45 protein-coding genes, 1 pseudogene and 1 riboswitch (2 of these 47 running past the window's edge) are annotated in these 57671 nt (G+C 60.5%); of the genes and pseudogenes, 15 read left to right on the plus strand and 31 right to left on the minus strand.

Annotated features, from left to right (window positions below; genetic code table 11):
- The 4 genes and pseudogenes from mutL to NK667_RS24550 form a co-directional block, all read right to left on the minus strand.
- A pseudogene (gene mutL / locus NK667_RS24535) lies at window positions 1-1242 on the minus strand (DNA mismatch repair endonuclease MutL); it reaches 670 nt to the left of the window's first position.
- On the minus strand, window positions 1239-2666 hold the full coding sequence (locus tag NK667_RS24540) for an N-acetylmuramoyl-L-alanine amidase (RefSeq protein WP_054616399.1): 1428 nt from the start codon (window positions 2664-2666) through the stop codon (window positions 1239-1241). The pseudogene mutL and the gene NK667_RS24540 overlap by 4 nt, the downstream one beginning before the upstream one ends.
- Window positions 2667-3137 (minus strand): tRNA (adenosine(37)-N6)-threonylcarbamoyltransferase complex ATPase subunit type 1 TsaE, encoded by a 471-nt coding sequence (tsaE, locus tag NK667_RS24545; protein WP_054616400.1) that lies wholly within the window; start codon window positions 3135-3137, stop codon window positions 2667-2669.
- Window positions 3125-4624, minus strand: coding sequence for a bifunctional ADP-dependent NAD(P)H-hydrate dehydratase/NAD(P)H-hydrate epimerase (locus tag NK667_RS24550; RefSeq protein ID WP_054616401.1), 1500 nt, complete (start codon window positions 4622-4624; stop codon window positions 3125-3127). The genes tsaE and NK667_RS24550 overlap by 13 nt, the downstream gene beginning before the upstream one ends.
- A 63-nt stretch (window positions 4625-4687) precedes the next feature.
- Here NK667_RS24550 and queG point away from each other — a divergent pair, with 63 nt between their 5' ends.
- Window positions 4688-5752: a tRNA epoxyqueuosine(34) reductase QueG gene (queG, locus tag NK667_RS24555; RefSeq protein ID WP_054616402.1), complete on the plus strand. Its 1065-nt coding sequence runs from the start codon at window positions 4688-4690 to the stop codon at window positions 5750-5752.
- A 122-nt stretch (window positions 5753-5874) separates the two neighbouring features.
- Here the strand turns inward: queG and NK667_RS24560 are convergent, their stop codons facing one another.
- Both NK667_RS24560 and orn read right to left on the minus strand, forming a co-directional pair.
- Window positions 5875-6486 (minus strand): trimeric intracellular cation channel family protein, encoded by a 612-nt coding sequence (locus tag NK667_RS24560; protein ID WP_054053347.1) that lies wholly within the window; start codon window positions 6484-6486, stop codon window positions 5875-5877.
- 190 nt (window positions 6487-6676) lie between these two features.
- Complete coding sequence (gene orn, locus NK667_RS24565) at window positions 6677-7219, minus strand: oligoribonuclease (RefSeq protein WP_054053345.1); 543 nt, start codon at window positions 7217-7219, stop codon at window positions 6677-6679.
- Window positions 7220-7326: 107 nt separating this feature from the next.
- Between orn and rsgA the strand changes: the two genes are divergently transcribed.
- A complete protein-coding gene (gene rsgA / locus NK667_RS24570) occupies window positions 7327-8358 on the plus strand; it encodes a small ribosomal subunit biogenesis GTPase RsgA (RefSeq protein WP_054053342.1) in 1032 nt (343 codons plus the stop codon).
- Between the two features lie 1389 nt (window positions 8359-9747).
- Here rsgA and motB read toward each other — a convergent pair.
- Both motB and motA read right to left on the minus strand, forming a co-directional pair.
- Window positions 9748-10779 (minus strand): flagellar motor protein MotB, encoded by a 1032-nt coding sequence (gene motB / locus NK667_RS24575; protein ID WP_054053341.1) that lies wholly within the window; start codon window positions 10777-10779, stop codon window positions 9748-9750.
- A 3-nt stretch (window positions 10780-10782) separates the two neighbouring features.
- Window positions 10783-11634 (minus strand): flagellar motor stator protein MotA, encoded by an 852-nt coding sequence (gene motA / locus NK667_RS24580; RefSeq protein ID WP_054053339.1) that lies wholly within the window; start codon window positions 11632-11634, stop codon window positions 10783-10785.
- 166 nt (window positions 11635-11800) lie between these two features.
- On the opposite strand from motA, the gene NK667_RS24585 reads away from it, so the two are divergent.
- The 4 genes from NK667_RS24585 (at window position 11801) to NK667_RS24600 (ending at window position 17172) form a co-directional block, all read left to right on the plus strand.
- Window positions 11801-13339: an HDOD domain-containing protein gene (locus tag NK667_RS24585; RefSeq protein ID WP_054053337.1), complete on the plus strand. Its 1539-nt coding sequence runs from the start codon at window positions 11801-11803 to the stop codon at window positions 13337-13339.
- Window positions 13340-13381: 42 nt separating this feature from the next.
- Window positions 13382-14197 carry a rhodanese-like domain-containing protein gene (locus tag NK667_RS24590; protein ID WP_054053335.1) on the plus strand — a complete coding sequence of 272 codons (816 nt, stop codon included), beginning with the start codon at window positions 13382-13384 and terminating at the stop codon, window positions 14195-14197.
- A gap of 18 nt (window positions 14198-14215) precedes the next feature.
- Complete coding sequence (gene asd / locus NK667_RS24595; RefSeq protein ID WP_054053334.1) at window positions 14216-15076, plus strand: archaetidylserine decarboxylase; 861 nt, start codon at window positions 14216-14218, stop codon at window positions 15074-15076.
- Between the two features lie 311 nt (window positions 15077-15387).
- A complete protein-coding gene (locus NK667_RS24600; protein WP_054053332.1) occupies window positions 15388-17172 on the plus strand; it encodes a hypothetical protein in 1785 nt (594 codons plus the stop codon).
- A gap of 163 nt (window positions 17173-17335) precedes the next feature.
- Here the strand turns inward: NK667_RS24600 and serB are convergent, their stop codons facing one another.
- Window positions 17336-18550: a phosphoserine phosphatase SerB gene (gene serB / locus NK667_RS24605; RefSeq protein WP_054616403.1), complete on the minus strand. Its 1215-nt coding sequence runs from the start codon at window positions 18548-18550 to the stop codon at window positions 17336-17338.
- Window positions 18551-18684: 134 nt separating this feature from the next.
- On the opposite strand from serB, the gene NK667_RS24610 reads away from it, so the two are divergent.
- A complete protein-coding gene (locus tag NK667_RS24610) occupies window positions 18685-20211 on the plus strand; it encodes an AhpA/YtjB family protein (protein WP_054616404.1) in 1527 nt (508 codons plus the stop codon).
- Between the two features lie 2105 nt (window positions 20212-22316).
- Here the strand turns inward: NK667_RS24610 and NK667_RS24615 are convergent.
- The 10 genes from NK667_RS24615 to NK667_RS24660 all read right to left on the minus strand — a co-directional run bounded on the left by NK667_RS24615 (window position 22317) and on the right by NK667_RS24660 (window position 33220).
- Entirely contained in the window at window positions 22317-23030 is a 714-nt protein-coding gene (locus tag NK667_RS24615; protein ID WP_054053326.1) for a PqiC family protein, read from the minus strand.
- A 176-nt stretch (window positions 23031-23206) separates the two neighbouring features.
- Entirely contained in the window at window positions 23207-25474 is a 2268-nt protein-coding gene (gene parC / locus NK667_RS24620; protein ID WP_054053324.1) for a DNA topoisomerase IV subunit A, read from the minus strand.
- A 10-nt stretch (window positions 25475-25484) separates the two neighbouring features.
- Window positions 25485-26006, minus strand: coding sequence for a retropepsin-like aspartic protease family protein (locus tag NK667_RS24625; protein WP_054053322.1), 522 nt, complete (start codon window positions 26004-26006; stop codon window positions 25485-25487).
- Window positions 26003-26992 (minus strand): esterase-like activity of phytase family protein, encoded by a 990-nt coding sequence (locus NK667_RS24630; protein ID WP_054616405.1) that lies wholly within the window; start codon window positions 26990-26992, stop codon window positions 26003-26005. Before NK667_RS24630 ends, NK667_RS24625 begins: the two co-directional genes overlap by 4 nt.
- Window positions 26992-28896: a DNA topoisomerase IV subunit B gene (gene parE / locus NK667_RS24635; protein ID WP_054053318.1), complete on the minus strand. Its 1905-nt coding sequence runs from the start codon at window positions 28894-28896 to the stop codon at window positions 26992-26994. The genes NK667_RS24630 and parE overlap by 1 nt, the downstream gene beginning before the upstream one ends.
- A gap of 41 nt (window positions 28897-28937) precedes the next feature.
- Window positions 28938-29546 carry a YqiA/YcfP family alpha/beta fold hydrolase gene (locus NK667_RS24640; protein WP_054053316.1) on the minus strand — a complete coding sequence of 203 codons (609 nt, stop codon included), beginning with the start codon at window positions 29544-29546 and terminating at the stop codon, window positions 28938-28940.
- A gap of 204 nt (window positions 29547-29750) precedes the next feature.
- Entirely contained in the window at window positions 29751-29999 is a 249-nt protein-coding gene (locus tag NK667_RS24645; protein WP_054616406.1) for a DUF6124 family protein, read from the minus strand.
- Window positions 30000-31244: 1245 nt separating this feature from the next.
- Window positions 31245-32060, minus strand: coding sequence for a 3',5'-cyclic-AMP phosphodiesterase (gene cpdA, locus NK667_RS24650; RefSeq protein WP_054616408.1), 816 nt, complete (start codon window positions 32058-32060; stop codon window positions 31245-31247).
- 99 nt (window positions 32061-32159) lie between these two features.
- Window positions 32160-32612: a DUF1249 domain-containing protein gene (locus tag NK667_RS24655; protein WP_054053309.1), complete on the minus strand. Its 453-nt coding sequence runs from the start codon at window positions 32610-32612 to the stop codon at window positions 32160-32162.
- Window positions 32603-33220 carry an NUDIX domain-containing protein gene (locus NK667_RS24660; RefSeq protein ID WP_054053308.1) on the minus strand — a complete coding sequence of 206 codons (618 nt, stop codon included), beginning with the start codon at window positions 33218-33220 and terminating at the stop codon, window positions 32603-32605. Before NK667_RS24660 ends, NK667_RS24655 begins: the two co-directional genes overlap by 10 nt.
- 226 nt (window positions 33221-33446) lie before the next feature.
- Between NK667_RS24660 and NK667_RS24665 the strand changes: the two genes are divergently transcribed.
- Window positions 33447-34190 (plus strand): RsiV family protein, encoded by a 744-nt coding sequence (locus NK667_RS24665; protein WP_054616409.1) that lies wholly within the window; start codon window positions 33447-33449, stop codon window positions 34188-34190.
- Here the strand turns inward: NK667_RS24665 and cytX are convergent.
- Complete coding sequence (gene cytX, locus NK667_RS24670; protein ID WP_054616410.1) at window positions 34159-35451, minus strand: putative hydroxymethylpyrimidine transporter CytX; 1293 nt, start codon at window positions 35449-35451, stop codon at window positions 34159-34161. The two genes, NK667_RS24665 and cytX, sit on opposite strands and share 32 nt — an antisense overlap.
- 159 nt (window positions 35452-35610) lie before the next feature.
- Complete coding sequence (gene thiC / locus NK667_RS24675; protein ID WP_054053301.1) at window positions 35611-37500, minus strand: phosphomethylpyrimidine synthase ThiC; 1890 nt, start codon at window positions 37498-37500, stop codon at window positions 35611-35613.
- 173 nt (window positions 37501-37673) lie between these two features.
- Window positions 37674-37779, minus strand: a riboswitch (TPP riboswitch).
- A 191-nt stretch (window positions 37780-37970) separates the two neighbouring features.
- Here thiC and NK667_RS24680 point away from each other — a divergent pair.
- A complete protein-coding gene (locus tag NK667_RS24680) occupies window positions 37971-39410 on the plus strand; it encodes a TolC family outer membrane protein (protein WP_054053299.1) in 1440 nt (479 codons plus the stop codon).
- Between the two features lie 159 nt (window positions 39411-39569).
- Here NK667_RS24680 and waaA read toward each other — a convergent pair whose 3' ends face one another.
- Both waaA and NK667_RS24690 read right to left on the minus strand, forming a co-directional pair.
- Entirely contained in the window at window positions 39570-40850 is a 1281-nt protein-coding gene (gene waaA / locus NK667_RS24685; RefSeq protein WP_054616411.1) for a lipid IV(A) 3-deoxy-D-manno-octulosonic acid transferase, read from the minus strand.
- Between the two features lie 22 nt (window positions 40851-40872).
- A complete protein-coding gene (locus NK667_RS24690) occupies window positions 40873-41763 on the minus strand; it encodes a LysR family transcriptional regulator (protein WP_054053295.1) in 891 nt (296 codons plus the stop codon).
- A gap of 103 nt (window positions 41764-41866) precedes the next feature.
- Between NK667_RS24690 and NK667_RS24695 the strand changes: the two genes are divergently transcribed.
- The 4 genes from NK667_RS24695 to NK667_RS24710 all read left to right on the plus strand — a co-directional run bounded on the left by NK667_RS24695 (window position 41867) and on the right by NK667_RS24710 (window position 45386).
- A complete protein-coding gene (locus NK667_RS24695; RefSeq protein ID WP_008027887.1) occupies window positions 41867-42199 on the plus strand; it encodes a DMT family transporter in 333 nt (110 codons plus the stop codon).
- Window positions 42200-42400: 201 nt separating this feature from the next.
- Entirely contained in the window at window positions 42401-43576 is a 1176-nt protein-coding gene (locus NK667_RS24700; protein WP_054616412.1) for an NAD(P)/FAD-dependent oxidoreductase, read from the plus strand.
- A complete protein-coding gene (locus tag NK667_RS24705; protein WP_054616413.1) occupies window positions 43573-44385 on the plus strand; it encodes an aldo/keto reductase in 813 nt (270 codons plus the stop codon). Before NK667_RS24700 ends, NK667_RS24705 begins: the two co-directional genes overlap by 4 nt.
- A 32-nt stretch (window positions 44386-44417) precedes the next feature.
- On the plus strand, window positions 44418-45386 hold the full coding sequence (locus NK667_RS24710; protein WP_054053289.1) for a hypothetical protein: 969 nt from the start codon (window positions 44418-44420) through the stop codon (window positions 45384-45386).
- A 232-nt stretch (window positions 45387-45618) separates the two neighbouring features.
- On the opposite strand, the gene hldE is transcribed toward NK667_RS24710, so the two are convergent.
- From hldE to msbA, 4 genes are all read right to left on the minus strand, one after another.
- Window positions 45619-47040 carry a bifunctional D-glycero-beta-D-manno-heptose-7-phosphate kinase/D-glycero-beta-D-manno-heptose 1-phosphate adenylyltransferase HldE gene (gene hldE / locus NK667_RS24715; protein ID WP_054616414.1) on the minus strand — a complete coding sequence of 474 codons (1422 nt, stop codon included), beginning with the start codon at window positions 47038-47040 and terminating at the stop codon, window positions 45619-45621.
- Between the two features lie 106 nt (window positions 47041-47146).
- On the minus strand, window positions 47147-47755 hold the full coding sequence (gene cysC, locus NK667_RS24720; protein ID WP_054053286.1) for an adenylyl-sulfate kinase: 609 nt from the start codon (window positions 47753-47755) through the stop codon (window positions 47147-47149).
- Window positions 47748-48452 carry a sulfotransferase family 2 domain-containing protein gene (locus NK667_RS24725; protein ID WP_054053284.1) on the minus strand — a complete coding sequence of 235 codons (705 nt, stop codon included), beginning with the start codon at window positions 48450-48452 and terminating at the stop codon, window positions 47748-47750. The genes cysC and NK667_RS24725 overlap by 8 nt, the downstream gene beginning before the upstream one ends.
- A gap of 291 nt (window positions 48453-48743) precedes the next feature.
- Window positions 48744-50546 (minus strand): lipid A export permease/ATP-binding protein MsbA, encoded by a 1803-nt coding sequence (gene msbA / locus NK667_RS24730; protein ID WP_054053280.1) that lies wholly within the window; start codon window positions 50544-50546, stop codon window positions 48744-48746.
- A gap of 156 nt (window positions 50547-50702) precedes the next feature.
- Here msbA and NK667_RS24735 point away from each other — a divergent pair, with 156 nt between their 5' ends.
- Window positions 50703-52568 carry a bifunctional O-antigen ligase/aminoglycoside phosphotransferase family protein gene (locus NK667_RS24735; RefSeq protein ID WP_054053278.1) on the plus strand — a complete coding sequence of 622 codons (1866 nt, stop codon included), beginning with the start codon at window positions 50703-50705 and terminating at the stop codon, window positions 52566-52568.
- Window positions 52568-53785 carry an acyltransferase family protein gene (locus tag NK667_RS24740; RefSeq protein WP_054053276.1) on the plus strand — a complete coding sequence of 406 codons (1218 nt, stop codon included), beginning with the start codon at window positions 52568-52570 and terminating at the stop codon, window positions 53783-53785. The genes NK667_RS24735 and NK667_RS24740 overlap by 1 nt, the downstream gene beginning before the upstream one ends.
- A gap of 25 nt (window positions 53786-53810) precedes the next feature.
- Here NK667_RS24740 and NK667_RS24745 read toward each other — a convergent pair whose 3' ends face one another.
- The 4 genes in view from NK667_RS24745 to NK667_RS24760 are tightly spaced (at most 59 nt apart) and all read right to left on the minus strand, a layout consistent with a single transcriptional unit that may run on beyond the window.
- The gene (locus NK667_RS24745) at window positions 53811-54695 is read right to left on the minus strand and encodes a glycosyltransferase (protein WP_054053274.1); all 885 of its coding nucleotides are present in this window, start codon (window positions 54693-54695) and stop codon (window positions 53811-53813) included.
- A complete protein-coding gene (locus NK667_RS24750; RefSeq protein WP_054053272.1) occupies window positions 54692-55846 on the minus strand; it encodes a glycosyltransferase family 4 protein in 1155 nt (384 codons plus the stop codon). Before NK667_RS24750 ends, NK667_RS24745 begins: the two co-directional genes overlap by 4 nt.
- Window positions 55809-56726, minus strand: coding sequence for a DUF6625 family protein (locus NK667_RS24755; protein WP_054053270.1), 918 nt, complete (start codon window positions 56724-56726; stop codon window positions 55809-55811). Before NK667_RS24755 ends, NK667_RS24750 begins: the two co-directional genes overlap by 38 nt.
- 59 nt (window positions 56727-56785) lie before the next feature.
- On the minus strand, window positions 56786-57671 hold the 3' portion of the coding sequence (locus NK667_RS24760) for a PIG-L deacetylase family protein (protein ID WP_054616416.1). It continues 539 nt past the right edge of the window; 886 of the gene's 1425 nt are visible here — the last part of the coding sequence; its start codon lies off the right edge, out of view; it ends in the stop codon at window positions 56786-56788.

A 57671-nucleotide genomic window follows, 5' to 3' on the forward strand; every position in this document is an offset into this window, starting at 1 on the left:
CACCGGCACGCCGGATTGAGGCTTCGGCGTGTATTGATACTGATAACCGGCACCCGCGCCCGAGCCCGCCGCCGTATTGAAGGTTGGTTGCCCTTGAGGCTGTTCCAGCAACGCATTGGCTGCCAGACGCATTTCGCCCTGCGGCCCGAATTCGCCAGCATCAATGCCGGTAGGTCGAACAATCGCCGTCGCAACTGGCGCGGCCAGATGATCTTCGGGCCGCACATCGCCCAAGGCGCGGTGCAAAGTGCCATAGAGGAAATCGTGAACCATGCGCCCGTCACGGAAGCGCACTTCGTGCTTGGTCGGGTGCACGTTGACGTCGACGCCCGCAGGATCGACTTCGAAAAACAGCACGAACGTCGGGTGCCGGCCGTTGAACAGCACGTCGCGATAGGCCTGGCGCACCGCGTGGGCCACCAGTTTGTCACGCACCGCACGGCCATTCACAAAGAAATACTGCAAGTCCGCCTGGCTGCGGTTGAACGTCGGCAACCCGACCCAACCCCACAAATGCAGGCCATTGCGCTCGATCTCAATCGGCAGCGCCTGCTCCAGGAAACCCGAGCCGCAGATCGCCGCTACACGCCGGGCGCGGGCCGCATCATCGTGGGCCTCGTGCAGGCTGAGGATGGTCTTGCCGTTGTGGCGCAAATGGAACGCCACGTCGAAACGCGCCAGGGCCAGGCGCTTGATCACTTCTTGCAGGTGATCGAATTCGGTTTTTTCGGTCTTGAGAAATTTGCGTCGGGCCGGGGTGTTGAAGAACAGGTCGCGAACTTCCACCGAGGTACCCACCGGGTGAGCAGCGGGTTGGACGCGAGGCGCCATGTCCCGGCCTTCGGTTTCGACTTGCCAGGCCTGATCGGCATCCTTGGTACGGGACGTCAACGTCAGGCGCGCCACGGAACTGATCGACGCCAGGGCTTCACCGCGAAACCCGAGGCTCATCACCTGTTCGAGGTCTTCGAGGTTACGAATCTTGCTGGTGGCATGTCGCGCCAGGGCCAGCGGCAGGTCATCGGCAGAAATACCGCTGCCATCGTCACGCACCCGCAGCAGCTTGACGCCACCCTGTTCGACATCGACATCAATACGCCGGGCGCCGGAGTCGAGGCTGTTTTCCAACAGCTCCTTGATCACCGAGGCCGGACGCTCAACCACCTCACCGGCGGCAATCTGGTTCGCCAGTCGCGGGCTGAGCAGCTCGATGCGAGCGGTATTGGTCAGCGCCTGATTCATTCTTTGGCCGCCAGTTCAGTGCCGGGAATGGCCAGGGTCTGACCGATTTTCAGCTCGTCACTTTTCAGGTTATTGGCGCTGCGCAGGGTCGCCGGGGACACCTGGTAACGCACGGCAATCATCGCCAACGTCTCGCCCGGGCTCACGCGATGGTCACGCGGGCCCTGGACAATCTTGCCGGAGTCGCGCAGCCACGCGATGTAAGTGCCCGGCGGCGGATTTTGCTGGAAGAACTGACGAACACCGGCGCTGATGGAACGCGCGAGCGCCTGCTGGTGGCTGGCGGCCGACAGTTTCGAGGCTTCGTTGGCGTTGGAGATGAAGCCGGTTTCCACCAGGATCGATGGAATGTCCGGAGACTTCAGCACCATGAACCCGGCCTGTTCCACCCGTTGTTTGTGCAACGGCGTGACGCGGCTGATGTTGCTCAAGACTTTTTGGCCAACGTTCAGGCTGGAGGTCAGGGAAGCGGTCATCGACAAGTCGAGCAGCACGCCGGCCAGCATGCGGTCTTTGTCGTCGAGGCTGACGCTGCCGGCACCACCGATCAAGTCGGAACGGTTTTCGCTGTCAGCCAACCAACGGGCAGTCTCGGAAGTAGCACCGCGATCAGACAAGGCAAACACCGAGGCACCGAACGCAGCCGCTGACGGCGCGGCGTCGGCGTGGATCGAGACGAACAAGTCGGCGCCTTTCTTGCGCGCGATCTCGGTACGGCCACGCAGCGGAATGAAGTAGTCGCCGGTGCGGGTGAGTTCGGCGCGGAAACCTTTCATGCCGTTGACCTGGCGCTGCAACTCACGGGCGATGGCCAATACCACGTCTTTCTCATGCTGACCGCGAGAGCCCGAGGCCCCCGGGTCTTCGCCACCGTGACCGGCATCAATCACCACAATAATGTCGCGCTTGCCGGCCGGAGCGGGCGGCAGTTTCACTGGAGGATCGATTGGAGTGACCGGCACCGGGGCCACAGTGGCTACGTTGGTCGGCGGCGGGATCGGCGCGGCGGCGTCGGCGCTGTCGAACAGATCGACCACCAGGCGATTGCCGTACTGGGCGTTCGGCGCCAGGCTGAAGCTTTTTGGCGTGACGGCTTTTTTCAGGTCGATGACCACCCGCAGGTCGGTCGGCGTGCGTTGGGCCGAACGCATGGCGGTAATCGGCGTGTTGGACGTGTTGACGTTCAGCGGCGCACCGAGGGTCGCGCCATTGATGTCGATAACCAGCCGATCCGGTGAGGTCAGGGTGAAGACACTGTGCTGCACCGGCCCTGTGAGGTCGAACACCAGTCGTGTGTTATCCGGAGCTCGCCACAGGCGAACGCTGTTGACCTTCGATTCGGCCACAGCGTCGACGGTCACCGCCAAAAACAACAATCCTACGGCAGCTACCATCGCGCGAAAGCGCATACCTGACCCCATCATTTAATTGGATTCCAATGCCAAAGCGGCACACCACGACTCGCCACGCGAGCCCTGGGACAAAATATTCAGCGAACGTCCGCTGTCTTGCGGGCTAATGGTAATGGTCAGGTCGGGCTTTGGCAAAAAGCCTGCACCCTTCTGGGGCCATTCGATCAGACACATCGCATCGTCATCGAAGTAATCGCGGATGCCGAGGTACTCCAGCTCCTCCGGATCGACCAGTCGATACAGGTCGAAATGGAAGGCGCGGATATCACCGATCTCGTAGGGTTCGACCAAAGTGAAGGTCGGACTTTTTACCGCGCCCACATGCCCCAAGCCACGGATGATGCCCCGGGACAGCGTGGTTTTACCCGCACCCAGATCGCCTTCGAGAAAAATCAGACCGTGCCCTTGGGTGGTTTGCGCTATGCGAGCACCGAATGCGGTCATCGCCTCTTCATCAGCCAGGTACAGGGTTACTTCAGACACGGTGCTTGCTCCTCCAACAACTGACGAATGGCTGGAATCAGATCACTGGCCGCCAGCCCACGGCCCGATTTACCTTGTTGCGTGCCGGCATTGGCATGCAGCCAGACCGCCAGGCACGCCGCGTCGAACGCTTGCATGCCTTGAGCGAGCAAGGCACCGACCAAACCGGCCAGCACATCACCCAAACCCGCAGTAGCCATCGCCGGATGGCCCTGATGACACACCGCCAGACGCCCATCAGGGCTGGCGATCAGGCTACCGGCGCCTTTCAGAATCACTACAGCTGTATATTTTTCGCTCAATGCGTGAGCGGCGGCGGGACGATCGGCCTGCACTTCGGCGGTGCTGATCCCCAGCAAGCGCGCTGCCTCGCCGGGATGCGGGGTGATGATGCAATCGGCGGGCAGCTTCACCTGCTCTGCGGCCAACAGATTCAACGCATCGGCGTCCCAGACCTGCGACAGCGGCGCGTTGGCAGCGGCAGACAACAAACTGCGCCCCCATGCGGCTTGACCGAGTCCTGGACCGACCACCAACACCGAAACCTTTTCCAGCAAACCCATCAGTTGATTGGCCGACGACGTGCCGAGCACCATGGCTTCGGGGATTCTGGCCAGCGCGGCCGGCACGTGTTCGCTACGCGTGGCTACGGACACCATGCCGGCGCCACTGCGCAGCGCACTTTGCGTGCTCAGCAGGATTGCACCACCGAAACCGCGATCACCGCCGATCAGCAGGACATGACCGAATTGGCCTTTATGTGAAGTGGGAGGCCGAGCCGCCAGTCGCGGCAGGTTACCGGTAGTCAGGCGACGAGCGCTGATGACGGCACTGTTGAACGCTTCGGGATCGGCTTGCAGGTCATTGAAGACCAGCTCGCCCACCACGTCCGCCGCTTCGCCCATGAACAGACCCAGCTTCAAACCAATAAAGGTTACGGTCAGATCAGCCCGAACCGCCGCGCCGAGCAGACGACCGGTATCGGCGCACAGCCCCGAGGGAATATCCACCGCCGCCACCGGCAGACCACTGGCATTGATGGCCGTAATGACACTGGCGTAGGGCTCTCGCACCTCGCCCGTCAAACCGGTGCCCAGCAAGGCATCAAGTACGATGCCGCGTAACTCGGAATGGGCGTTCCAGGCTTGAATCGCGACGCCTTCGGACACGGCTTCGGCGTGGGCCGATGCCGCGTCACCCTGCAAACGCTGGGGATCGCCGGCGGCCAGTACGCGCACATGCCAACCGGCACGCCGCGCCAGCACCGCCACCAGATAGCCGTCGCCAGCGTTGTTGCCGTGACCGGCCAGCACCGTCAATTCGTTGGCCGTCGGCCATTGCCGGACCAGCGCACGCCAGGTCGCCCGCGCCGCACGATGCATCAATTCGAAGCCCGGCGTACCGGCAGCGATCAGGCTCGCATCGAGCCCTCGCACTTGCGCGGCGCTGTACAGCGCGTCGGGTAAATCATCTTTAGTGTGCGGCATGCGTCTTCGGGCTCCGATGTCTGGCAGAATTATACGCACCTCAGCTCCGGTTTCTCTCGTCTCATGCCCGCTATTACTACAGACCTGCCCGCCCTCGCCCAATCCATCAAGGACTGGGGCCGCGAGCTGGGCTTCCAGCAAGTCGGCATCAGCGGCCTGGGCCTCGCCGAGCATGAGCAGCATCTGGAGCGCTGGCTCGCCGCCGGCTATCACGGCGAAATGGAATACATGGGCGCCCACGGCAGCAAACGCTCGCACCCGGAAGAACTGGTGCCCGGCACTTTGCGTGTAGTGTCCCTGCGCATGGACTACCTGCCCGGCGACACGCAAATGGCGCAATTACTCGCCCAACCGGAAAAAGCCTACGTGTCCCGTTATGCCTTGGGCCGCGATTACCACAAATTGATCCGTAAACGTGTGCAACAGCTGGCAGATAAAATTCAGGCCGAGATCGGCCCCTTCGGTTTCCGCGCGTTTGTCGACAGCGCCCCGGTGCTGGAAAAAGCCATCGCTGAGAAGGCTGGCCTTGGCTGGATCGGCAAAAACACCCTGGTCTTGAATCGCAAGGCCGGCAGTTACTTCTTCCTCAGCGAACTGTTTGTCGACCTGCCGCTACCGGAAGACCCGCCCCACTCCAACGAACACTGCGGTCGCTGCACCGCGTGCCTGGACATCTGTCCGACTAACGCCTTCGTTGGTCCTTACGTACTGGACGCCCGACGCTGTATTTCCTACCTGACCATCGAACTGAAAAGCGCTATCCCCGAAGACTTGCGGCCACTGATCGGCAATCGGGTGTTTGGTTGCGATGACTGCCAAATCGTCTGCCCGTGGAACCGATTTGCCCGTCCGTCGGGCGAAAGCGACTTCAAGCCACGGCACAATCTGGACAACGCTGAGTTGGCCGAGCTGTTCATGTGGGATGAGGACAAGTTTCTCAGCAGCACCGAAGGTTCGCCGCTACGCCGGGCGGGTTATGAGCGTTGGTTGCGCAATCTGGCGGTGGGGTTGGGCAATGCGCCGTCGAGCATTCCGGTGCTGGAAGCGTTGAAGGCGCGGCGCGAGTATCCGTCGGAGTTGGTGCGCGAGCATGTTGAGTGGGCGCTGAAACAACACGGCCTCGCGTAGGAGCTGTGTAGGAGCTGTCGAGTGAAACGAGGCTGCGATCTTTTGACTTTGATTTTTAAAAACAAGATCAAAAGATCGCAGCCTCGTTTCACTCGACAGCTCCTACAAAGGACCGCGTGATTTCAGGCCTCGTCGTTGTAGACGAACTTCGGCATTTCCCAGTGAAACCGGATCGCCAGCAACCGCAGCAAGAAACCACCGAACAGCGTGATCAAGATCGCCTGCTCCCCCGGCAATTGCAGATAAATGCAGAGCATGTAGCACCACGCCGCCGCGAAGGAGACGCTGGCGTACAGCTCGCGGCGGAAGATCAGCGGGATGTCGTTGCAGAAAATGTCGCGCAGAATGCCGCCGAACACCCCGGTGATCACGCCGCTGACCGACGCGACCAACATGCCGTGACCCATTTCCAGGGCGGTCATGCAGCCGATCAGGGTGAACGCCACCAGGCCGACGGCGTCGAGCACCAGGAACAGCGAGCGCAAGTGACGCATCCAGCGAGCAGTGAACACCGTAAACATCGCCGCGACTGAGGTCAGCACCAAGTATTCCGGGTGTTTGACCCACGTCAGCGGGTAGTGGCCGAGCAGCACGTCGCGCACCGAACCGCCGCCCAGGGCCGTGACGCAGGCAATCAGCACCACGCCAAACCAGTCCATGCCCCGCCGGCCAGCAGACAAGGCGCCGGTCATGGCTTCGGCGGTGATAGCGATCAGGTAGAGCATCAGCAACATGGCGGCGGTCCTGGCAGGAAGGCGCGCAGTCTAGCCATTTAGGGACGGCACCAAAAGAGGGCGTTTACGCGAGCCCTTGTAGGAGCTGTCGAGTGAAACGAGGCTGCGATCTTTTGACGTTAATTTTTCAAGATCAAAAGATCGCAGCCTCGTTTCACTCGACAGCTCCTACATGGGCCGGGGCGCCAGATCAGAACTTGATGAAATGCTTACGGTAGTGTTGCAACTCGGCAATCGATTCGCGGATATCGTCCAACGCCAGGTGCGTGCTGCCCTTCTGGAAGCTGTCACGCACGTCCGGCGCCCAGCGTGCGGCCAGCTCTTTGAGCGTCGACACGTCGAGGTTGCGGTAGTGGAAGTAGCTTTCCAGGGATTTCATGTGCGTATAAAGGAAGCGACGGTCCTGGCAGATGCTGTTGCCACAGATCGGCGACTTGCCCTTCGGCACCCACTTTTCCAGGAAGGCGATGGTTTCGGCTTCGGCTTCGGCCATGCTGATGCGGCTGTCGCGCACCCGTTGGGTCAGGCCCGAACCGCCGTGTTGACGGGTGTTCCACTCGTCCATGCCAGCGAGAATTGCGTCGCTGTGGTGGATCGCGATCACCGGGCCTTCGGCCAAAGTGTTCAGATCACTGTCGGTGACAATGGTCGCCATCTCGATGATGACGTCGGTATCAGGGTTCAGACCGGTCATTTCCAGGTCGATCCAGATCAGATTCTGCGGGTTTTGCATGTGTCGGCTCCTAGGCAATGCTGCGCAGTTTAGCCTAGGCAAGTAGCCGGGCGTGCTAAACTCGCGGCCGTTTTACCTAATCGCTGCATTCTTGATACGGAACACCCATGGCCAAACGCCAACTCAATCGTCGTCAAAACTGGCGCATCGAAAAGATTCAGGGCGAACGCGCTGCCCGCGCCGCCAAACGCGAGTCCTCGGCTGTCGAGGCACTTGAGGGCGGCGACCTGGGTCCGGAACAGACCGGCCTGGTGATCGCCCACTTCGGTGTGCAGGTCGAAGTCGAAGCCCTCGAAGGCGAACTGGCCGGCCAGGTGTTCCGCTGTCACTTGCGCGCCAACCTGCCAGCGCTAGTGACCGGCGATCAGGTCGTCTGGCGTGCCGGCAACCAGGGCATCGGTGTGATCGTGGCGCAACTGCCGCGCAAAACCGAACTCTGCCGCCCGGACAGCCGTGGCCAGCTCAAGCCTGTAGCCGCCAACGTCGACATGATTGTCATCGTCTTCGCACCGCTGCCCGAGCCCCACGCCAACCTGATCGACCGCTACCTGGTCGCCGCTGAGCATGCCGGGATTCGTCCGCTGCTGCTGCTCAACAAATTCGACCTGATCGACGAACAGAACGCCCCGGCGCTGAATGCTTTGCTGGCGGTCTACCGCACGCTGGGTTACCCGGTGCTCGAAGTGTCGGCCCACCACGGCAACGGCATGGAACAATTGCAGGAACAACTGGACGGACGCATCAGCGTCTTCGTCGGCCAGTCTGGCGTCGGTAAATCCTCACTGGTCAACAGCCTGCTGCCGGAAGTCGAAACCCGCGTCGGCCCGCTGTCCGAACTGTCCGGCCAAGGCACCCACACCACCACCACCGCGCGGCTGTTCCACTTCCCCGGTGGCGGCGAACTGATCGACTCCCCGGGTATCCGCGAATTCGGCTTGGGCCACGTCAGCCGTGCCGACGTTGAAGCTGGCTTCATCGAGTTCAACGACTTGATCGGCACCTGCCGCTTCCGCGACTGCAAACACGACCGTGAACCGGGTTGTGCCCTGCTCAAGGCGCTGGAAGATGGGCGTGTGCAACAGCAACGGATGAACAGCTATCGCTCGATCATCGCGAGCTTGCCTGAGACCAGCTACTAGACCGCCACAAAACCTGTGGGAGCGAGCCTGCTCGCGAAGGGGTCATCAGCTTCAACAATACTGTTGACTGACATACCGCTTTCGCGAGCAGACTCGCTCCCACAGGGGTTAAGCGCCACACAAAAAAGCCGCGATCATCTCGCGGCTTTCTGGTTTTCAGAGCACTGCTATTTCCAAACTGAAAAACACATCCCCCAAATAATCAGGTCGTCTATCAGGCCGCCTTCGCGGGCAAACCTCGCTCCTACAGGGACCGTGTCCGCGCTAAAAATGAATCAGGAGAACGCGCGCGCCCTAGCCAGGTCGGCTATCAGGCCGCCTCGCGGTGCTGTTGCGGTGCACGCCCCCTCGAGGGCATGCCGAGCCTGGGCGAGGCACCGAACGAAAGGGGCAAAAGCGCTTTGGTTACTTTGGCGCTCTTCCAAAGTGACCCGCTGTAAGAGCGGAACCCAAAGCAGCCGTTACCGCAGAAACGGATATGCATACCCTCCAAAAATAGACCGACTCGAAGGCCGCCATCGCGAGCAAGCTCGCTCCCACAATTTGATCGGTGTACATCTGCAAGAGACAGGTCGGCTATCAGGCCGCCTTCGCGGGCAAGCCTCGCTCCTACAGGGACCGTGTCCGCGCTAAAAATGAATCAGGAGAACGCGCGCGCCCTAGCCAGGTCGGCTATCAGGCCGCCTCGCGATGCTGTGGCGGTGTACGCCCCCTCGAGAGGCCGAGTGGAGGTTCTGCGCAGTGGGCAACCCGGCATGGATGCGGGGTTAGCCGCCCCCGGCCATGGATGGCCGATGGCGGCGGGCCCACGGAGCAGGACCGGAACGAGGGCATGCCGAGCCTGGGCGAGGCACCGAACGAAAGGGGCAAAAGCGCTTTGGTTACTTTGGCGCTCTTCCAAAGTGACCCGCTGTAAGAGCGGAACCCTAAGCAGCCGTTACCGCAGAAATGGATATGCACACCCTCCAAAAATAGATCGACTCGAAGGCCGCCATCGCGAGCAAGCTCGCTCCCACAATTTAATCGGAGTACATCTGCAAGAGACAGGTCGGCTATCAGGCCGCCTTCGCGAGCAAGCTCGCTCCCACAATTTGATCGGTGTACATCTGCAAGAGACAGGTCGGTTATCAGGCCGCCTTCGCGAGCAGGCTCGCTCCCACAGTTGATCGGTGTACATCTGCAAAATACAGGTCGGTTATCAGGCCGCCTTCGCGAGCAAGCCCGCTCCCACAGTTGATCGATGTACATCAGCAAAAGGCGGGTCGGCTATCAGGCCGTCTTCGCGGGCAAGCCTCGCTCCTACAGGGACCGCGCCCACGCTGAGCATAAAGTGACCAAATCAAAGTGGCACAAAAAAGCCGACTTCGCTGTCGGCTTGATTGTTATGGATTACTGCTTGGGAGGCTCCGTCGGCTTCGGCGCCGCATCCTCAAACAGATTCAACCGCTCACGCAGCTCATGCGCTGGCACCGGTTGCTTGTCCGCAGGCAAAGCATTCGGATCAACCGGCGTAGCTGGCGCATTCGGCGCTTCACCCGGCGCACCCTGCCCCGGCGTCGTGGTTGGATCAGCCCCTTGCGCCCCTTCGATGGCCGCTTGAGCCTTCTTGGTCAACACAACGATGTCGATACGGCGGTTGACCGGATTGAACGGATGTTCCCGATCAAACAACGCCGACGAGGCATAACCCACGACCCGCGCCACTTGCGATTCCGGGTAGCTGCCGGCGACCAGCGCACGGCGAGCCGCGTTGGCACGGTTGGCCGACAATTCCCAGTTACCGAAATCACCAGTGCCGGTGTAAGGCTTGGCATCGGTGTGACCGCTGATGCTGATCTTGTTCGGCACCGCTTTAATCGTGTCAGCCATGGCCAACAAGATGTCTTCGAAGTAAGGCTTCAAACGCGCCGAACCCGAATCGAACATCGGCCGGTTATCCGCGTCCATGATCTGGATGCGCAAGCCGTTAGGAGTGATCTCGAACAGGATCTGGTCCTTGAACTTCTGCAGCTGCGGGTTCTCTTCAACCTTGTTTTGCAGTTCTTGCAGCAGCAGTTCCAGGCGTTCTTTCTCGACCTGTTCGGCCATGCCTTCGACCTGTTCGGTATCGACAGTCACCTTGTCCGGCTGCGGCTGGGATTTCACCTCAGGGTTGAGGGTGTTCTCCGGCGCCAGGGTCGGCGTGCCGCCCAGATCGATGATGTACGGTGTGCCGCTTTCGGAGAAGCCGACCGGGTCTTTGAAGTAACCGGCGATGGCGATCTTCTGTTCCGGCGTGGCGGTGGACAGCAGCCACAACACTAGGAAGAACGCCATCATCGCCGTCGCGAAGTCAGCGAAGGCGATTTTCCAGGCGCCCCCGTGATGCCCGCCAGCAATGCGCTTGACGCGCTTGATGATTATCGGCTGATTATTTTCCATAACTTAACGACCGCGAACCGCTTGTTCCAGCTCAGCGAAGCTAGGACGGTGCGCCGGGTACAGAACCTTGCGACCGAACTCCACCGCCAACGATGGCGGCATGCCGGAAGCCGAGGCCACCAGCGAAGCCTTGATGGCTTCGTAGACGTTCAGTTCTTCCTTGGCATCGTGGGCCAGGGAATGCGCCAGCGGGCCGAAGAAACCGTAGGCCGCGAGAATACCGAAGAAGGTACCTACCAGTGCCGCACCGACGTGCAGGCCGATGGATTTCTGGTCGCCTTCGCCCAGGGAAGCCATGGTCACCACGATACCGAGTACCGCCGCGACGATACCGAAACCCGGCATGGCGTCGGCGATGCCGTTCACCGCGTGGGACGGGTGCTCCAAGTCTTCCTTGAGGCTATAGAGTTCCATGTCGAACAGGCCTTCCAGCTCATGCGGAGCCATGTTGCCGGAGGACATGATGCGCAGGTAATCGCAGATGAACGCGGTCATGCGCTCGTCTTTCAACACCGCTGGGTACTTGGCGAAAATCGGGCTCGCGGAGGCATCTTCGATGTCGCCTTCGATGGCCATCATGCCTTCGCGGCGGCTCTTGTTGAGGATCTCGTAGATCAGGCCCAGCACTTCAAGATAGAAGGTGTGGGTGAAGCGCGAACTGAACATGCCCAAGGATTTCTTGAGCACGTGCATGGTCATATAACCGGGGTTGGCCTGCAGGAATGCACCGAGGGCCGCACCACCGATAATCATCACCTCGAAAGGCTGAATCAGGGCGGCAATTTTGCCATGGGAGAGCACGTATCCGCCGAGCACGCTCGCGAATACGACGATGATGCCGATTAATTTAGCCATAGGTAGGAGAGCACTTACTGAGTCGGGTTCAAGGTCATATTCGGAAGTTAAAAAATCTCTTCTTCTACTTATCGGCAAAACTGCGCCAGACTATAGCCAGTTCAGGCGAAAAGCCAATTTAGCCCGCGCCGGGCGTGTTTACAGCCAATGATGATCCCGTCCAGCCATGGCTAATGAAACGAACGTTCCACCTCTAAAACCGACCACTCTCGACGGCTGGGTCAAGCTTCTCGATGGCGTGCGCCTGCCGGTTCCGCAAGAGAGTCATGACCGTGTCTGCAAAGCCATTCGCAATAACCGCAGCTCACTGCGCGACATTGCCGAATTGATGCAGGAAAGCCCGGCCCTGGCCTTGAGCGTGATTCGCGAGGCTAACCGCCACAACCATGGCAGCATGACCGAGCCTGCGGAAAACCTTGATGTGGCGCTCAATCGCCTCGGGTTGAAACGCACCGAAGAACTGCTCGCGCGCCTGCCCGCCGAACCACAGTCCGAGATCCCGAAAGCGCTGCGCCAGCTGCAATTGATCAGCCAGCACGCGACGCAACAGGCCAACGGTTTCTTCGCCAATCGCCTGGCACGACTGTGGCAGGACATTCATTGGGGCAGCCTGCTGTTTCTCTCGCCGTTGTGGCCGATGGCATTGACCCATCCGCACTTGCTCGAAGAATGGGAACTGCGGGTCATCCATAAAGGCGAGTCGGCACGCAAAGTCGAAAAGCAGTTGTTCGGCGTGCGCCTGCTGGACATCTGCCTGGCACTGGTGGACATCTGGCGGCTGCCGATCTGGGTGCAGCAGGGTTATCGCCTGCTGCTCAACGAGCAACGGGAGCTGGTGAAAGTCCTGCGCATTGCCCGGGACAGCGATCATCCGCTGCGCCAGCAAAACCGCCTCGACGACGATCCGACTTTGCGCCGCTGGCTCAATCAGCCGGCCAACACGGTGTTGCTGGCCAATGGTCTTGCGCTGTCGGCGCAACAGGCCTGGGACAGCCCGCACAGTGAACGCTGGCAGTACCTGACCAGCCTTTACCTGCAAATCCCGATGGATGAAGTGCAACAACAGTTGCACCAACAGGCCGCCAACAGCGCTCGCCAACATGCGATGCCGGACCTCTGGCACCCAGCGGTGTCGCTGCTTTGGCCGTGGGGCATGAACCGGGTCCACGCCGGTCTGCTGCCCGCCCCGGCGCCAACCACTGAAGACCTGAGCAATTGGCGCAAGCAATGCGCAGAGCTGCTGGTGGAGCCAAGTCGCTTTACCAACGCGATGCACCTGACCACCTCGGCACGCGACGCCCTGGTCGCCTGCGGCATGCGCCGGGTAATGATCCTGATGGCCGACCGCACCCACGCCAATCTGCGGGTGCACCAGACCGCCGGAGTGCCGAAAGAAGCCGCCAGCCTGAATTTTGTAGTGAGCCAGAGCAGCGTGTTGCAACGTCTGCTCTCGCAACAAGCTCAGGTGCGCATTACGCCGGCCAACAATGCCCAGTTTTCCGCGCTGCTACCTGCCAGCCTGCGCGCGCAGTTTGGTGGCGAACACCTGCTGCTGCGCTCATTGGTCAACAATGGCCGGGTGATCATGGTCGTGGTGGCGGACCAGGGCGGCGGGCCGTTCTCGGAAATCACCGTGCAAGCCTTTGGCAAAACCGCGCAGTGCATCGAAAAAGCCCTGCATAGCTTTAGCACCCGCGGCCAATAAGGCTGCGCTACAATCCTCCCCTTTGTGCTCTGGAGACCTCACATGTCTGACTTCTCTGGCTTGCCGCTGGTGATCGAGCCGAGCGACTTGCTCCCGCGTCTCGACGCCCGCGAACTGATTCTGGTGGACCTGACCAGCAGCGCCCGCTATGCCGAAGGGCATCTGCCCGGTGCGCGTTTTGTCGATCCGAAACGCACGCAACTCGGCCAGGCGCCAGCGCCCGGACTGATGCCACCGCAAGCGGCACTTGAAGCGTTGTTCGGTGAACTGGGGCATAACAAGGATGCGGTCTACGTGGTCTATGACGACGAAGGCGGCGGTTGGGCCGGGCGTTTTATCTGGCTGCTGGATGTCATCGGCCACAAAAAATACCACTACATCGACGGTGGTCTGCCAGCGTGGCTGGCGGAAGGCTTGCCGATGTCGATCCAGATCCCGGCCCCGGTCGGTGGCCCGGTTTCACTGACATTGCACGATGAGCCCACCGCCACCCGCGAGTACCTGCAAAGCCGTCTCGGTGCCGCCGACCTGGCGATCTGGGACGCCCGTGGGCCGTTGGAGTACTCAGGCGAGAAAGTCCTGGCCGCCAAGGCCGGGCACATCCCCGGCGCCGTGAATTTCGAATGGACCGCCGGCATGGATCAGTCGCGCAACCTGCGCATCCGCACTGACATGCCGCAGATTCTCGACCAACTCGGCATCACCAAAGACAAAGAAATCATCACCCACTGCCAGACTCACCACCGTTCTGGCTTCACTTATCTAGTGGCCAAGTCCCTCGGTTATCCGCGGGTCAAGGGCTACGCCGGCTCCTGGGGCGAATGGGGCAACCATCCCGACACCCCCGTAGAGATTTAAGGTTTTTAAGGACAGTTAATGAATAAGCGTTTGTTTATCCTCAGCCAATACCTGCTGCCCCATCACTTGCTCTCGCGACTGGCCGGCTGCATTGCCGAATGCCGCGTGCGCTGGTTCAAGAACGCCTTTACCGCATGGTTCGCCAAGCGTTATCAGGTGGACATGTCCCAGGCACTGGTCGAAGACCTGACTGCCTACGAGCATTTCAACGCATTCTTCACCCGCGCTCTGAAAGATGGCGCGCGCCCGCTGGACGAAACCCCGGGCGCGATCCTCAGCCCGGCCGACGGTGCGGTCAGCCAACTCGGCCCGATCGAGCATGGTCGGGTGTTCCAGGCCAAAGGCCACAGCTTCAGCGTGCTGGAATTGCTGGGTGGCGACGCTGCGAATGCCGCGCCGTTCATGGGCGGCGACTTCGCGACGATCTACCTGTCGCCGAAGGACTACCACCGTGTGCACATGCCACTGGCCGGCACCCTGCGCGAAATGGTCTACATCCCGGGCCGGATCTTCTCGGTCAACCAGACCACCGCCGAAAACGTCCCGGAACTGTTCGCCCGCAACGAGCGTGTAGCGTGCATTTTCGACACCGAGCGCGGGCCGATGGCCGTGGTACTGGTGGGCGCGATGATCGTGGCGTCGATTGAAACCGTCTGGGCCGGGCTGGTCACGCCGCCGAAACGCGAGCTGAAAACCTTCCGTTACGACGAAGCTGCCCGTGCGCCGATCCATTTGGAGAAAGGCGCGGAATTGGGCCGCTTCAAACTGGGTTCGACCGCCGTCGTGCTGTTCGGGCCGGATCAGGTCAAATGGGTTGAAGGACTGGGCGCAACCTCGCCGGTCCAAATGGGCCAGGCGTTGGGTTTGCCGAACGCTTGATCCGTTGAGCCGAACCCCGCGATCGATTTCGTGGGTTAGGCATCCATCCCTGTAGGAGCACGGCTTGCCGGCGGAGGCATCCTTGAGATTGCCTTCGCGGGCAAGCCTCGCTCCTACAGGGGGTTCGGTGCTTCCGGGCTCGTACCCTCTTCTGTAGGAGCACGGCTTGCCGGCGAAGGCGTCCTTGAGATTGCCTTCGCGGGCAAGCCTCGCTTCTACAGGGGTCAGGTCAGCGAAAATACTTCTCACTGCCATAACTGCTACAGTCAGGTCATTCACTGCCCATTTCCCGGTTGGAGTTTTTCCACGGCATGAATGAGACCAGCCCCCCACTGTTGCTTCGCGCGCCGACCCCAGTTGGCTTGCGCCTGTCATTCTGCGAACCCACCCCGCGCGACCTCAAGCGCTGGATCGCCAACCTGCCCAAAGCCAATATCGGCGAAACCGCTCGCCAGTTGTATCAAGGCTTGAGCGAACTCAATCAACTGCTGACCCCCAGCGATAATCGCCTGCAACTGCTCGAGCTGCTGCGGCCCGAGGTGTATTACGTCTGCAAGCACCTGGAGCGGCATTTCCTGCATCAGGCGATTGTCCTCGACGAACGTTCGCGCAAGATCGCCAACCTTTGCCAGGCGCTGCAAAGCCATTTGGCGATTGGCTATAAACAGATCGTCCTGCGCATCGCCCCACGCTTCACCAAGGACCGCGCACCGCTGCTCACTCAAGCGTTGCAGCGGGCGATCCATTGCCTGAACGGCCCGCTGGTCCGCGCCACCCAGCTCTATTGCCCGGTGCCGGAAGGCGTGTGGCTGGAGCTGCACCAGCTGTATCGCATCGCCTGCGAACATCGGCTGCAAAACCTCAGCGTGCGCGACCAACTGGCCAGCCAGACCCAAGACCTGAGCATCGAACAGACCTACGTCGCCGCGCTGCTGTTGGGCGCCTCGCGCTGTAATCAACTGCGCCAGAACCAGATCGCCCGGCTCGCCGAAGTGCTGGAACCCTGGAGCAAATGGATCAAGTTGCAACCCGGCAAACCCGGCAATGAACTGTTTGCGGTCGCATCGGACATTGACACCGGACCGCGCTATCGGTCCAAGTTCCGCGCTGAACAGCAGGCGACTCTGCTTGGGATCGATCCGCAACCGCTGGTGGCGGCGATTGAGGCCAGGTTGCTCAATCCGGACGACAACGCGTTATCCATACCGGCCGGACTGACTCTCGACACGCTACAACACTTGCACGCCGCCTGGGGTCAGGCCGCCGAGCGCAGTTTCCAACGCACCGTTGGTCAGGGCACCCTGACCCTGTGCGTGGGCATGAGTGCGCTGCACTTTTATCTGGGCGGGCAGCGTTCGTTCAGCGACATCCTGAAAAATCCCGCCGGACGACTGGCGCAGTTTTCCGCGATGTCCCCGGCCGGTGGCGGCAAAGACAATTGGAGCCAAGCCTTCGACGCCGCGCCCAATGGCACCGGCGATGCGCTGCTGCCTTACGAAGAAATCGAATACCCGACCCTGCAAAACGATGACAGCCACGAGGCCGCCGACCGTAATCAGAGTTTCCCGACCTACGCCCTGCCGATCATCAATCACAGCCCCGGCGGTTATTGCCTGGCATGGCCCGGCGCCGTGCCCGCCGAGCTACAGGCTGGCGAAATGGTTGGCATCGAAGATGCGGCCGGCCAGGGCTGGAGCATCGCCGTGGTGCGCTGGATTCGTCAGGTGCGTGGCGGCGGAACGCAGATGGGGATCGAACAGGTTGCGCCATATGCCGAGCCTTGCGGCTTGCAACTGGTGCGCACGCGGGACGATCACAGTCAGTATCTGCGGGGTTTGCTGCTGCCGGCGATCAGCGCGATTGACTTGCCCGCCACCCTGCTCGCCCCGCGCCTGCCGTTCCAGGAGGGCAACAAGGTGCTGATCAACACCAACGGCCAGGAACGTCGCGCCGGGCTGGATCGACGGGTATCGAGCACTAACAGCTTCAACCAGTTTGCTTACCGCTCACTGGAGGCGAGCAAAAACGAAAACGCCGCGGGAAGCGGCGTGATCGGGGCGGAAGAGGATTTTGATTCGTTGTGGAAGTCGTTGTGAGTCTTGCCACTACACCTGTGGCGAGGGGGCTTGCCCCCGTTCGGCTGCGCAGCAGTCGAAAACCCGGATAACTCGGTCTGTCTGAAAGGATGCAGAGGGCCGCTTCGCGACCCAACGGGGGCAAGCCCCCTCGCCACAGAGGCCCTTTCAGTCAATACAAGACTCAGAGCTGCCCGTCACGATCCCGGAAGCCCAGCAAATACAGGACGCCATCCAGCCCGAGGGTGGAGATCGCCTGTTTCGCCGACTGTTTCACCAATGGCTTGGCCCGAAACGCCACGCCCAGCCCGGCAATCGCCAGCATCGGCAAGTCGTTGGCGCCGTCGCCGACCGCGATGGTCTGCTCCAGACGCAAACCTTCCTTGTGCGCCAGCTCTTTCAGCAGATCCGCTTTGCGCTGGGCGTCGACAATCGGCTCGACCGCCACGCCTGTGACCTTACCGTCCACCACTTCCAGTTCGTTGGCGAACACGTAGTCGATACCCAGTTTCACCTGCAATTGCTTGGCGAAGTAGGTGAAACCGCCGGACAGGATCGCAGTCTTGTAGCCCAAACGCTTGAGTTCGGCGAACAAGGTTTCGGCGCCTTCGGTCAGGCGCAACGACGCGCCGATCGAATCCAGCACGCTGACGTCCAGCCCTTTGAGCAACGCCAGGCGTTCCTTGAAGCTGGCGCGGAAGTCGAGTTCACCGGCCATCGCCCGTTCGGTGATTTCGGACACCTGATCACCCACGCCCGCCGCCTTGGCCAGTTCGTCGATGACTTCGGCTTCGATCAGCGTCGAATCCATGTCGAACACCGCCAGGCGGCGGTTGCGACGGAACAGCGAATCTTCCTGGAAGGCGATGTCGACGTTCAACTCCTGGGCCACGCTGAGGAATTCGGCGCGCAGGGCTTGCGGATCAGCCGCCTCGCCACGTACGGAAAACTCTATGCAGCCCTTGCCCTTGTCGGCCGGGGTGTCCAGCGGCATGCGTCCGGACAAACGATCGATATGGTCGATGTTCAGCCCGTATTTGGCGGTGATCGAGCTCACAGCCTGCAATTGCCCGGCGGTCACTTTGCGGGTCAACAGGGTAACGATGTGGCGTTTTTTCCCCTGATTGCCGACCCACTGCTGGTAATCCTCTTCGGATACCGGCGTGAAACGCACCTGCTGATCAAGTTCATAGCCCTTGAACAGGATGTCCTTGAGCACCGACTTGCCTTGCTCGGTGTCAGGAATTTCAACCAGGATGCCGAACGACAGGGTGTCGTGGATCACCGCCTGACCAATGTCGAGAATGTTCACACCACCCTGGGCCAGAACGCCGGTAATGGCCGCAGTCAGACCCGGTCGGTCGACTCCCGTGATGTTTATCAGGACGATTTCGCGCAAGGCGCACCCCCGCAGGTGGAAAAAAACCGCATTCTACCCACTTTCAGTGACCATCGGGCACCGTCAGCGCTTTGCCGGTCTAGGGCCTGTCGCTATACTGCGCGTCAACTTCACGGACAAAAGAGCCGAGCTCAGTGAACCGGCCCACGCCAGTAAAAACCGATAACTTCTTCCTGCTGATCTTCCGGGCACTGCGCCACCGCCGTGTACCGATCGCATTACGCATTGCCAGCCATAACGTGATCCTGGTCGCTCTGGCCCTGGTTATCTATGCCTGTGTGATGGGTTTGCAGTTCAAGCAGGCCATGCACGAGCAGGCCGATGCGCTGGGCGAAAGCCTGACCACGCAGACCGCCACCTCGGCCACCGAGCTGTTGGTGTCCAACGACATCCTCAGCCTCAACGTGCTGCTCAACAACCTGACCAAAAACAAGTTGGTGGCCCACGCCGCCATCTATAGCGTGGATAACCGCATCCTCGCCGAGTCCGGTCAGCGTCCCAAGCACAGCCTGTTGGGCGAAGCCGAGGGCATGTACGAGAGCAAGATCACTTTCCAGGACGTGACCGCCGGGCAACTGCGCATCAGCCTGGACATGGATCAGTTCCAGCAGCCGATGACCATCAGCCTGCAAAGCATGGGCATCCTGAGTGCAATTCTGCTCGCGTTGTCCCTTGCCTTGAGCCTGCGCCTGGGCCGGCACATCTCCACGCCGCTGATGCAATTGCGGGTGTGGCTGCGCAATATCGACGAATACACCCCGGCCACCGAGCGCCAGGATGAGATCGGCGACCTGGCGCGCCAGCTGCACGCCAACTTCGCCCCGGAACCGGCCGAGCCTGAGCCCGTGCCGGAGCCTGAGTTCGACGACGCCGATTACGATGAAGAGGTTGATCCGGCCTTCGAAGTGCGTAATCTGCGGGACCCGAGCTTTGACGAGAGCAAACCGGTTGCCGGCCTCAAGCCTGCGCCGAAGCGTATTGTCAGCACCGTCGAAGACGATGACGATGATGACGCGTTCGCCGACCTGCGCGATGAGTCTGCAGACAATGCCCCGATAACGCTGGCCAAACCGGTGATTTCGAACGTGCCGCAGCACAGCGCGGTACTCGCCGTGCAACTGGGCGCGCAGGATCAACTGCGTCGCCTGCCGCGCACGCGCCTTGAGGAACTGCTCAAGCGTTATCGTGACTGCCTCGACCAGGCTGCTTCGCTGTATCAGAGCGAATTGCACACCCTGAACGATGGCAGCACGCTGATGCTGTTCCACACCGAAGACAGCGGCGACGACTACCTGACCAACGCCATCTGCTGCGGTGAGTTGCTGCGCGCCTTGGGCCATCAGTTGCAGATCGAAGTCGCTGACAGCGGCATCACCCTGCAATTGCAGCTGGGCCTGACGCTGGGCGACGAGTTGTTCGGCCTGAGCCAGATCGACTTGCTGCTGACCGAGTCGGCCCAGGACGCTTTGGCCCTGTCGCAACACAGCCGCAACCTGCTGCTGGTGGAGCGCAAGATCGGCGACGACGCCCTGATCCGCCAGCGAGCGCGGATCCGGCCGATCGCCAGCCCTGAAGGCGCTTGCTGTGTAGAGCGGTTGATGGAGCCTTATCCATCGATGCTGGAACGGCAACTGGCGCGGATGCACGAACGTCGGGCGTAATCGCCCTGTAATGAAAAAACCCGCAGACGAGTGATCGTCTGCGGTTTTTTTGTTGCCACCCGAATCTTGTAGCAGCTGCCGAGCCTGCGAGGCTGCGTTCGGCTGCGCAGCAGTCGCAGATCAGCCAACGTGCGAAGTGGCGTTGTAAACCGTATAGACCATTGGCGAGGACTTCGTCCTCGAACGCAGCCTCGCAGGCTCGACAGCTGCTACGGAAACAACAAAGCCCCTATATCTAGCTGCATATGCACCGGGCGTAACCGCCCTGCAATAAAAAAACCCGCAGACGAGTGATCGCCTGCGGGTTTTTTATTGCCACCCGAATCTTGTAGCAGCTGCCGAGCCTGCGAGGCTGCGTTCGGCTGCGCAGCAGTCGCAGATCAGCCAGCGTGCGAAGTGGCGTTGTAAACCGTGTAGACCATTGGCGAGGACTTCGTCCTCGAACGCAGCCTCGCAGGCTCGACAGCTGCTACGGAAACAACAGAGCCCATATCTCTGGATGCACGAACGCCGGGCGTAACCGCCCTGCAATGAAAAAACCCGCAGACGAGTGATTGTCTGCGTTTTTTTATTGCCACCCGAATCTTGTAGCAGCTGCCGAGCCTGCGAGGCTGCGTTCGGCTGCGCAGCAGTCGTAGATCAGCCAGCGTGCGAAGTGGCGTTGTAAACCGTATAGACCATTGGCGAGGACTTCGTCCTCGAACGCAGCCTCGCAGGCTCGACAGCTGCTACGGAAACAACAGAGCCCATATCTCTGGATGCACGAACGCCGGGCGTAACCGCCCTGCAATAAAAAAACCCGCAGACGAGTGATTGTCTGCGTTTTTTTTATTGCCACCCGAATCTTGTAGCAGCTGCCGAGCCTGCGAGGCTGCGTTCGGCTGCGCAGCAGTCGCAGATCAGCCAGCGTGCGAAGTGGCGTTGTAAACCGTGTAGACCATTGGCGAGGACTTCGTCCTCGAACGCAGCCTCGCAGGCTCGACAGCTGCTACGGAAACAACAGAGCCCATATCTCAGGATGCACGAACGCCGGGCGTAACCGCCCTGCAATAAAAAAACCCGCAGACGAGTGATCGCCTGCGGGTTTTTTATTGCCACCCGAATCTTGTAGCAGCTGCCGAGCCTGCGAGGCTGCGTTCGGCTGCGCAGCAGTCGCAGATCAGCCAGCGTGCGAAGTGGCGTTGTAAACCGTATAGACCATTGCTCGAACGCAGCCTCGCAGGCTCGACAGCTGCTACGGAAACAACAGAGCCCGCATCTCTGGATGCATAAGCGTAGGGCGTAACCGCCCTGCAATGAAAAAACCCGCAGACGAGTGATTGTCTGCGGGTTTTTTATTGCCACCCGAATCTTGTAGCAGCTGCCGAGCCTGCGAGGCTGCGTTCGGCTGCGCAGCAGTCGCAGATCAGCCAGCGTGCGAAGTGACGTTGTAAACCGTATAGACCATTGGCGAGGACTTCGTCCTCGAACGCAGCCTCGCAGGCTCGACAGCTGCTACGGAAACAACAGAGCCCGCATCTCTGGATGCATAAGCGTCGGGCGTAACCGCCCTGTAATGAAAAAACCCGCAGACGAGTGATTGTCTGCGGGTTTTTTGTTGCCACCCGAATCTTGTAGCAGCTGCCGAGCCTGCGAGGCTGCGTTCGGCTGCGCAGCAGTCGCAGATCAGCCAACGTGCGAAGTGGCGTTGTAAACCGTGTAGACCATTGGCGAGGACTTCGTCCTCGAACGCAGCCTCGCAGGCTCGACAGCTGCTACAGAAACAACAAAGCCCGCATCTCTGGATGCATAAGCGTCGGGCGTAACCGCCCTGCAATGAAAAAACCCGCAGACGAGTGATTGTCTGCGGTTTTTTTTATTGCCACCCGAATCTTGTAGCAGCTGCCGAGGCTCCGTTCGGCTGCGCAGCAGTCGCAGATCTGCCAGCGTGCGAAGTGGCGTTGTAAACCGTATAGACCATTGGCGAGGACTTCGTCCTCGAACGCAGCCTCGCAGGCTCGACAGCTGCTACAGGGAAGAGGCCGTCAGCAATGCCATAGATTCCCAACCTGCAGAAACAACAAAGCCCGCATCGCTGCGGGCTTTGGGTTGAATCCATCCAGGCTTTAGAACCTGAACACTTCCATATCGGTCCGAATCGGCGAAGCCATCGGGATCTTCGGCTGCTTGTCCTGTTCCGCTGCCGGCGCGACTGGCTTGGGCGCCGGTTTACGTGGGGCTTCAGCAATCGGCGGCTGGTTGGCCAGTGGCTTCAACGCCACGGACAATTGCTCGGCCAAACGCTGCAACAACACACCCTGGGCCTGGACCTGAGCCGCTGTTCCGCCCGCGTGTTGCTCTTGCAGGTGAATGATGCGGTTATCGCGAACCTGGCCACGACGGTCGATCAGACGCCATTGCGCATCCAGGATCGCCGGTTGCGATTCACCCGAGTCCAGGCGAGTAATCGTCAGCAGCACCTGCACATCCGGGGTAAACCCCAGTGTCGCCGGTGCCAGCACGACACGCTGGCTGTCCAGATGACCGGCAACCTGACGCAGCAGCAACTGATCGATGTCCGAAGACAGGCTTCCCGCCCAACGACCATCGGCGGATGCCTGGAGGCTGCCATCCGGCTGACGCTGCAGCAGGGTTTCGCGTTGCAGGTAGTCGGCAATCGTTACCGGGCCCAGCAATACGGCCATGCCAGCGCTTTGCGCAGGCTGAACCGGACTTCCGCTGTCCAGTTGATACAGCGACACCGGTTGGTGAACGCTGCAACCCGCCAGGCCAAGAACGCCAGCGAGCATCAAAATAAAAGGAAGGCGCAGAGCAGTCATCGTCCCATCCAGGTGGTTGCCACAAGGCTAACCACAGTGAAAATACTCAATAAATATGAAGAACGCTCGGCCACGCCGGCGCTTGAAAGGCCATATCATCCGTGAATATGCGTTCCGACTCCAGCGCCAAAGCGTCGATCTACGCGTTAAATCGTAGATCGAGCGCTCTAGGACGCTTAATTGAGGTTTTCGACGAGCAGCGCATCTACCCTCTGGAAGCCACGTGGCAGTTTATTACCACGACGCCCACGCTCACCTTTGTAGTGTTCGAGGTCGTCCGCCTTCAGTGACAAGGTACGTTTTCCGGCCTGTAGCACCAATGTGGCGCCATCCGGCAGCACGGCGATGTCCGTGACATATTCTTCGCGACTGGCAACCCGCTCACCGGAAATACCGATGATCTTATTGCCTTTACCTTTACCTAATTGTGGCAGGTCGCTGATTTTGAAGATCAGCAGGCGACCTTCGGTCGTGACCGAGGCCAGCCAATTGTTCTCGCGATCGGTTACCGGGCGCGGAAGAATGACTTTCGAATTGTTCGGCAAGCTCAGCAGCGCTTTACCAGCCTTGTTCTTGGCCTGGAAGTCTTCGCCTTTCACCACAAAACCGTAACCGGCGTCGGAGGCGATCACGTACAGCGAGTCGTCTTCCGGCATCAGCACGCATTCAAACGTTGCCCCTGGCGGCGGGGTCAGGCGACCGGTCAACGGTTCGCCTTGGCCACGGGCCGATGGCAGCGTGTGGGAAGCCACCGAATAACTGCGACCGGTGGAGTCGATAAACACCGCAAACTGGTTGGAACGACCCGGCGCCAACGCCTTGAATCCGTCCCCGGCCTTGTAAGAAAGGCCGGTGGCGTCGATTTCATGGCCCTTGGCCGAGCGAACCCAGCCTTTTTCCGACAGCACGACCGTCACTTTCTCGTTTGGCAGCAGATCGTGTTCGGTCAGGGCTTTGGCTTCGGTGCGCTCGACGATAGGCGAACGACGGTCGTCGCCATAGGTTTCGGCGTCCTTGATCAGCTCGGTGCGCACCAGTTTTTTCAGCTTGGCTTCGCTGCCCAGCAAGGCTTGCAGCTTGGCTTGTTCCTTGAGCAGTTCATCCTGCTCGGAACGCAGCTTCATTTCTTCCAGTCGCGCCAATTGACGCAAACGGGTGTCGAGAATGTAGTCGGCCTGGATTTCGCTCAGGGCGAAACGCGCGATCAGCGCGGCTTTCGGGTGTTCCTCAGTGCGGATGATGTGAATCACTTCATCCAGGTTGAGGTAAGCGATCAACAAACCGTCCAACAGGTGCAGGCGACGCTCAACCTTGTCGAGGCGGAATTGCAGGCGACGACGCACGGTCTGCACCCGGAATTCCAGCCACTCGACCAGCAACGCCCGCAGGTTTTTCAGCTGCGGCTTACCGTCGAGGCCGATGATGTTGATGTTGACCCGATAGCTCGACTCCAGCTCGGTGCTGGCGAACAGGTGCTGCATCAACGCATCGTGGTCAAAGTTTTTGCGTGCGCCGGGAATGATCACGATCCGGCACGGGTTTTCGTGGTCGGACTCGTCACGCAGGTCAGCGATCTGCGGGGCCTTGGAAGGCTTGGCCTGCATCATCGCGGCGATCTGTTCCAGCACCTTGGCACCGGAAACCTGATGCGGCAGCGCGGTGACGATGATGTCGCCGTCTTCGATGTGGTAAACGGCGCGCATACGCACCGAGCCCTTGCCGGTTTCGTACATTTTCAGCAGGTCGGCGCGGGGCGTGATGATTTCCGCTTCGGTCGGGTAATCCGGGCCCTGGATGTGTTCACAGAGCTGTTCGACCGTGGCTTTCGGCTCATCGAGCAAACGCACGCACGCTGTCGCGACTTCGCGCAGGTTGTGCGGCGGTACGTCGGTGGCCATGCCCACGGCGATACCAGTGGTGCCGTTGAGCAGGATGTTCGGCAAACGTGCCGGCAACACCAGCGGTTCGTCGAGGGTGCCGTCGAAGTTCGGGCCCCAGTCCGCAGTGCCCTGGCCCAGTTCGCTGAGCAGCACTTCGGAATAACGCGACAGCCGCGCCTCGGTGTAACGCATGGCGGCGAAGGACTTGGGATCATCCGGCGCCCCCCAGTTACCCTGGCCGTCCACCAGCGTGTAGCGGTAGCTGAACGGCTGGGCCATCAGGACCATGGCTTCGTAGCAGGCCGAATCGCCGTGCGGGTGGAACTTACCGAGCACGTCACCGACGGTACGCGCCGATTTCTTGTGCTTGGAATCGGCGTCCAGCCCCAACTCGCTCATCGCATAGATGATGCGCCGCTGTACCGGTTTCAGGCCGTCGCCGATATGCGGCAAGGCACGGTCCATGATCACGTACATGGAGTAGTTGAGGTAGGCATTTTCGGTGAAGTCAGCCAGTGACCGGCGTTCTACACCGTCCAGGCTGAGATCAAGGGAGTCGCTCATGCGGGCCTCATCATTTCGTTGTCTGGCGCAGCAGCATGGTGCCACCGCGCTGGGTAAATTCAAGTTTGTTCAGTGCGCTCATACCGAGCAGCACTTGGTTGCCATCCAGGCCTGGCACGACGATGGCGCGCACATCACGCAGCACAATGTCACCCAGTTGCAGCCGGTCAACGCGGGTTCGATAACCCTCGGTGCGACCATTTGCAGTGCTCAGGGTCACCCCGAAGCCTTGTTCAAGTTTCAGCCGTTCGGCCATTTCTGCCGGGATCGCCACATCGGTCGCCCCGGTATCGAGCATGAAATTCACCGGCTGACCGTTGATCTGGCCGCTGGCGACGAAATGTCCCTGGGTGTTGCCCACCAGTTTCACTTCGATAAAACCTTCGCCCTGCTCCGACGTGACCACCACGTTGGGATTTTGCTGACGCTCTTCCAACTGCCCGAAAAACCGCGTTGCCAGAAACAACGCCGCGCACCAGGCCAACACCATAAACACCCGACCGGCGCGTTTACCCGGCGTTTGCTGGCTCATGGCTTGGCGCTCCAGCCACCTTCAGGCGCCGCGAAGCGCCAGACAATCGGGCGGACCTCACCGTCGGCGCGGGGACCGAAGTTATTGTCGACCCCCATCCACGCACCGTCGGCGTCGATGATCAATGCCTCTTCCAAGCCGTAGTTCTGCGCATAACGCCGGTTTTTTTGTAACAGCTCGGCGGCATACGACCAGCAGCGCTCGACTTTGGCGGTCTGCGGATCGCGACGACAGATCTGAAAGGCGTTGCGCTCAAGGGTAAACAGCTTGCCCTCGAACAATGACAAGTCGGAAAAATCCCGGTTGACCGCTTTCGCGTGAGGAAACTGCGGCGGCTGCATTTCCTTGCCGGCTTCACTCAAAAGCACACAGCGACCGTCGCAATCCCAGACCGTCTGTTGGCGCTTGATCAGCAACAAACCACGGCTTTGACGCTCTGCGGCGAGCCACATCTGATCGCCTGCGGGATTGATCGCCAGGCCTTCGAATATCGCATTGAATTGCAGCAGCATGCCCCTGGCCCGCGCTTCGCGAACCATCATGGGCGAGATTTTCAGCCAGTTTGCCGGGCCCGTTGGCGGTACTTGCAGAACAGCCGCATGGCCTTCGCTGACGATGTAGCGATTGCCGGCGCTGTCGCAGGTGATGCCTTCGAAATCCAGATCCCCGCCGCGCACGAAAGAAGCCGCCCAGGTCCGCGAACGCAAACCCCAGGGCAAACCCGTGTCCGGCACGGGAGGAACGTCGATGCGCACCACTTCGGCTTGCCAAGTGCTGGCGGTCGTGTCGAGACGGTAGATTTGATCATCGTCGCGATCGGAAACCGTCCACAGGTCCTTGCCGCACTGGGCCAGCCCCGACAGGTTGCCGCCGCGCATGCCATCGACGGCATGCTCGGACACCACGCGCAGCTCTGGCACCGGCTCGGCAGACACCGTTAACGAGGTCAGCAGCAACGCACACGCCATGGCAAAGCCAAAGCGCATCAGCCCAGAACCTCGGCCAGGTTGCCCTTGGACTCCAACCAGGATTTACGATCACCGGCGCGTTTCTTCGCCAGCAGCATGTCCATCATTTCCGAGGTCGCTTCGAAATCGTCCAGCGTCAACTGCACCAGGCGCCGCGTGTTCGGGTCCATGGTGGTTTCGCGCAACTGCGGCGGGTTCATTTCACCCAGACCTTTGAATCGAGTGACCTGCGGCTTGCCGCGTTTCTTCTCGGCCACCAGGCGATCGAGGATGCCATCGCGCTCGGCTTCGTCGAGGGCGTAGTAAATCTCTTTGCCCAAGTCGATGCGGTACAGCGGCGGCATCGCGACGTAGACGTGACCGGCATCCACCAACGGGCGGAAGTGCTGGACGAACAAGGCGCAGAGCAAGGTTGCGATGTGCAGACCGTCGGAGTCGGCGTCGGCGAGGATGCAGATCTTGCCGTAGCGCAACTGGGCGATGTCCGCCGAACCCGGATCAACCCCGATGGCCACCGCGATGTTGTGCACTTCCTGGCTGGCCAGCACTTCGCTGCCGTCGACTTCCCAAGTGTTGAGGATCTTGCCGCGCAACGGCAGGATCGCTTGAAACTCTTTGTCCCGCGCCTGCTTGGCCGAACCGCCGGCGGAATCACCTTCCACCAGGAACAGCTCGGAACGCATCGGGTCCTGCCCGGCGCAGTCAGCGAGCTTGCCCGGCAGCGCCGGCCCTGCCGTGACGCGCTTGCGCTCGACTTTCTTGCTGGCCTTCAGACGACGGCCGGCGTTGTTGATCGCCAGCTCCGCCAGCAGCATGCCGGTTTCCGGGTTGGCGTTGAGCCACAGGCTGAACGCATCCTTGACCACCCCGGAAACGAAGGCCGCCGCTTCACGGGACGACAGGCGTTCCTTGGTCTGGCCGGAGAATTGTGGTTCCTGCATCTTCATCGACAGGACGAAGGCAATACGTTCCCAGACGTCTTCCGGCGCCAGCTTCACGCCGCGCGGCAACAGGCTGCGGAATTCGCAGAACTCGCGCATGGCATCGAGCAAACCCTGACGCAAACCGTTGACGTGGGTACCGCCCTGGGCCGTCGGGATCAGGTTGACGTAGCTTTCCTGCACGCTGTCGCCACCTTCCGGCAACCACAGCAGCGCCCAATCGACTGCTTCTTTATTACCGGCCAGGCTGCCGCAGAACGGCTCGTCCGGCAGGCGTTCGAAGCCGTTGACCGCATCTACGAGATAGGAACGCAGGCCGTCTTCGTAATGCCATTCGACTTTCTCGCCGGTGGCCTTGTCTTCAAAACTGACCAGCAGCCCCGGGCACAACACGGCCTTGGCCTTGAGCACGTGCTTGAGGCGGCTGATGGAGAATTTTGGTGAATCGAAGTATTTCGGGTCCGGCGCGAAGAACACGCTGGTGCCGGTGTTGCGCTTGCCGACGGTGCCAATCACTTCCAGCTCGGTTTTCTTGTAACCGTCAGCGAAAGTCATCTGGTATTCGTTGCCGTCACGCTTGACGCGCACCCGGACTTCGTTCGACAAGGCGTTGACCACGGAAATACCCACCCCGTGCAGACCGCCGGAGAACTGGTAGTTCTTGTTGGAAAACTTGCCGCCCGCATGCAGCTTGGTGAGGATCAGCTCGACCCCGGAAACACCCTCTTCCGGGTGAATGTCCACCGGCATGCCACGGCCGTCATCGCTGACTTCCAGGGAGTGATCGGCGTGCAGGATGACCTGCACCGACGTCGCATGCCCGGCCAAGGCTTCGTCGACGCTGTTGTCGATGACTTCCTGGGCAAGGTGGTTCGGCCGACTGGTGTCGGTGTACATGCCGGGGCGTTTACGCACCGGGTCGAGGCCCGAGAGGACTTCGATGGCGTCTGCGTTATAAGAGCTAGCGCTGGGAGTGGCCATGGGGTCTCGTCGTCAATGTTCTGTGAAATAGGGGCGAGGGTTCACAGTGCTGTGAAATCAATCGCCTGATACAAATCTGCGCCGATGCCGGCAAAACTCAGCATTGCCGGCAATTGCCCGGCAAAGCCCTGAAAACTATGGTCGCCGCCGGCCTGGATGCGCAAGGCACAGGCTCGGTAATACTGCTGGGCGAGGCGGTAGTCCAGCGTTTCGTCGCCGGTCTGCAACCACACCTGATACCGCTGCGGATCCTGGGGCGCCGGCACTTCCAGCTCGGCCAGGGCCGTCACATGGTCGTGGGTCAATTCCCAGGCTTCATCGGTATACAGGTTTTTCTGCGTCCCCAGATACCCGTCAAACATCCGGTGCGGACTGACGGCCGGGTTGATCAACAGAGCCTTGAGGCCATGCTGCTCGGCCAGGTGAGTCGCATAGTAGCCGCCGAGTGAGCTGCCGACCAGCAGCGGCCGCCCCAGCTCCTCAATCGCCCGATTCAACTGACCGATGGCCTCGCGCGGGTGGTGGTGCAACGCCGGAACCCGCAACTGATCGCTCAAGCCCAGACGCTCCATCACTGCCATCAACTGAGTCGCCTTTTTTGACGAAGGCGCGCTGTTGAAACCGTGGATATAAAGGATCGAACCGGACATTAGAACTCCCTGAGCGTCGGGTAAAGAGGCGCAGTTTACAGGGAGACGGGGGGATCGGGGATATAGGCAGGAATCAGGTTGCCCGGACAGGCGTCATCGCGAGCAAGCTCGCTCCCACAGTTGATCAAGGTGTCCGGGCGGACGCGGGCCAATGTGGGAGCGAGCTTGCTCGCGATGAACGATAACGCGGTCTATCTGAAAAAATCATGCCGGATCGATGTTATCCAGCGCCCGACTCACCGCCAGCTCGGCCAACATGACCAACTGCTGGATCGCCATCGCCGTCTGCCGGTCCGGCCATTGCAGGCGCGCGGCAAAATCACTGGCAATGACATTCGCTGAAGCAAGGGACTCACAGGCATTGGCTAGCAGGCTCTCCGAGTCCTTTTCGGGGACGATCATGTACATCGTGTCGGGCTTGTGGTCGGGGGGATTGGGGGTGGGTTTGAACATGGTGACACCTCAGTTCTTTAATAAGGAGCCACCCCCAAATTGCCGCGATGCAAAGTAAGGGTGGCAGCTGTACGCGGGTTCGCGGACCGAGAACTGAGAATCGGCATACCCGAAGGTATCCCACGCACAGCCGCCATGACACAAAACGACAGGCACCCAAAAGTGCTGTTGAAAGGCGCGGCGATTATGCCTCAGTTCAGTGGGCCGCGAAGCCCGGACGCTGAATGTGTCAGCGACAGGCAAAAGGCTAGAGATCACGCGTCTGACGGGCAACCTGAAAACATCGTGGGAAGATTCTGAAAATTTTGCTGACGATTAAACAGCGTTGTCAGTGAGAGCGTTTTCGCGAGCAGGCTCGCTCCCACATTTGGATTGCGCATGACCGGAAGAAATGGGTCGGCTGACAGGCCGCCTTCGCAGGCAAGCCAGCTCCCACAGTTTTAACCGAGTACCGCCGGGAGAAATGGGTCGGCTGGCAGGACGCCTTCGCGGGCAAGCCTCGCTCCTACAAATTGATCGAGTGCATTCGGGAGGATTGGTCGGCTGTCAGGACGCCTTCGCAGGCAAGCCAGCTCCCACAGTTTTAACCGAGTACAGCCGGGAGAAATGGGTCGGCTGGCAGGACGCCTTCGCGGGCAAGCCTCGCTCCTACAGTTTGATCGAGTGCATTCGGGAGGGATTGGTCGGCTGTAAGGACGCCTTCGCAGGCAAGCCAGCTCCCACAGTTTTGATCGAGTACATCCGGGAGGGGTTGGTCGGCTGTCAGGCCGCCTTCGCGGGCAAGCCTCGCTCCTACAAGTTGATCGAGTGCATTAGGGAGGGGTTGGTCGGCTGTCAGGCCGCCTTCGCGGGCGAGCCATGCTCCTACACAAGCAGCCCACCGCACACCGCCCCGCTTCTAACCACTCAGGGCCGAGCGTTAGCTCGCCTGCCCTTGATCTTGCCCTGCCCGCCCCTTCGGGAGGCTGAGTGGAGGTGTTCATCTGGGGGTGGGCGCGTAGCGCCGTGCGGCGAAGCCGCACACATCGAGAGGAGGTCGAAGCGAAGCCGACCGTAGGCGATGCCCCCAGATGAATACCGGAACGAAGGAACGCCGAGCCTAAGCGAGGGGCCGGACGCCGGGGCGAGACCTTTTGGTTCCTTTTGGCTGGGCCGGCATTCCGGGCGTTTGCCAAAAGGGACTCGCCGTAAGGGCGAAACCCTAAGCCGCCGTTACCGCAGAAATGGATATGTACACAGTAGAAATCAATAACCGTCAGACCCGTAATCAACCGTAAAGTCAAACCCGGTAACCCGCTCCACCCCCGTCTCAAGTACCCCATCAGGCAAAAGCCGCAACCACCGATACCCAGGCGCCTGCTCCCCAACCTTAAAGTCCTCACTCCCAGGCTCAAACTGAATACACGTCGAAGGCGAAGCCATCAACCGCACCCCATTGCGATCCTGATCAAACTCCTGATGCACATGCCCCCACAAAACCGCGCGCACCTGAGGAAACCGATCCAACACCGCAAACAACCCCTCAGGATTACGCAACCCGATCGGCTCCATCCACGCACACCCAATCGACACCGGATGATGATGGAAGCACACCAGATGATGCCGCTCCGGCGCCTCACTCAAAGAACGCGCCAACAACTGCAACTGCTCATCCTGCAAATACCCCGGCACCGAACCCGGCACCGCCGAATCAAGCAGCGTAATCCGCCAGTTGGCCAGATCCACCACCGACTCCAGCAGCGCGCTTTGCACCGCCGCCTCAGCCATGACCATAGGCTCATCGTGATTCCCCGGAATCCAGCGTGCCGGAGCATCAAGCTGTCGGGTCAGATTGCGAAACTGCTGATACGACTCCAACGTCCCGTCCTGGGAAATATCGCCGCTCGCGACAATCAGATCGATCTGCGGTTGCTGCTGGCGCACCAACTCGATGACCTTTTGCAGGCTGTCCCGCGTATTCATGCCCAGCAACGTACCGTCCGCCTCGGCGAACAAGTGACTGTCGGAGATTTGCACCAGCAACGCCGAATCGGCGGTGGTCAATGTGGATACGCTCGGCAAGGCGTTCTCCCGGGGCTGAATCACGGAATTGGATAGAGGCCGCAATTATGCTGGGGGAAGGTCAAAAGAGGAAACGTATGAACCGGACGCAGTTCACATCTATCGAACGACTGCGTACTCGTGCCCACACGCCAGACAGTGACTCAGCCATTCCCCCAGGAACAGATTGAGCTGGGCCTTTTCATCCGGCTGATGCATCGCGGCATTCGGATAAGGATAGATGCCACGGAAGCGTCTTGCATGTTCGGCGCTGACAACCTCGGCCATGCAGGCGTCGTGGTAGACCTGAACTTCCAGTTGCGGCACCGGCAGCCATGGCAGGCTGTGTTCCTGGCGCACTTGCAGGGTCGTGGTGTACGGGTTGACTTGCAGCACTTCCAGCGCCAGTACCCCGAGCATCTGGTCACCCTGGGTCACGGCGATGCGCCGTGCCTCGGGCTCGCTGCGCATGTCCGGCAGCAGTCGCATCAAACGCGCGTAGTTCGCCTCGCAGGAGGCTTGCAGCCCCACGAGGTCCACCCGATAGCGATCGCGCAGCTTGTTTACGACCATAACCCCCTCACTTCAGCGCGGTTCAAAGCAAGCCATTGCAAAGCAATGATGCTGGCCGCGTTGGCAATTCGTCCGTCGCGTACGGCCTGCAGGGCATCTTCGAAAGCCCAGACCGTGACGCGGATATCTTCCGCTTCTTCTGCCAGTCCATGCAGCCCCCCTACTCCAGTGCTGTCGCAACGCCCCAGGTACAAATGCACGAATTCGTTGCTGCCACCCGGGGACGGGAAATACTTGGTCATGGGCCAAAGCGCCCCGAACACAAGCCCAGCTTCCTCCTGCGCTTCGCGGTGAGCAACTTCTTCCGGTTCTTCGTCTTTATCGATCAGACCGGCGACCAATTCGATCAGCCATGGGTTAGCCGTCTTGCCCATGGCGCCGACGCGGAACTGCTCGATCAACACCACTTCGTCGCGCTGCGGATCGTAAGGCAGCACGCACACCGCATCGTGGCGCACGAACACTTCACGATTGATTTCGCGACTCATGCCGCCAGCGAATAATTCATGGCGCAAATGCAGACGATCGAGCTTGTAGAAACCCGCGTAGCACTGTTCGCGTCGAACGATCTCAACGTTGGTTGGAATGGCGTTGGCAAAATCAGTCATGACAATCCTCTCTACTGCAATCCGTTACGAGGCTCCTTTTTGTTACGTGCAACCTCGACTTCGCGCCATCCTAACGCGCCCGCGACCTTTGATGCAGCCCCTTTACCTTCAGCGGGATAGACGGTGAGGGCGAAACCAACTCTAATTAGCTTAGTGGCGAACTGACTGCTCCGTTGATAGTCGAAGCGGTAACTTTTCGCCTTTCCCTGTTTTATGAAGGACGCCCATGTCGCTTTTTAAAATCGCCTCCGTGGCCGCTATCGCCCTGACCCTGGGCGCTTGCCAGAGCCTGTTCCAACCCAACTACCGGACGCCGCTGGAAACCACCCGCGATGCTTCGGAAATCCTCAAGCCGGGTTGCACCACGCCTGATTGCCCGTTGGTGAACATCGACACCCTGCGTTTCCCGGACGAGCCACAGCTGGACGGCATCGTCGAAAAGAACCTGCTGCAATTGACCCGCACCCCGGATGCCCCCGCAGCGCCGACCCTGGCCGCCTATCGCGATCAGTTTTTGCGCACCGCCGCACCGCGTTCCAGCAGCTATTTGCAAGCCAAGGTACGTGAGCAGCATGACGGCTTGGTGATCGTTGAATTTTCCAGCTACCTGGACACCGGTGGCGCGCATGGCACACCGGGCCGCAGCTTTATCAACTATTCGCGCCAGCAGCATAAAGTGCTGACGCTGTCGGATATGTTGCTGCCGGGTCAGGAAGAAGCGTTCTGGAAAGCCGCGCAAGTGGCGCACAACAGCTGGCTGATCAGCACCAAGCTCGATCAGGAAGCGGATTTCCTGAAGACCTGGCATTTCCAGAAAACCCAGAACGTGGCGCTGACCTACGGTGGGGTGATCCTCAAGTACGAAGTGAGCACCATCGCGCCTTACGCGTTGGGCCACATCGAACTGAAGATCCCCTACCCGCGCCTGAATGGCATTCTCAGGCCCGAGCTGTTTCCCGGCCGTAACTGAAGGCTCGACCGAGCACTAGTTGCAGCAGCCCTGCCAGTACCAGCGACGGCAGGGTTGCGCCGACATCCGGATACAGATTAGCCAGCAAATGATAGGTGCTCACCCCGCCCAACCAGGCGAGCAACGCCGGCCAGCGCAATGCGGCTGACGCGACCTGAGCACTGCGTTTGCGCAGGATGAAGTGATCCACCAGCACCACGCCGAACAACGGCGCAAACACCGAACCGATCAACAACAGGAAGTTCTGGTACTGGGCCAATGGCGCCAGGCACGCGATCAGTGTGCAAATCACGCCAATCGCCAACGCCAGATGCTCGACCTTCAGGCGCAACAAAATCCCGCTCGACACCGCCGCCGAGTGAATATCGGCAAAGGCGTTTTCCGACTCGTCCAGCAGAATCAGCAGCAGCGGAATCCCCAGGCCGGCACCCGCCAACGCCAACAGCAAGGCATTCACTTCACCGCTCGGCGCGAACGCCAGGGTGTAAGCCACGCCCAAGCTCATCAGCCAGAAGTTACCGATAAAGAAACCCAGCGCGGTGCCGCCGAACACGTTTTTCGCACGCTTGCCGAAACGCGAGTAGTCGGCAATCAGCGGCAGCCAGGACAGCGGCATCGCGATTGCGATGTCGAAGCCCACGGCGAACGGCATCGAACCATCACCCGCCTGGTGCCACAACGCCGCCAGATCGGCTTTGGTGAACAGGTTCCAGGTCAGCCAGATACACGCCGCCAGCAACAGCCAGATGCCCCACTTGCGCAGGATCTGACGTACGAAAGTCAGTGGACCACTGACCGCGAGCAAGGTCGCGAGTGCGCCGAACACCAAAGTCCAGAGCAGCGGATTTGACAGCAGACTGCCTTCGCTGAACGCCTTGGCGCCAAGCAGGCTGGCGGCGTCGCGCATGACGATAATTTCGAACGAGCCCCAACCGATCAGTTGCAGCAGGTTCAGCACCGCTGGCAGGCTTGCGCCACGTTTGCCGAGACTGAGTTTGAGCGCGGCCATCGACGACAGGCCGGTATCGCTGCCGATCACGCCAACGGCGGCCAGCAGCAAAACGCCGACCAGGGTGCCGAGGAAAATCGCCAGCAGCGAGCCGGACAGACCCAGACCCGGCGCGAGCAAAGCACCGGTCTGCAAGACCATCAGGCCGATGCCGAGGGAGAACCACAGGGAAAACAGATCGCGACCGCCAAAGACACGTTTGTCTTTTGGCACCGCGATGTCAGGGGAATAGGTGCTGGGTTGAATGCTCAAGGGTGTTATCTCAGAGGGATAAGTGTGTCATTGAGATCTTCGGTGCCTGGCCCGGCGCCTTCGCGAGCAAGCCCGCTCCCACATTTGGAATGCATTCCAATGTGGGAGCGGGCTTGCTCGCGAAGGCGGCAGCACAGGCACCGTCAATCACAGGTCAGATCAAACCTTCTTGTACAACTGACTGCCTTCCTGCTTGAAACGCTCTGCCTGGTCCGCCAATCCCTGGGCGACTTCGGCGTCTACTGTTTCGATCCGCTGGTTGGCCGCGTATTCACGGACTTCCTGGGTGATTTTCATCGAGCAGAATTTCGGCCCGCACATGGAGCAGAAGTGCGCGACCTTGGCCGAATCCTTCGGCAGGGTTTCATCGTGATACGAGCGTGCGGTGTCCGGGTCGAGGCCCAGGTTGAACTGGTCTTCCCAGCGGAATTCGAAACGTGCCTTGCTCAAGGCATTGTCACGAATCTGCGCGCCCGGATGGCCCTTCGCAAGGTCGGCGGCATGCGCGGCGATCTTGTAGGTGATGATCCCGGTCTTCACGTCATCCTTGTTCGGCAGGCCCAAGTGTTCCTTCGGCGTGACGTAGCAAAGCATGGCGCAACCGAACCAGCCGATCATCGCCGCACCGATGCCGGAAGTGATGTGGTCGTAGCCCGGCGCGATGTCGGTAGTCAGCGGGCCGAGGGTGTAGAACGGCGCCTCGTCGCAGCACTCGAGCTGCTTGTCCATGTTCTCTTTGATCAACTGCATCGGCACGTGGCCAGGGCCTTCGATCATGCACTGCACGTCGTGCTTCCAGGCGATCTTGGTCAGCTCGCCGAGGGTTTCCAGCTCACCGAATTGCGCAGCGTCGTTGGCGTCGGCAATCGAACCCGGACGCAGGCCATCGCCCAGCGAGAAGCTGACGTCGTAGGCCTTCATGATTTCGCAGATGTCTTCGAAATGCGTGTAGAGGAAGTTCTCTTTGTGATGCGCCAGGCACCACTTGGCCATGATCGAACCGCCACGGGAAACGATGCCGGTCACGCGTTTGGCGGTCAGCGGCACGTAGCGCAACAACACGCCGGCGTGGATGGTGAAGTAATCGACGCCCTGCTCGGCCTGTTCGATCAGCGTGTCGCGGAACAGCTCCCAGGTCAGGTCTTCGGCAGCGCCGCCGACTTTTTCCAGGGCCTGATAAATCGGTACCGTACCGATCGGCACTGGCGAGTTGCGGATGATCCACTCGCGGGTTTCGTGAATGTGCTTGCCGGTGGACAGGTCCATGACCGTGTCCGAACCCCAGCGAATGCCCCAGGTCAGTTTCGCCACTTCTTCTTCGATGGACGAACCCAGGGCGCTGTTGCCGATGTTGCCGTTGATCTTCACCAGGAAGTTACGGCCGATGATCATCGGTTCCAGTTCGGTGTGGTTGATGTTGGCCGGAATGATCGCGCGGCCACGGGCGATTTCGTCGCGGACAAATTCCGGGGTGATGATTTTCGGCACGCTGGCGCCGAAGCTGTGACCGGCATGTTGCTGGTCCAGCAGCCCGGCGGCGCGGGCCACTTCGAGCTTCATGTTTTCGCGGATGGCAACGTATTCCATCTCGGCGGTGATGATGCCTTTGCGGGCATAGTGCATCTGGCTGACGTTGGCCCCGGCCTTGGCGCGGCGCGGGTTGTTCACGTGGGCGAAACGCAGCTTGGTCAGTTCGGCATCGGCGAGGCGTTCCTGGCCGAAGTTGGAGCTCAGGCCCGGCAGGCGCTCGGTGTCGCCACGGGATTCGATCCACGGCGAACGCACATCGGCCAGGCCTTTGCGCACGTCGATGATGACATTGGGATCGGTGTAAGGGCCCGAGGTGTCGTACACAACCACAGGCGCGTTGATCTCACCGCCGAAGTCGGTCGGGGTCACATCAAGGCTGATTTCGCGCATTGGCACGAGGATGTCCGGGCGGGAACCTTGGACATAGATTTTTTGCGAGCGGGTAAACGGTTGAACCGACTGTTGATCGACTTGGGCCGAATCACTCAGGTTCGTCGTATTTTTTAGTTTTATCGTCATCACGGGCTCTCCAGACAGCATCCAGCAGTGGATTTTTGTCGGAGCGAACCTGTAACGAATGGACGCGACCAATCAGCCATGAAAATGCCGTTGGTGCTGTGCTCTGTGCTCGAGGGCTGTCGACTGTCGATTGTCGAACAACATCCCGGACGAAGCACAAGAGGACTCGCCGGGTGACGAGAAATCTTGTTCCCTACGCAGGCGCTAACCTGATCAGGTTCAACGGGATCCGAAATTATTCGATCTCAGCCTCATAGCAAGGCACCCCGACAAGAACCCGGCCAGTCTAGACACAACTGGCAAAGAACGCCAACACCGCGGTAAACACCATGATGAATGGCGCAATTAGCAGATTGTTGCGGTACGCGCGTGCAACTACACTCGCTACGCCGTGCTGCGCCTTGACGCTGTGCGGGCCGCGCCTTACCTTTGGCGCTCAAATTATCAGCGTAATTTTTAGGGATGGCCTCATGCTGCGCAAACTCTCACTGGCCCTTGCCGTGTCTTGTGCGTCCAATGGAATGGCCTGGGCAGCTGAAGCGCCCTTATCCACCAAGACCGACCTTGTCAGCGTCTATCAGGAAGCGGTGGACAACAACGCCGACCTGGCTGCCGCCCGCGCGCAATACGGCGCGCAAAAAGAAGTCGTGCCCCAGGCCCGTGCCGGCCTGCTGCCGAACCTGTCGGGCGGGGCCAACCTGAGTTCCGTGCGCACTCAGCTCGATCAGCCGTCCGGCACCGCCAACCGCGATGCCCACTCCTATCAGGCGACATTGGCTCAGCCACTGTTCCGCGCTGATCGCTGGTTCCAGTTCCAGGCCGCCAAAGACGTCAACGAGCAGGCCTCGCTGCAACTGTCGGCCACCGAGCAGAACCTGATCCTGCAATCGGCGGAAAGCTATTTCAACGTGCTGCGCAGCCAGGACAACCTGGCCTCGACCAAGGCTGAAGAAGCGGCGTTCAAGCGCCAGCTCGACCAGTCCAACGAGCGCTTCGATGTCGGCCTGTCGGACAAGACCGACGTGCTGCAATCCCAGGCCAGTTACGACACCGCGCGGGCTAACCGGATTCTCGCCCAGCGTCAGGTGGACGATGCGTTTGAAGCGCTGATCACCCTGACCAACCGCCAGTACAACTCGATTCAGGGCATCGTTCATACACTGCCGATCCTGCCGCCAGCGCCGAACGACGCCAAGGCCTGGGTCGACACCGCCGCCAAACAGAACCTGAATCTGCTGGCCAGCAACTACGCAGTCAGCGCCGCCGAAGAAACCCTCAAGCAACGCAAGGCTGGCCACGCGCCAACCCTCGATGCGGTAGCCAAATACGAAAAGGGCGACAACGACGCGCTGGGCTTCAGCAACCCGAGCGCCTTCGGCCAGCCTTACGGCGGCAACGTCGAACAGACCACCGTCGGCCTGCAAGTGAACATCCCGATCTACAGCGGCGGGCTGATCAATTCCCAGGTGCGCGAGTCGTATTCACGTCTTGACCAGACCGAGCAACAGCGCGAGCAACTGCGCCGGCAAGTGGTGGAAAACACCCGCAACCTGCATCGCGCGGTGAACACCGATGTCGAGCAAGTACAGGCGCGCAAGCAATCGATCATCTCCAACCAGAGCGCGGTGGAAGCGACGGAAATCGGTTATCAGGTGGGGACGCGCAACATCGTCGACGTACTCGATGCCCAGCGCCAGCTGTACACCTCGGTGCGCAACTACAACAACACCCGCTACGACTACATCCTCGACAACCTGCGCCTCAAGCAAGCGGCCGGTACGTTGAACCCGGGGGATTTGCAGGATTTGTCGCGCTATCTCAAGGCTGACTACAACCCTGACAAGGACTTCTTACCGCCGGACTTGGCCAAGGCTGCGGCGGAGCAGCTCAAGGCCCGGCCCGGCCAGTAATAGCAACCCCCTGTGGCGAGGGAGCTTGCTCCCGCTCGGCTGCGCAGCAGTCGTAAATCAGCCAATGCGGTCTACCCAACAGACCGCATACTCAGGGTTTGGGGCTGCTTCGCAGCCCAGCGGGAGCAAGCTCCCTCGCCACAATGGATCTATGGTGGATCAGGATTTGTCGATCAACCGCCCCAACCCATCCAGCAACCGCTGCAACGCCCCCTGATTGGTGCGCATCACCTTCAATCCCGCCTCTGCCATCCGTTGCGCATCTCGCGGCAATTCGAACAAGCGCTGCACCGCCACCGCCAATCCTTCCGCGTCATCGACCTCAGCCAACGCCCCGGCACTGCGCAATTGCGCGGCGATTTCGAGGAAGTTGAACAAGTGCGGACCGCTCAAAACCGGCTTGGCCAGCGCCGCCGGCTCCAGCAGGTTATGCCCGCCATTCGGCACCAGACTGCCGCCAACAAACGCGCTGTCGGCCAAGGCATACAGAAACAGCAACTCGCCCATGGTGTCGCCCAGCAACACCGAAGTATCGGCAGTCACCGGCTCACCCGTGGAGCGCCGCACCGTGGAGAAACCTTGCTGCTTGCACAACTCGAACACCGAATTGAAACGCTCCGGGTGACGCGGCACCAGAATCAGCAACGTATCGGGATGGCTGGCCAGCAATTGACGATGGGCCGCCAGCACCACTTCGTCTTCCCCTTCGTGGGTGCTGGCGGCGATCCATACCGGACGCTCCAGCGCCTGCCACTGCCCGCGCAACTCGGCGGCGCTTTGAAGCAGTTGCGGGTCGATGGGCAGGTCGAATTTGATCGAACCGGTGACTTCGACGGTTTCCGCACGCGCGCCGAGTGAACGGAAGCGCTCGGCCTCGGCTTCGGTCTGCACCGCAAACAAACTCATCTCGGCCAGCATCGGCCCGGTCAGTTTATGGAAACGGCCATAGCCTTTGGCCGAGCGCTCGGACAGTCGCGCGTTGGCCAGCGCCACCGGAATCCCGCGCTTGGCGCACTGGTGAATGTGGTTCGGCCACAGCTCGGTTTCCATGATCACCGCGAGTTTCGGCTGGACCCGATCCAGGAATCGCGCGGCGGCGCACGGCAGGTCATAAGGCAAATAGCAGTGCTGAATGCGCGGCTCGTTGGCGAACAAGGCCTGGATGCGTTCCGAACCGGTCGGGGTCATGCAGGTCACGGTGATCGGCAGCGTCGGATAGCGTTGCAGCAAGGCGCGAATCATCGGCGCCGCCGCGATGCTTTCGCCCACGGACACCGCGTGCACCCAGATGCCGCCCGGCTTCATCACCGGCAAGCCGAAGGAGAACCGCTCGCCAATGCGCTTGGCATACGCCGGCGCCTTGCGCGAACGCAGCCACAGTCGAATCGCTACCAGTGGCAGCCCCAGATAAAACAGCGCGGTGTAGAGAGTTCTATTCATGGCGGCGGAGTTTATCGGGTTTTCAGCCGATCGCCTGCAAGTGCACGGCAAAACGTTCGGCCAACCAACGCGCCGCCGGCCCGAGCGGTTCGTCGCGGCGCCAGACCAGCTCCACCACCAGCGCCGGCGGGGTCCATTCGCTGACCAGTTCGACCATCTGCCGTTGATACCCCGAATACTGCACAACGTTGCGCGGCAACCACGCCCAGCCGAGGCCGCGCATCAGCAATTCGGCGATGACGTAGAAGCTGTCGGCGCGCCACACCTGCGGGCTGGCCGGCTCGCTACCGGGATAAACGCTGGATTGCGCGGCCATCAGCAATTGGCGATGTTGGGCCAGTTGCTGGCAGTTGACCTCATCCAGCGCCGCCAACGGATGGCCGACGCCACACACGGTGACCATTTCGATACTGCCCAATACCCGCCGCTCCAGCGCCTCGGGAATCTGGTCGTGGTAGAACAACAAACCGAGATCGGCGCGGCGCTCCAGAAGTTTTCTCGCCACATCGCCCTGGGTTCCGTTGGACAATTGCACTTCCAGGCTGGGGAACTGCACCGCGAGCGCGCTGAGGCTGTCGACGATTGGCTGAAAAGGCATCGCCTCATCCTGGGCCAAACGGATGCGCGCTTCTTGGCCGCGCATCATCGCCAGCGCCCGGCCGTTCAAACGCTCACACTGTCGCAGCACCTCCCGCGCCTCTTCGAGCAAGGCACTGCCGGCCTCGGTCAGCTTCGGCTGGCGGCCACTGCTGCGGTCGAAAAGGCTCACGCCGAGGTCTTCCTCCAGCAACGCAATCGAGCTGCTGACCGCCGACTGCGCCTTGCGCTGATCCCGCGCCACCGCCGAAAACGAGCGCTGCTCCGCTACGCTGACAAACAAGCGCAGCTGTTCCAGGTTCCATTGCATGTTCATGGCTCGACCTATCTCGATGAAAGATAGGTAATGACTTTACCGCATCTGGGGAATCTCTAGAATGCCGACCTCAGAAAGCAACACTTCACACGAGGATTACCCCATGACCGCTTACTACTACCTTGCCATCGCCATCTGCGCCGAAGTGATCGCCACTGTTTCGATGAAAGCGGTCAAAGGTTTCAGCACGCCTCTGCCGCTGATCCTGGTGATCGTCGGCTATGGCATCGCGTTCTGGATGCTGACCCTGGTGGTGCGCAGCGTGCCGGTGGGTGTGGCTTACGCGGTGTGGGCAGGGATGGGGATTGTGATGGTCAGCGTCGCGGCGCTGTTTATCTACGGGCAGAAACTGGATGTGCCGGCAATGTTGGGGATGGCGTTGATTGTGCTGGGCGTTGTCGTCATCCAACTGTTCTCCAAAACCGCCGGCCACTAACTGCCGAAATCCAATCAACTGTGGGAGCGGGCTTGCTCGCGAATGCGGTGTATCAGGCAACTTCAATGTCGACTGGTACACCGCTTTCGCGAGCAAGCCCGCTCCCACAGGGGTTTTGCATCCACCCGATTGATCACCAGCAAAACCTCCAATCTTCGAGTCTGTATACTGCGCCCTCGTCTTGAACACTGAGGTCGCTGCATGCCATCCGTTATTTCCACCGACGTTCTGATTGTCGGCGCTGGTGTCGCCGGCCTCTGGCTCAATGCGCGTCTGCGCCGCCAGGGTTTTTCGACCGTGCTGGTGGAAAGTGCCAGCCTCGGCGGCGGGCAAAGCGTGAAGTCCCAGGGCATCATCCATGGCGGCGCCAAGTACGCGCTGCATGGCGCCCTGACCGGTGCTTCGGAAGCCATCGCCGACATGCCGCGCCGCTGGCGTGAAGCGCTGGCCGGTGACGGCGAATTGGACCTGAGCGGCGTGCGCCTGCTGTCCGAAGCCCATTACCTGTGGTCCCCGGGCACTATCGCCGGCAACCTAACGAGTTTCTTCGCCAGCAAAGCGGTGCGCGGGCGGGTCGATCAGGTCAAGGGCGATCAGCTTCCGCCAGCTCTGCAAGACAAGCGCTTCAAGGGCAAGGTGTATCGCCTGGCTGAACTGGTGATCGACGTGCCGAGCCTGATCCAGCGCCTCGCCGATCTGGCCGGTGACGGCTTGCTCGCCGGGCAAACCATCGAACCGTTGCTGGAAGGTGGCGTTCTGGTGGGCCTGACCGTCGACGGACGTGAAATCCGCGCCCAGCGCATCGTCCTCAGCGCCGGTGCCGGCACCGCCACGCTGCTCGAAGCGCTGGGGCTGAGCCAACCCGCCATGCAGCGCCGGCCATTGCACATGATCATCGCCAAAGGCCCGAGCCTCAAACCGCTGTACGCCCACTGCCTGGGCGGCGGCACCAAACCGCGCATCACCGTCACCACCCATCCGGCCGCCGATGGCCAGTGGGTCTGGTACTTGGGCGGTGACATTGCCGAAGCCGAAGGCGTGGCCCGCGAACCGGCGGAGCAAATCGCCACGGCGCAGAAAGAACTCGGCCAGTTGCTGCCGTGGATCGACCTGAGCACTGTGCAATGGGCGACCCTGCGCGTGGATCGCGCCGAGCCGCTGCAAACCGGCCTGACCCGTCCGGACAACGCGTTCCTGGCCGAAGAGGGTCGGCTGCTGGTGGGTTGGCCGACCAAACTGGCGCTGGCGCCGGACTTCGCTGATCGCGTCATCACCAGCCTGGCCCGCGACGGCATTCAACCCGGCCCAGCGGCGCCATTGCCGGACCTGCCAAAACCACCGATGGGCGTTCCTGCCTGGGAGCAACTGCTGCCATGAGCGTAAAAACCCTGCACGACTTGCATCGCCCGCTGGGCAGCACCGGCCTGCTGGTTTCGCCCTTGGGCCTGGGCACGGTAAAACTCGGTCGCGACCAAGGCGTGAAATACCCCAACGGCTTCCAGATCCCTGGCGATGACGAAGCACGAATGCTGCTCAAGCTCGCCCGCGACATGGGCATCAACCTGATCGACACCGCCCCGGCTTACGGTCGCAGCGAAGAACGTCTCGGCCCGTTGCTGCGCGGTCAGCGCCAGGAGTGGGTGATCGTCAGCAAAGTCGGCGAAGAGTTTGCCGATGGCCAGTCCCGTCACGACTTCAGTGCTGCCCACACCCGCCTCTCGGTGGAGCGCAGCCTGCAACGTCTGGAAACGGATTTTATCGACCTGGTGTTGGTGCATTCTGACGGCAACGACCTTGCGATCCTCAACGACTGCGAAGTCTACGAGACACTCGCCGAGCTCAAGGCCGAAGGCAAGATTCGCGGTTTCGGTTTTTCCGGCAAAACCGTCGAAGGCGGCTTGAAGGCTCTGGAACAAGGTGATTGCGCGATGGTCACCTACAATCTGAACGAACAAAACGAGAAAGCCGTCATTGACTATGCTGCTTCTCACGGCAAAGCGATCCTGGTGAAAAAAGCCCTCGCCAGCGGTCACGTCTGCCTCAGCCCCGGCGTGGACCCGGTGCGCGCCAGCTTCGAGTTGTTGTTTGAACATCCGGGCGTTGCCAGTGCTATTGTCGGGACCATCAATCCGCTGCACCTCGCCCACAACGTCGCGACCGTTGCCCAGGTCCTTCGTAGTAACTGACGCCGCCCACGCGGCCTTAAGCAGGAGCCGACATGCCGCGTACGCTCATTAGAAAGAATCCGAGCAACTTCAAGACCCTGCCGTTGTACGTCGAAGCGACTCCCGAAGGCCTGAGTTATCAGAGCGTCGGGATGCCGCTCAACTTCTCCCAGACCCTGCAACGCCGTCGCCCGGTCGCCGTGGCTGACAGCGAACGGTTCGCCGTGGAACTGGCCAACTTGGGGGTTTCGGTGCGCCTGACCCTGCATTGGCAGAACCGCGATTATTGGGTGCTGGTGCGTCAGCGTCGGCAGGACCGTGGCGACGTGGTACTCAAGCTGATTTCCGGTTACGTGCCGGCCCATGAGTTGAACCTGCCGCTGCACACGGCGATCCAGGAGATTGCCGAAGAGTGCCTGCTGGAAACCCCGGAAGGCTGGCTCGGTGGGCGCTTCAACGACACCTGGCTGCCGGCGCCCTACTCGTCCGCCCTGCATTATCGCGAAGCCCTGCCGTTTCGCTTGTCGCCACTGTCCGGTTCGGCGCGGCCGGTGCGTTGCGCCAACATGCAGTTGATCGAACGGCCGCGAGCTTATGTGCATCTGCCGACCGCCTCCTTGCAACTGATCTACGACTTGCGCCTGGACGTGCCCAAGGAAGCCAAGTCCCTGAGTCTGTTTCATGTGGACGAACGCCTGGAAGGAGACCAGTTAGTGGCACGGCTGGATCGTAAACGGCCGGACTTGTACCTGATGCCACTGCAGGATGGCCAGCCGATGGCTGAGCTCTACACGCTGAAAAAAGATCAACTGTACCCGGCGAGCACGCGCGGGCTGTACCTGGCCGAGAGCTTTGCCCAACAGGAAGGCTGGCTGGTGCGCGATGAGCGGATTCGCTGGAAGGATTGGGTGCGGCAACAGGGGTTGGCGCCGCCGGGGAAGGACTCAGGGTTGGCGCGGTTGCGGGGGAAGGCGAAGCAGTTGTTGAAGAAAATCGTGCCGCGTAAAAAAGTCGGTTCTTAAAAGGAAAAGATCGCAGACTTCGGCAGCTCCTACAGGTGTACACATAACCCTGTAGAGCTGCCGAAGGCTGCGATCTTTTGACTTTGTGGCGAGGGAGCTTGCTCCCGCTCGGCTGCGAAGCAGTCGTAAACCGGCCAGATGCGATTAACCTGAATAACCGTGGTGTATGGTTCTAGGGCCGCTTCGCGCCCCAGCGGGAGCAAGCTCCCTCGCCACAGTGACCGCGTCGTTCTCAGTTATTACGGATCTTCTCGACAATCGCGGTCGTCGAGCTGTTTTCCACCAGCCCCAGCACTTTCACTGTCCCGCCGTAGGCCGAGACGATGTCCGCGCCGACCACCTGGTCGATCCCGTAATCCCCGCCCTTGACCAACACGTCCGGCTTGACCTCGCGCAGCAGGTTTTCCGGGGTGCCTTCAGCGAAGCTGATAACCCAATCCACCGCGCCCAGACCGGCCAGTACCGCCATGCGCCGGTCAACGCTGTTGATCGGACGACCCGGCCCTTTCAGGCGGCTCACCGAAGCATCGTCATTGACCGCGACGATCAGGCGATCACCCTGGGCCCGCGCCTGCTCGAGGTAGGTCACATGGCCAGCATGCAGAATGTCGAAGCAGCCGTTGGTGAAGACGATCCGCTCGTTGTGCGCACGGGCATCATCGACGGCCAGCAACAACTGCTCAAGGCCGAGCACACCGCGCTCGGAGCCTTCTTCACGCTGGATCGCGCGACGCAGTTCCGGTGCGCTGATGCACGCCGTACCGAGCTTGCCGACCACAATGCCCGCCGCCAGGTTGGCCAGGGCCACCGCGTGGGGCAGTTCTTCGCCAGCGGCAATCGCCGCCGCCAGGGTAGAAATCACCGTGTCACCGGCGCCGGTCACGTCGAACACTTCACGGGCGCGGGCCGGCAGGTGCAACGCCGGATGATCCGGGCGCAGCAAGGTCATGCCGTGCTCGCCACGGGTCACCAGCAAGGCGCCGAGGTCGAGGTCGTGCATCAGGGTCGCGCCCTTGCTCACGAGTTCGTGCTCATCGGCGCACCCGCCGACGATGGCCTCGAACTCGCTGAGGTTCGGGGTGATCAGGCTGGCACCACGGTAGATCGAGAAATCTTTGCCCTTCGGGTCAGCCAGCACCGGAATGCCACGGGCGCGGGCAGCCTGGATCAGCACCTGATGGTTTTTCAGTGCGCCTTTGCCGTAATCGGACAGCACCAGCACCTTGATGCCTTCGAGCAATTCGTCGACCTGCTCGCCCAGCGCCAGGGCGTCGGTGGCGAACGGTTCTTCGAAGTCGATACGCAGCAATTGCTGGTGACGGCTCATGACCCGCAACTTGACGATGGTCGGCTGGTGCGCAATGCGCTGGAACAACGCGCGCACACCGGCACCCTTGAGGCTATTGGCCAGGCTGTCGGCGGCTTCATCGTCGCCGGTCACGCCGACCAGCGAAGCCGGGGCGCCGAGGGCGGCGATGTTGAGCGCAACGTTGGCGGCACCGCCCGGGCGGTCCTCGATTTGCTCGACCTTGACCACCGGTACCGGCGCCTCAGGGGAAATCCGTGAGGTACCACCATGCCAGTAACGGTCGAGCATGACATCGCCGACCACCAAGACAGGGGCTTGATCGAATCGCGGCATGGACAACTTCATGGAGCAACCCACATACAAAATGAACAGGGGCGCGATATTAACACAGGGTTGGCGCAGGCTTGTGCGGCGGCTGCAACAGGATGAATTGACAGGGGTTTCTGATCATTTATTGAGCAAACAACGTCGCTAACCGAGCGCAGGCGTCCTCCAGATGCAGATTTTGAGTGTCGATCTCGCACTCGGCCTTCAGCGGCGCCTCATACGGGCTGTCGATACCGGTAAAGTCCTTGATCCGCCCCTGCAGGGCCGCCTGATACAAACCTTTGGGGTCCCGTTGCGCGCAAATCGAGAAAGGTGTGCTCACGTAAACCTCGATGAAATCGCCCTCGGCAAACAATCGCCGCGCCGCCTCACGCTCGGCGCGGAACGGCGAGATCGCCGCGACGATCACAATCAGCCCGGCATCGACCATCAACCGCGCGACCTCGGCCATGCGCCGAATGTTTTCCCGGCGACAATCAGCCCCCATGCCCAGGTCGCTGCACAGGCCATTACGCAGGTTGTCGCCATCAAGGATAAACGTGTGAAAGCCACGTTGATTGAGTTGCAGCTCCAGGGCATTTGCCAGCGTCGACTTTCCCGCCCCGGACAAACCGGTCAACCAGAGGCAGCGCGCACGCTGCGACTTGAGCGCGGCCCGGGCGTCGCTCGACAGCGCCAATCCGTAGGGGCGGATCGCCGGCATTGGCGTGGACATTGGTTGGGCGTTATTCATAACCGAGCATCTCGTAATCACGCTGATACACCCGGCGCACCAGCCGTCGGGTCCGCACGGAACAGAAATCGCGGGCCAGTCTAGGCAGGCGCTGCTGTGAGCCGTTGAGATAAGGCAACGTCACTGGATGTTTCAACTGCTCGCACACCAACTCGAAATCCCGCGCCAAGTGCTCTTGATAGCCGATGAAGTCCAGGGCCAGATGCCCTAGGGAGTCGGTGAGGAAATCCGACTGTGCGGCAAAATGCAGCTGGCGGCTGATCGTCTCCGGATGCAGCCAGCGCGCCACGAAGTCGTCGAAATCGCGGTACTGATTCACCAGTTTCTGCGCCGCGTGGTCACGCCGTCCCAACTCGTTCCCCCTCAGAAAAGCGTAAGCCGAGTAGGCCCTCTCCAGTGGATCGCGGACGAAAGCGAACTTGAAACTGGCGGCAAACTGTTCGGGAAACTGTTGCTCGTACCAGTACAACGGCAAGTGTCCGGGGCTCCAGTCGTCGAACAATGCCGCGCACACGCTGCTGCCGGCGCACTTGGGCACATGAATGAACAGGCACCCATGCTGTGCGAAGGACGTGGGGAATTGCAGATTGGCTGACATCGACTTGTTCACCACCTGACGGTCCACGACCGACAGGCGCCCCAGCAGGAAGGCTCGCTGCTGCTTGGGCAATAGTTTCCAGAGATATCGTTGCAACATTGCGGTACCCGCGCGAGGGGGATGGCCCCTTCGATTGAAGTCAAAAGTTCGTTCAGGAACCTTAACAAGCGCGGTGCGGAGTTTTATTCAGGTTTGGTCAAGAAGGGTAAGGATTCGGACACAAATCACCTGTGGCGAGGGAGCTTGCTCCCGCTGGGGCGCGAAGCGGCCCTGAGCCTGACTGCAGTTATTGATCTGAAAGAGCTGGTAAGCAGACTTAGGGCTGCTACGCAGCCCAGCGGGAGCAAGCTCCCTCGCCACAATAGGACCGGGAGCTAAAGCTTGCTTTGGTCAGGCGATGTCTTCAGCCGGGGCATCGAGGCCCATGGCGTTCAAGCGAGCGTAGTAACCGTTCTGCGCCAGCAGTTCGGCATGGGTGCCGCGCTCGACGATGCGGCCCTGATCCATGACCAGAATCAGGTCAGCCTTCTCGATGGTCGACAGCCGGTGGGCGATCACCAGGGTGGTCCGGCCTTTCATGACCTGGTCCAGCGCGGCCTGGATGTGCCGCTCCGATTCGGTATCAAGGGCCGAAGTGGCCTCATCGAGGATCAGCAATGGCGCGTTCTTCAACAAAGCCCGGGCAATCGCCAGACGCTGGCGCTGGCCACCGGACAGCAACACACCGTTCTCGCCGACCTGAGTGTCCAGGCCTTCCGGCAACTGCGCGATGAAGTCCATGGCGTAAGCGTCTTTCGCCGCTTTCTCGATGTCCTCACGGGGCGCGCCGGCCAGATCGCCATAGGCAATGTTGTTGGCCACGGTGTCGCTGAACAGCGTCACATGCTGGGTCACCTGGGCGATGTGCTTGCGCAGGTTCAGCAGCTTGTATTGTTCCACTTCAACGCCATCGATCAGGATCTCGCCCTTGTCGTGGTGATAGAAGCGTGGAATCAGGTTGGCCAGGGTCGATTTGCCACTGCCCGAGCGTCCTACCAGCGCCACCATTTGCCCCGGTTCGACCGAGAAGCTGATGTCGTTGAGCACCTGGCGATCGGTGTCCGGGTAGGTGAAGCTCAGGTTGCGCACGTCCAGGCGACCGCTGACCGAGTCGCGCTCGACGGTGCCGTTATCGACTTCCGGCTCGACGTCCAGCTGCTCGAAAATGCTTTCGGCACCGGCCACGCCTTTCTGGATGGTCGAGCTGACTTCCGACAACTGACGGATCGGCTTGGGCAGCAGGCCGGCCAAGGTGATGTAGGCAATCATGTCGCCGGCAGAAGCATCACCGCGCAGGTACAGAACCAGGAACATCAGCACCGCCATGGCGCTGTAGATCACCAGTTGCAGCAGCGGCGTGTAGATCGCGCCGGTGCGGGTCATGCGCAGTTGCTTGTCGGTGTTGCCCTGGCTTGCCGCCAGGAAACGATTTTGCTCGTAGACTTCGCCGCCGAAACTGCGAACCACGCGATAGCCCTGGATCGTTTCCGAGGACACGTGGGTCACATCGCCCATGGCCGTCTGGATTTTCTTGCTCTGCTTGCGGAATTTCTTGCTGGCGGTGCGCACCATGACGGCGATCAGCGGCAGAATCGCGACCATCACCAGCGTCAGGCGCCAGTTCATGATCAGCAGCGAGCCAAACAGGAAGATCACTGTCATGCCTTCACGGATTACGACCTTGATCGCATCTGTGGCCGCCCCGGTGACCATGGTCACGTTGAAGGTGATACGCGAAATCAGATGACCCGAGTTATGCTTGTCGAAGTAACGGTTCGGCAAGACCAGCAGGTTGTTGAACAGTTGCACTCGCAGGTCGTGGACCAGCCCGAGGGAAACCTTGGCCAGGAAGTAGTTACCCAGGTAAGAACCCAACCCCTGCCACGCCGCGATCAGGATGATCAGCAACGGCACCGCCTGCAGCAGCTGCAGGTCGCGCAGGTAAGGCACCGTCGGAAACAGCACGGCCTCTGGATTGGACAGGCCGTCGACGAAGTACTTGAGGATGTAGCCGAGCATTGGCTGCGTCGAAGCGAAAATCAGAAAACCGACAATGCTGATCAGGAAAAGACTGATGTACGGCCGGACATAGCCGAGCAGACGGAAGTAGATTTTCAAGCTCGATGGGCTTGCGGAGAGACTGGAGTCGGTCATATCACGCGAATGTCGATAAAAAGGACGCTGACTTTAGCACAGCTTCTTCAGGGTTCTGGCAAACGCATAAAGGCTGTTATTGTTAGGCACTGCATTCAGCATCAAATAGCCATCACACCGAAATGGCCGATCAACTTCAGGATTGAATCTCTCAGCATGCAACTCAGCGGTTTCAACAATACGTCCAATCGAATCTTCGATTTCATTTGCCTGTGGATTCTTCCACTGGGCTATCTCTTGCTCCTGTGTGCGCTGTTCTTTCTGCCTGGACGCAGCCTTCACCACAAACTGTTTTATGGTCTCTTCAGCATTCCATCGCTGATCGCCCTGTGCCTGCGCCCGCGCGAACTCAAGGAGTTGATACGCGAACCGGTGTTTATTGCACTGCTGATATTCGCCGCCTGGGCCTTGCTGAGTCTGTGCTGGGGACCGTCGGATAACCAAAGCATTCCCGGCCAGTTCAAGCCAGCACTGCATACGCTGCTGTTATTTGCCGGCTCCTACCTGCTGGTGCGCCACCGCAGCGAGATCATCCAGCCGTTGCTGTTCAGTGCCGCGATCGTCGGGCTGATCGCTTCGGTCTACAACCTCTACATGTTTGCGCATATCTACGAGCCCGGCATGCGGCTGATTGGTGCCGGCGCGTTTGACAATCCGTTGCTCAGCTCGCATATCTTCGGTTTCTTCTGTGCCTACTGGCTAAGCCTGAGCATGACGTGCAAGCGTCGCCAGGTGCTCTGGCTCAGCCTTCCGGCCATGGCGGTCATGTTCATTGCGGTGATCGCCACGGGTTCCCGGACCCCACTGGTTGCCCTGACGCTGGCCGCGCTCTGGCTGTGCTTCATCTGTTGGAATCGCCGCTCGGTCGTATTGCTCGCAGCGCTGGCCGTCAGCGGGTTAGGGATCGGTGTGCTGTTTTCGCGGATGCTCATTGAGCGAGGCGATTCCTTCCGCCTCGAAATCTGGCAAATGGTCCTGCAACGAATCGCTGAACACCCCTGGATTGGCCATGGCTACAACGCCAGCCTGGCACTCGACCCCGGCGTCGGCTACAACCTGCAGGAGCCCCATAGCTTTGTGCTTGGCGTGCTCTATTACGTCGGTATTTTCGGCTTGTTACCCTGGTTGTTCTTTCAGGCCTGGGGCTTGCTGAGCAGCTGGCGCTATCGTGTCCAGCCACTGTTTATTATCGCTTCGACCTGGTTGATATTCGGCATCGGCGCCGGTCTGACCGAGGGTGGCGGGATCATTTCGCGCCCTAAAGAGCACTGGTTCCTGTTGTGGATTCCCCTGGCGCTGATCGCCGCGCTAAGCATCAACCAGCGCGCCAGACGCCTGCTGACCCTACCGGTCAAAACGCTGAAGCCGGCGGCTTTCGAGCAGATGACCGCCAATGCTCAAATGATCGAAGAAGACGGGCTGGGACCGAAAGTCCTGCGCCTGGCCGATGGCAGTTTCCTCAAGCTGTTCCGCCGTCGTCGCTGGTACACCTCAGGCAGTTTCAACCCCTACTCCGAACGCTTTGCGGTTAACAGCGAGCAACTGCGCACCCTGGGCATTCCAACACCGCTGACCTTGGGCCTTTTCCGCCTTAAAGACGGCAGCAGTGCGGTGCATTACTCGCCTTTACCCGGCAACACCCTGCGTCAGGTTCTACAAGGGATCACCGCGCCAGCGGTGCGTCAGGCACTGGTCGAGCGTTTCGGCAAGTTCATGGCGCAGCTACATGAGCAAGGCGTGTACTTCCGCTCCCTGCACCTGGGTAACGTACTGGTGCTGGAGGACGGCGAGTTCGGCCTGATCGATCTGGCCGATATGCGCATCTACCCGTCCTCGTTAAGTCTGTCCCTGCGTCAGCGTAATCTACGTCACATGCAACGCTACACCGAGGATCGGCGCTGGTTGTTCGAAGATCACTTCGAAGCGCTGCTCCAGGGATACGCCGTGACAGCGTCTAAATCCGCCGTAAGCAACCTGCACAAGCAAGTGCTGGCCGCCAGCCTCCCGGCCCGAGCTCACTGATGAACGAAACCAACCCCCTCATTGCGCTGGCAGCCTATCTGCTGGCCATCGTAACCGCCGCACTGCTGTTGCGTGCCGTTCCGAAAATCGCCCGGCACCTGCAACATTCCGGTGAAAGTCGCTACGCGAGCATCGACGGCCTGCGTGGCTACCTGGCGTTTGGTGTGTTCGTGCACCACTCGATCATTACCTGGATCTTTTTACGCACCGGCATCATTGATTTCCCACCGAGCAACTTCTATTCGCAGCTCGGCCAGGGCAGCGTTGCGCTGTTTTTCATGATCACCGGTTTTCTGTTCTGGAGCCGATTGCTCGCACAAGGGCGCAACCACGACTGGCTGGCCTTTGCCATATCCCGGCTGTTTCGCCTCTACCCGTTGTATTTGCCATTGATGGTGATCGTGTTCGTCTCGGTCTTCTATCTGCAAAATTGGGAGCTGAAAGATTCCGGCGTCCGGCTTGCCGGTCAGATCCTGGCCTGGCTGACCTTCGACCGACCGGACGTCAACCAGTACCACCAGACCGGCATGCTGATCTCCAACGTCACCTGGACCCTGGGTTACGAAGTGTTTTTCTACTTGGCATTGCCGCTGGCCGGCATGGTGTTCATCTATCGCGGCAACTGGCTGCAAGTGGTGTTGTGCCTGATCGGTATTTACGCCCTGTACCAGGTCGTCGGCTGGGAACACTCACTGAAGAAACACTTCCTGGCCAGCTTCCTGGGGGGGATCGGTGCCGCCTACTGGGTTCGCCGGCCGCAACTGGTAGCCTGGAGTCAGACGCGCCTGGCCGGCATCATCGCGTTGATCGCGCTGGCAATTGCCTTCACCGCCTACAGCCGTGCCTTCAGCCTGATGCCGTTGCTGCTGCTGTCGGTGTTTTTTGTGATCGTGGCATCCGGGCACACGCTATTCGGCGCCCTGAAACCACGCAGCATCCGCTGGCTCGGCGAAATCAGCTACAGCACCTACCTGCTGCATGGTTTCCTGATCTGGGCGATGGTGCAGCGCCTGCCGCATATATTGCCCATCGATACCCGTGAAACCTGGGTCTTCCTGCCGATGATGGCGCTGTGCGCTTGCCTGCTGATCATCATCAGCAGCCTGACCTTCCTGTACATCGAGAAGCCAGGCATCAACGCCGGCAAGAAAGTCTTGCAGTGGCTGCGCCAAGGCCGCGAGGCCGACAAGCGCCTGGGGGAAAAGATCGCCCGCTAGCCGCGAGCGATCCACCCGGCCGGTATCAGTCTTTTTCCAGCGGCGAGAAGTACAGCCGCCCCAGACCACGCCAGGTCTTCTTGTTCCAGGCCTTGAAAGGGATCTGCGCCAGCAGCTCCCGCGCCAGCGTGCGGTCGCGGTTGGCGGTTTTGAGGAACATCGAGCTCAAGAACTTGTAGCGCACCTCGTCGTACAGCGGGTGATCGCTGAACAGCGCGTAGGAACGCAGGATGTTGTCGATCATGAAGCGGTGGTTCTTGTAAGAGTTAGTGGCGTGCTTGCGATAGCGCGCCATCAGCACATTCAGGCCATCAATGAAATAACCGGCACGGGTCACCTTCAGCTCGATCAGCAAGTCCTCCAGACGAATGTTCGGATCGAACCCGCCCACCTTGTCCAGCGCCTCGCGGCGGATCATCAGGGTCGGCGCCGGCGGGTAAGGCTTGCGCTCCAGAAACATGTCATCGAAGTCCAGGCGACGGAACGGCACGTCCCGGCGCTGGCGCTTCTCCGGGTACAGATTGCCGTCGGCGTCGATCAGCTCGATATTGCCGGCGCAAATCCCGACCTCGGGCTTGCCGTCCATGTACGCCACCTGAGTGGCGATGCGCTCCGGCAACATAATGTCATCGGAACCGAACGGCACAATCAGGCTGCCCTTAGAGCGAGCGATCGCGCCGTTGAGCGTGTTGGTCAGCCCCTGGTTTTCCTGCACCCGGAAGTCGAAGCCGTGCTGCGCCTGCAACGCCTTGATGCGCTCGACACTGTCGTCCTTGGAGCCGTCATCGACCACCAGCAACTCGATGTTCGAGTAGGTCTGGTTGATAACACTGAGGATGCTTTCCTCGATGTAGGGAGCGTGGTTGTACGACGCAATGATGACGGTGACGATCGGTTGCGCGTCGCTCATTTTGGTTCCTTGCGGGCCTGTTCCAGGCCGGAGTCGATCAGGTTCAGGTATTCCTGACGGAACACCTCGATGTCATGTTCTTTCTGCAGATAACGGAATGCCTGTTCGCCTTTCGCCTTGAGTTCGTCATCCGACAGGGCGAGGTAGTTATCCAGCGCCGCGACCAGGCTCGGCACATCCTTTGGCGTAATCGCCAGCCCGCCGGCTCCCTCGATCAGCGGCAGCATGGCCGGCACGTTCGAGGCGATCACCGGCAGATGCCCGCTCATGCCTTCGAGCAGCGCCAGGCCCAGGCCTTCGGCCAGCGACGGCATGGTCCAGACGTCAAATGCGCGAATGTACTGCAAGGCAATTTCCCTGAACCCCAACAGGTGCGCACGACCGGTCAGGCCCAGGCGTTCGATCTCCGCCGCCAGTTTCGACTCTTCGCGGCCAGCGCCAATGATCGCCAGTTGGGTGTTCGGGTATTTGTCCTTGAGTGCGGCAAACGCCTGCAACAGGTAGGTGTGACCCTTGACCGGCACCAGCCGGCCCAATGCGCCGATCAACCGCACCGACGGATCAATGCCCAGCATTTCACGGGCGCGCTCGCGGCTGTGCTGCAAGCCCTCGGCCTGTTCAATGTCGATGGCGTTGGTAATCGCGTAGGTGTTCTGGTCGGTAAAGCCGCAGTCGCAGTCCAGCAGGTATTGTTTGACCGCTGGCGAGACACCGACGAAGCGCCAGTGACGATCGATCAGGCGCTGGGTCTGGCGGCGTCGGTAAAACCGGTCGTACTCGCCGAAGCCGTGGGAGATGCCGATGCACAGCGGCACTTTCAGCCAGCGGTTGAGCGTCAGCATCATGTTCACGGGCTTGAAGCGGTTGCAGATCACCACGTCGAATTTTTCAGCGCGGCAGAATTTGAACAACTGCCACATGGCACGCAGGCGCATGCCTTTGAGGGATTTGTCGGAAAACTCGAAATACACCGAACGGTCGGCACGGCTCACTGCCTCGCCAGGTCCTGGCTTGCCACGCAGGAACGCGGCAGTCACCTCATAGCGATCGCTGGGCAGCGCCTTGACGATCTGCTCTGCCAGGTCGGCAAAATCATGGGCTTTGACGTTGTAGTCAGGCTGCAGTTGCAGAACCTTTGACCGTTGACTCATAACTCTCCCCGTGGAAACCAGTCGCATCGATGACCCAGACCGGTTCGGCGACGATGCGCCTGACCTCGGCTGGATCGGGTGGGGGCAACCGTGACCACTCGTTGCGCTTCCAGCAAACGAAGTGGAAATACGGAAACCGGCGATCGCCATCGCGATCATTGCTCAAACAGCCATCGCGCCAATACCAGTGGCGCGGAAAATCGTCTGTGCCGTCATGCCACTTGATGCAGCCACCCGGCGTGCTGAATGCCTCGGTGAACTCGCTGCGGCGACGCCACGGATTGAGCTTGCCCACCAGGGTGAACAAAGGCTCGGGAAAATTCTTGCGCCAGAGGAAGATGCGGCTGAATGCCCCCTCGTCCAGCGCGTGATGTTCCTGATCGGTAAAACGCTTTTGCCAGCCCCTGATCTGCATGAACAACTCACGCTTGCGCGCGGTGTTGCGCATCAGGCAAAGGTGCCCTGCGACCCGCCGTTCATGGGTGGAAAACAGGTCATAAGCGGCCAGCCGATCCGGGGTGAAATAACTTCGCAGGTCACCATACACCAGATCAATATCGCCGAATGCCCAGAAATCATAGCCTTGCAGGCGGTCAGCGTGAATGTGTCCCAGCGCCGGTTTGATGTCGCACAGCTTGTAAGCCGCACCGGGCGCGAAATCGATGTTCAGGCGCCGGGACACCAGCGCGCAGTAATCGCTGAAGCTCATGCTCTCGACGGTGACATTCGGCGGCAGGTTCGCGGGAATCCCGCAGTCACTGAACAACAACCAGTCGATATCCGGATTACGCCGGCAACTCTCCAGAAAGAACGGCATCCAGAACGGCCATTGGCCGAAATACGGAATCAGAAAAAGAATACGCGGGCTCGGACTCATCACAGAAACTTCACTGCGGCAGGTTAATTTGCCGCCATGCTAAACCGGGTCATGCTTCATTTTTACTGCGCAGATGTATCGTTATGCTTCAAAACCCACAACAATTCATGGCGCCTGACGGCCTTGCGAAAGAACTCGTTCTCGCCATACGTCGGCGCAGCCCGTCTAGCCAGCAGGCGTTGTATCCAGCGGCGCAATCGGCGCTTGAACGGCATCGGCGGTTGCAGGTCATGCATCATGCCCAAGGCCATCGCCTTGTCCCGCTGTTGCTCGATGGACATCGGCAGGCAGCACGGCTGCATCGCCAGGGTCGAATCGAACGCCGGGGGCAACGTGATGCCATCGCCCTCGTTGCCCATCGGCCAGCGATCGTTGTCGTGCAGGTGATTGGCGTAGCCGAGCAGTGTCGGCTGCCAGTCCAGGCCTTTGAGCGCTTCGAGGACCGCTTCCTGAGCACAGATATGATCGGGGTGCGGATCGAGGGTCGGGTGCGGCAGCACGATCACCTCCGGCCGTGCTCGCAGCAGCACTTCGCGAAGGTCGGCCAGCAGGTTGTTCCAGGTCGGTGCGCCGTCGACATCACCGGGCAACGTGAACGGGTTCAACTGGCGAAACAGGCGGGTGTCGCCCAACTCGGCTTCTCGCGAGCCCATCGGCTGGGAAGGCGCCGCTTTCATCGCCGCCAGTTGCATGCAGAAATAGCCCAGTTGCACGCAATGCGCCTCAGGCACACCGGCCCAACGCGGCACGGCGATGCTGTCCCAGGCGCGCAACCGGCCCTTGAGCCGCGCAGCCTCGGCCTTGTTCAGGCCCATCCGCTGATAGTGCTCGGCTTCGATTTCGCCGGCGGTCAGGGTGACGATCCAGGCTTCACTGGCCTGGCTGTATAAACCGTAGGCAGCCAATTCGGCATCGTCAGCGTGGGGCGCGATCACCATGACCCGCTGG

The organism is Pseudomonas nunensis (assembly GCF_024296925.1).
Taxonomy (GTDB): Bacteria; Pseudomonadota; Gammaproteobacteria; order Pseudomonadales; family Pseudomonadaceae; genus Aquipseudomonas; species Aquipseudomonas nunensis.

Excerpts from the sequence above, each read along its gene's own strand:
- msbA (WP_054053280.1), bottom strand. The coding sequence starts at position 50,546 with ATGACCGACTCCAGTCTCTCCGCAAGCCCATCGAGCTTGAAAATCTAC.
- NK667_RS24615 (WP_054053326.1), bottom strand. The coding sequence starts at position 23,030 with ATGACTGCTCTGCGCCTTCCTTTTATTTTGATGCTCGCTGGCGTTCTT.
- cysC (WP_054053286.1), bottom strand. The coding sequence starts at position 47,755 with ATGAATAACGCCCAACCAATGTCCACGCCAATGCCGGCGATCCGCCCC.
- NK667_RS24655 (WP_054053309.1), bottom strand. The coding sequence starts at position 32,612 with ATGGTCGTAAACAAGCTGCGCGATCGCTATCGGGTGGACCTCGTGGGG.
- NK667_RS24725 (WP_054053284.1), bottom strand. The coding sequence starts at position 48,452 with ATGTTGCAACGATATCTCTGGAAACTATTGCCCAAGCAGCAGCGAGCC.
- NK667_RS24750 (WP_054053272.1), bottom strand. The coding sequence starts at position 55,846 with ATGAGTCAACGGTCAAAGGTTCTGCAACTGCAGCCTGACTACAACGTC.
- NK667_RS24705 (WP_054616413.1), top strand. The coding sequence starts at position 43,573 with ATGAGCGTAAAAACCCTGCACGACTTGCATCGCCCGCTGGGCAGCACC.
- NK667_RS24640 (WP_054053316.1), bottom strand. The coding sequence starts at position 29,546 with ATGTCCGGTTCGATCCTTTATATCCACGGTTTCAACAGCGCGCCTTCG.
- NK667_RS24585 (WP_054053337.1), top strand. The coding sequence starts at position 11,801 with ATGGCTAATGAAACGAACGTTCCACCTCTAAAACCGACCACTCTCGAC.
- NK667_RS24665 (WP_054616409.1), top strand. The coding sequence starts at position 33,447 with ATGTCGCTTTTTAAAATCGCCTCCGTGGCCGCTATCGCCCTGACCCTG.
- NK667_RS24560 (WP_054053347.1), bottom strand. The coding sequence starts at position 6,486 with ATGTTGCTGATGCTCTACCTGATCGCTATCACCGCCGAAGCCATGACC.
- orn (WP_054053345.1), bottom strand. The coding sequence starts at position 7,219 with ATGCAAAACCCGCAGAATCTGATCTGGATCGACCTGGAAATGACCGGT.
- NK667_RS24710 (WP_054053289.1), top strand. The coding sequence starts at position 44,418 with ATGCCGCGTACGCTCATTAGAAAGAATCCGAGCAACTTCAAGACCCTG.
- NK667_RS24625 (WP_054053322.1), bottom strand. The coding sequence starts at position 26,006 with ATGAGCCAGCAAACGCCGGGTAAACGCGCCGGTCGGGTGTTTATGGTG.
- NK667_RS24550 (WP_054616401.1), bottom strand. The coding sequence starts at position 4,624 with ATGCCGCACACTAAAGATGATTTACCCGACGCGCTGTACAGCGCCGCG.
- rsgA (WP_054053342.1), top strand. The coding sequence starts at position 7,327 with ATGGCCAAACGCCAACTCAATCGTCGTCAAAACTGGCGCATCGAAAAG.
- waaA (WP_054616411.1), bottom strand. The coding sequence starts at position 40,850 with ATGAATAGAACTCTCTACACCGCGCTGTTTTATCTGGGGCTGCCACTG.
- NK667_RS24660 (WP_054053308.1), bottom strand. The coding sequence starts at position 33,220 with ATGACTGATTTTGCCAACGCCATTCCAACCAACGTTGAGATCGTTCGA.
- NK667_RS24745 (WP_054053274.1), bottom strand. The coding sequence starts at position 54,695 with ATGAGCGACGCGCAACCGATCGTCACCGTCATCATTGCGTCGTACAAC.
- NK667_RS24740 (WP_054053276.1), top strand. The coding sequence starts at position 52,568 with ATGAACGAAACCAACCCCCTCATTGCGCTGGCAGCCTATCTGCTGGCC.
- thiC (WP_054053301.1), bottom strand. The coding sequence starts at position 37,500 with ATGACGATAAAACTAAAAAATACGACGAACCTGAGTGATTCGGCCCAA.
- NK667_RS24645 (WP_054616406.1), bottom strand. The coding sequence starts at position 29,999 with ATGTTCAAACCCACCCCCAATCCCCCCGACCACAAGCCCGACACGATG.
- motB (WP_054053341.1), bottom strand. The coding sequence starts at position 10,779 with ATGGAAAATAATCAGCCGATAATCATCAAGCGCGTCAAGCGCATTGCT.
- hldE (WP_054616414.1), bottom strand. The coding sequence starts at position 47,040 with ATGAAGTTGTCCATGCCGCGATTCGATCAAGCCCCTGTCTTGGTGGTC.
- NK667_RS24680 (WP_054053299.1), top strand. The coding sequence starts at position 37,971 with ATGCTGCGCAAACTCTCACTGGCCCTTGCCGTGTCTTGTGCGTCCAAT.
- NK667_RS24600 (WP_054053332.1), top strand. The coding sequence starts at position 15,388 with ATGAATGAGACCAGCCCCCCACTGTTGCTTCGCGCGCCGACCCCAGTT.
- motA (WP_054053339.1), bottom strand. The coding sequence starts at position 11,634 with ATGGCTAAATTAATCGGCATCATCGTCGTATTCGCGAGCGTGCTCGGC.
- asd (WP_054053334.1), top strand. The coding sequence starts at position 14,216 with ATGAATAAGCGTTTGTTTATCCTCAGCCAATACCTGCTGCCCCATCAC.
- NK667_RS24690 (WP_054053295.1), bottom strand. The coding sequence starts at position 41,763 with ATGAACATGCAATGGAACCTGGAACAGCTGCGCTTGTTTGTCAGCGTA.
- NK667_RS24540 (WP_054616399.1), bottom strand. The coding sequence starts at position 2,666 with ATGATGGGGTCAGGTATGCGCTTTCGCGCGATGGTAGCTGCCGTAGGA.
- NK667_RS24735 (WP_054053278.1), top strand. The coding sequence starts at position 50,703 with ATGCAACTCAGCGGTTTCAACAATACGTCCAATCGAATCTTCGATTTC.
- parC (WP_054053324.1), bottom strand. The coding sequence starts at position 25,474 with ATGAGCGACTCCCTTGATCTCAGCCTGGACGGTGTAGAACGCCGGTCA.
- queG (WP_054616402.1), top strand. The coding sequence starts at position 4,688 with ATGCCCGCTATTACTACAGACCTGCCCGCCCTCGCCCAATCCATCAAG.
- NK667_RS24630 (WP_054616405.1), bottom strand. The coding sequence starts at position 26,992 with ATGCGCTTTGGCTTTGCCATGGCGTGTGCGTTGCTGCTGACCTCGTTA.
- parE (WP_054053318.1), bottom strand. The coding sequence starts at position 28,896 with ATGGCCACTCCCAGCGCTAGCTCTTATAACGCAGACGCCATCGAAGTC.
- NK667_RS24590 (WP_054053335.1), top strand. The coding sequence starts at position 13,382 with ATGTCTGACTTCTCTGGCTTGCCGCTGGTGATCGAGCCGAGCGACTTG.
- NK667_RS24695 (WP_008027887.1), top strand. The coding sequence starts at position 41,867 with ATGACCGCTTACTACTACCTTGCCATCGCCATCTGCGCCGAAGTGATC.
- NK667_RS24700 (WP_054616412.1), top strand. The coding sequence starts at position 42,401 with ATGCCATCCGTTATTTCCACCGACGTTCTGATTGTCGGCGCTGGTGTC.